General features: G+C 73.4%; 47 protein-coding genes, 2 tRNA genes and 1 other RNA gene (1 of these 50 cut by a window edge). 27 read left to right on the top strand and 23 right to left on the bottom strand.

What is annotated here, in order from left to right; all coding sequences use genetic code 11:
• Positions 1-42 carry the 5' end (the start) of a hypothetical protein gene (locus ACFFHU_RS29055; RefSeq protein WP_377343629.1) on the bottom strand. Its footprint begins 474 nt before the window's first position, so only the first 42 of its 516 coding nucleotides appear in the window; the start codon lies at positions 40-42; its stop codon lies off the left edge, out of view.
• Positions 43-104: 62 nt separating this feature from the next.
• Between ACFFHU_RS29055 and ACFFHU_RS29050 the strand changes: the two genes are divergently transcribed.
• On the top strand, positions 105-1,103 hold the full coding sequence (locus tag ACFFHU_RS29050) for a helix-turn-helix transcriptional regulator (protein ID WP_377343627.1): 999 nt from the start codon (positions 105-107) through the stop codon (positions 1,101-1,103).
• A 79-nt stretch (positions 1,104-1,182) separates the two neighbouring features.
• Here the strand turns inward: ACFFHU_RS29050 and ACFFHU_RS29045 are convergent, their stop codons facing one another.
• From ACFFHU_RS29045 to ACFFHU_RS29035, 3 genes are all read right to left on the bottom strand, one after another.
• Positions 1,183-1,770, bottom strand: coding sequence for a hypothetical protein (locus ACFFHU_RS29045; protein ID WP_377343625.1), 588 nt, complete (start codon positions 1,768-1,770; stop codon positions 1,183-1,185).
• A gap of 81 nt (positions 1,771-1,851) precedes the next feature.
• On the bottom strand, positions 1,852-3,324 hold the full coding sequence (locus ACFFHU_RS29040) for an AAA family ATPase (RefSeq protein ID WP_377343623.1): 1,473 nt from the start codon (positions 3,322-3,324) through the stop codon (positions 1,852-1,854).
• A gap of 154 nt (positions 3,325-3,478) precedes the next feature.
• Positions 3,479-3,566, bottom strand: a tRNA-Ser gene (locus tag ACFFHU_RS29035).
• 81 nt (positions 3,567-3,647) lie between these two features.
• Between ACFFHU_RS29035 and ffs the strand changes: the two genes are divergently transcribed.
• The 9 genes from ffs to ACFFHU_RS28990 all read left to right on the top strand — a co-directional run bounded on the left by ffs (position 3,648) and on the right by ACFFHU_RS28990 (position 14,224).
• Positions 3,648-3,738, top strand: an RNA gene (gene ffs, locus ACFFHU_RS29030) — signal recognition particle sRNA small type.
• A gap of 104 nt (positions 3,739-3,842) precedes the next feature.
• On the top strand, positions 3,843-6,560 hold the full coding sequence (locus ACFFHU_RS29025) for a DNA polymerase III subunit gamma and tau (RefSeq protein ID WP_377343622.1): 2,718 nt from the start codon (positions 3,843-3,845) through the stop codon (positions 6,558-6,560).
• Between the two features lie 169 nt (positions 6,561-6,729).
• Positions 6,730-7,038, top strand: coding sequence for a YbaB/EbfC family nucleoid-associated protein (locus ACFFHU_RS29020; protein WP_377343661.1), 309 nt, complete (start codon positions 6,730-6,732; stop codon positions 7,036-7,038).
• A 6-nt stretch (positions 7,039-7,044) separates the two neighbouring features.
• Positions 7,045-7,638, top strand: coding sequence for a recombination mediator RecR (gene recR, locus ACFFHU_RS29015; RefSeq protein WP_377343621.1), 594 nt, complete (start codon positions 7,045-7,047; stop codon positions 7,636-7,638).
• A 244-nt stretch (positions 7,639-7,882) separates the two neighbouring features.
• Complete coding sequence (locus ACFFHU_RS29010) at positions 7,883-9,559, top strand: ABC transporter substrate-binding protein (RefSeq protein WP_377343620.1); 1,677 nt, start codon at positions 7,883-7,885, stop codon at positions 9,557-9,559.
• 108 nt (positions 9,560-9,667) lie between these two features.
• Positions 9,668-10,675 (top strand): ABC transporter permease, encoded by a 1,008-nt coding sequence (locus ACFFHU_RS29005; RefSeq protein WP_377343619.1) that lies wholly within the window; start codon positions 9,668-9,670, stop codon positions 10,673-10,675.
• A 108-nt stretch (positions 10,676-10,783) separates the two neighbouring features.
• Positions 10,784-11,740, top strand: a complete 957-nt coding sequence (locus ACFFHU_RS29000; RefSeq protein ID WP_377343618.1) for an ABC transporter permease — start codon at positions 10,784-10,786, stop codon at positions 11,738-11,740.
• Positions 11,741-11,783: 43 nt separating this feature from the next.
• A complete protein-coding gene (locus tag ACFFHU_RS28995) occupies positions 11,784-12,770 on the top strand; it encodes an ABC transporter ATP-binding protein (RefSeq protein WP_377343617.1) in 987 nt (328 codons plus the stop codon).
• Positions 12,771-13,129: 359 nt separating this feature from the next.
• Positions 13,130-14,224 carry an ABC transporter ATP-binding protein gene (locus tag ACFFHU_RS28990; RefSeq protein WP_377343660.1) on the top strand — a complete coding sequence of 365 codons (1,095 nt, stop codon included), beginning with the start codon at positions 13,130-13,132 and terminating at the stop codon, positions 14,222-14,224.
• A 70-nt stretch (positions 14,225-14,294) separates the two neighbouring features.
• On the opposite strand, the gene ACFFHU_RS28985 is transcribed toward ACFFHU_RS28990, so the two are convergent.
• Both ACFFHU_RS28985 and ACFFHU_RS28980 read right to left on the bottom strand, forming a co-directional pair.
• A complete protein-coding gene (locus tag ACFFHU_RS28985) occupies positions 14,295-14,750 on the bottom strand; it encodes a hypothetical protein (RefSeq protein ID WP_377343616.1) in 456 nt (151 codons plus the stop codon).
• Positions 14,750-15,391 carry an HNH endonuclease family protein gene (locus ACFFHU_RS28980; RefSeq protein WP_377343659.1) on the bottom strand — a complete coding sequence of 214 codons (642 nt, stop codon included), beginning with the start codon at positions 15,389-15,391 and terminating at the stop codon, positions 14,750-14,752. Before ACFFHU_RS28980 ends, ACFFHU_RS28985 begins: the two co-directional genes overlap by 1 nt.
• Positions 15,392-15,503: 112 nt before the next feature.
• On the opposite strand from ACFFHU_RS28980, the gene ACFFHU_RS28975 reads away from it, so the two are divergent.
• Positions 15,504-17,162: an MFS transporter gene (locus ACFFHU_RS28975; protein ID WP_377343615.1), complete on the top strand. Its 1,659-nt coding sequence runs from the start codon at positions 15,504-15,506 to the stop codon at positions 17,160-17,162.
• Positions 17,163-17,346: 184 nt separating this feature from the next.
• On the opposite strand, the gene leuA is transcribed toward ACFFHU_RS28975, so the two are convergent.
• Both leuA and ACFFHU_RS28965 read right to left on the bottom strand, forming a co-directional pair.
• The gene (gene leuA, locus ACFFHU_RS28970; RefSeq protein WP_377343658.1) at positions 17,347-19,038 is read right to left on the bottom strand and encodes a 2-isopropylmalate synthase; all 1,692 of its coding nucleotides are present in this window, start codon (positions 19,036-19,038) and stop codon (positions 17,347-17,349) included.
• Positions 19,039-19,621: 583 nt separating this feature from the next.
• On the bottom strand, positions 19,622-20,461 hold the full coding sequence (locus ACFFHU_RS28965; protein ID WP_377343614.1) for a hypothetical protein: 840 nt from the start codon (positions 20,459-20,461) through the stop codon (positions 19,622-19,624).
• 309 nt (positions 20,462-20,770) lie between these two features.
• Here ACFFHU_RS28965 and ACFFHU_RS28960 point away from each other — a divergent pair, with 309 nt between their 5' ends.
• Together ACFFHU_RS28960 and ACFFHU_RS28955 are read left to right on the top strand one after the other, a co-directional pair.
• A complete protein-coding gene (locus tag ACFFHU_RS28960; RefSeq protein ID WP_377343613.1) occupies positions 20,771-22,036 on the top strand; it encodes an aspartate kinase in 1,266 nt (421 codons plus the stop codon).
• A 6-nt stretch (positions 22,037-22,042) separates the two neighbouring features.
• Positions 22,043-23,101, top strand: coding sequence for an aspartate-semialdehyde dehydrogenase (locus ACFFHU_RS28955; protein ID WP_377343611.1), 1,059 nt, complete (start codon positions 22,043-22,045; stop codon positions 23,099-23,101).
• A gap of 57 nt (positions 23,102-23,158) precedes the next feature.
• On the opposite strand, the gene ACFFHU_RS28950 is transcribed toward ACFFHU_RS28955, so the two are convergent.
• Both ACFFHU_RS28950 and ACFFHU_RS28945 read right to left on the bottom strand, forming a co-directional pair.
• Entirely contained in the window at positions 23,159-24,607 is a 1,449-nt protein-coding gene (locus ACFFHU_RS28950; protein ID WP_377343610.1) for a sensor domain-containing diguanylate cyclase, read from the bottom strand.
• A 62-nt stretch (positions 24,608-24,669) separates the two neighbouring features.
• On the bottom strand, positions 24,670-24,834 hold the full coding sequence (locus tag ACFFHU_RS28945) for a hypothetical protein (RefSeq protein WP_377343609.1): 165 nt from the start codon (positions 24,832-24,834) through the stop codon (positions 24,670-24,672).
• 172 nt (positions 24,835-25,006) lie between these two features.
• Here ACFFHU_RS28945 and ACFFHU_RS28940 point away from each other — a divergent pair, with 172 nt between their 5' ends.
• On the top strand, positions 25,007-26,614 hold the full coding sequence (locus tag ACFFHU_RS28940; RefSeq protein WP_377343608.1) for a GH25 family lysozyme: 1,608 nt from the start codon (positions 25,007-25,009) through the stop codon (positions 26,612-26,614).
• 100 nt (positions 26,615-26,714) lie between these two features.
• On the opposite strand, the gene ACFFHU_RS28935 is transcribed toward ACFFHU_RS28940, so the two are convergent.
• The 3 genes from ACFFHU_RS28935 to ACFFHU_RS28925 form a co-directional block, all read right to left on the bottom strand.
• The gene (locus ACFFHU_RS28935; RefSeq protein ID WP_377343607.1) at positions 26,715-27,353 is read right to left on the bottom strand and encodes an O-methyltransferase; all 639 of its coding nucleotides are present in this window, start codon (positions 27,351-27,353) and stop codon (positions 26,715-26,717) included.
• A 169-nt stretch (positions 27,354-27,522) separates the two neighbouring features.
• The gene (locus ACFFHU_RS28930; RefSeq protein WP_377343606.1) at positions 27,523-28,806 is read right to left on the bottom strand and encodes an MFS transporter; all 1,284 of its coding nucleotides are present in this window, start codon (positions 28,804-28,806) and stop codon (positions 27,523-27,525) included.
• Between the two features lie 82 nt (positions 28,807-28,888).
• Positions 28,889-29,773: a hypothetical protein gene (locus tag ACFFHU_RS28925; RefSeq protein WP_377343605.1), complete on the bottom strand. Its 885-nt coding sequence runs from the start codon at positions 29,771-29,773 to the stop codon at positions 28,889-28,891.
• 209 nt (positions 29,774-29,982) lie between these two features.
• Here ACFFHU_RS28925 and ACFFHU_RS28920 point away from each other — a divergent pair, with 209 nt between their 5' ends.
• Positions 29,983-30,366 (top strand): hypothetical protein, encoded by a 384-nt coding sequence (locus ACFFHU_RS28920; RefSeq protein ID WP_377343604.1) that lies wholly within the window; start codon positions 29,983-29,985, stop codon positions 30,364-30,366.
• Positions 30,367-30,465: 99 nt separating this feature from the next.
• Here the strand turns inward: ACFFHU_RS28920 and ACFFHU_RS28915 are convergent, their stop codons facing one another.
• Complete coding sequence (locus ACFFHU_RS28915; RefSeq protein ID WP_377343603.1) at positions 30,466-32,337, bottom strand: serine/threonine-protein kinase; 1,872 nt, start codon at positions 32,335-32,337, stop codon at positions 30,466-30,468.
• Between the two features lie 88 nt (positions 32,338-32,425).
• On the opposite strand from ACFFHU_RS28915, the gene ACFFHU_RS28910 reads away from it, so the two are divergent.
• The 3 genes from ACFFHU_RS28910 to folP all read left to right on the top strand — a co-directional run bounded on the left by ACFFHU_RS28910 (position 32,426) and on the right by folP (position 35,189).
• On the top strand, positions 32,426-32,959 hold the full coding sequence (locus ACFFHU_RS28910) for a hypothetical protein (RefSeq protein ID WP_377343602.1): 534 nt from the start codon (positions 32,426-32,428) through the stop codon (positions 32,957-32,959).
• Positions 32,960-33,054: 95 nt separating this feature from the next.
• Positions 33,055-34,257, top strand: a complete 1,203-nt coding sequence (locus ACFFHU_RS28905; RefSeq protein ID WP_377343601.1) for a tetratricopeptide repeat protein — start codon at positions 33,055-33,057, stop codon at positions 34,255-34,257.
• Positions 34,258-34,358: 101 nt separating this feature from the next.
• A complete protein-coding gene (gene folP / locus ACFFHU_RS28900) occupies positions 34,359-35,189 on the top strand; it encodes a dihydropteroate synthase (protein ID WP_377343657.1) in 831 nt (276 codons plus the stop codon).
• A gap of 69 nt (positions 35,190-35,258) precedes the next feature.
• Here the strand turns inward: folP and ACFFHU_RS28895 are convergent.
• Together ACFFHU_RS28895 and ACFFHU_RS28890 are read right to left on the bottom strand one after the other, a co-directional pair.
• Positions 35,259-35,332: transfer RNA gene (locus ACFFHU_RS28895), tRNA-Pro, on the bottom strand.
• 176 nt (positions 35,333-35,508) lie between these two features.
• Entirely contained in the window at positions 35,509-36,411 is a 903-nt protein-coding gene (locus ACFFHU_RS28890) for a metallophosphoesterase (protein WP_377343600.1), read from the bottom strand.
• Positions 36,412-36,436: 25 nt separating this feature from the next.
• On the opposite strand from ACFFHU_RS28890, the gene ACFFHU_RS28885 reads away from it, so the two are divergent.
• On the top strand, positions 36,437-36,892 hold the full coding sequence (locus tag ACFFHU_RS28885) for a GatB/YqeY domain-containing protein (protein WP_377343599.1): 456 nt from the start codon (positions 36,437-36,439) through the stop codon (positions 36,890-36,892).
• A 114-nt stretch (positions 36,893-37,006) separates the two neighbouring features.
• Here ACFFHU_RS28885 and ACFFHU_RS28880 read toward each other — a convergent pair whose 3' ends face one another.
• The gene (locus tag ACFFHU_RS28880; RefSeq protein ID WP_377343598.1) at positions 37,007-39,523 is read right to left on the bottom strand and encodes a penicillin-binding protein; all 2,517 of its coding nucleotides are present in this window, start codon (positions 39,521-39,523) and stop codon (positions 37,007-37,009) included.
• Between the two features lie 401 nt (positions 39,524-39,924).
• Here ACFFHU_RS28880 and ACFFHU_RS28875 point away from each other — a divergent pair, with 401 nt between their 5' ends.
• Positions 39,925-40,221 (top strand): WhiB family transcriptional regulator, encoded by a 297-nt coding sequence (locus ACFFHU_RS28875; RefSeq protein WP_377343597.1) that lies wholly within the window; start codon positions 39,925-39,927, stop codon positions 40,219-40,221.
• On the opposite strand, the gene bagB is transcribed toward ACFFHU_RS28875, so the two are convergent.
• The 3 genes from bagB to ACFFHU_RS28860 all read right to left on the bottom strand — a co-directional run bounded on the left by bagB (position 40,208) and on the right by ACFFHU_RS28860 (position 43,360).
• Positions 40,208-41,353, bottom strand: coding sequence for an ArsA family ATPase (gene bagB, locus ACFFHU_RS28870; protein ID WP_377343596.1), 1,146 nt, complete (start codon positions 41,351-41,353; stop codon positions 40,208-40,210). The genes ACFFHU_RS28875 and bagB overlap by 14 nt on opposite strands.
• Before the next feature lie 80 nt (positions 41,354-41,433).
• On the bottom strand, positions 41,434-42,417 hold the full coding sequence (gene bagA / locus ACFFHU_RS28865) for an ATPase BagA (RefSeq protein WP_377343595.1): 984 nt from the start codon (positions 42,415-42,417) through the stop codon (positions 41,434-41,436).
• A gap of 46 nt (positions 42,418-42,463) precedes the next feature.
• Complete coding sequence (locus ACFFHU_RS28860; protein WP_377343594.1) at positions 42,464-43,360, bottom strand: Rv0361 family membrane protein; 897 nt, start codon at positions 43,358-43,360, stop codon at positions 42,464-42,466.
• A 201-nt stretch (positions 43,361-43,561) separates the two neighbouring features.
• On the opposite strand from ACFFHU_RS28860, the gene ACFFHU_RS28855 reads away from it, so the two are divergent.
• The 7 genes from ACFFHU_RS28855 to ACFFHU_RS28825 all read left to right on the top strand — a co-directional run bounded on the left by ACFFHU_RS28855 (position 43,562) and on the right by ACFFHU_RS28825 (position 53,512).
• Complete coding sequence (locus ACFFHU_RS28855) at positions 43,562-44,137, top strand: hypothetical protein (protein WP_377343593.1); 576 nt, start codon at positions 43,562-43,564, stop codon at positions 44,135-44,137.
• Between the two features lie 47 nt (positions 44,138-44,184).
• Positions 44,185-44,340 (top strand): Sp36 family protein, encoded by a 156-nt coding sequence (sp36, locus tag ACFFHU_RS28850; RefSeq protein ID WP_377343592.1) that lies wholly within the window; start codon positions 44,185-44,187, stop codon positions 44,338-44,340.
• Positions 44,337-44,840 carry a RidA family protein gene (locus tag ACFFHU_RS28845; protein ID WP_377343591.1) on the top strand — a complete coding sequence of 168 codons (504 nt, stop codon included), beginning with the start codon at positions 44,337-44,339 and terminating at the stop codon, positions 44,838-44,840. The genes sp36 and ACFFHU_RS28845 overlap by 4 nt, the downstream gene beginning before the upstream one ends.
• Before the next feature lie 142 nt (positions 44,841-44,982).
• A complete protein-coding gene (locus ACFFHU_RS28840; protein WP_377343589.1) occupies positions 44,983-45,810 on the top strand; it encodes an MBL fold metallo-hydrolase in 828 nt (275 codons plus the stop codon).
• Positions 45,807-49,454 carry an adenylate/guanylate cyclase domain-containing protein gene (locus ACFFHU_RS28835; RefSeq protein ID WP_377343588.1) on the top strand — a complete coding sequence of 1,216 codons (3,648 nt, stop codon included), beginning with the start codon at positions 45,807-45,809 and terminating at the stop codon, positions 49,452-49,454. Before ACFFHU_RS28840 ends, ACFFHU_RS28835 begins: the two co-directional genes overlap by 4 nt.
• A gap of 71 nt (positions 49,455-49,525) precedes the next feature.
• A complete protein-coding gene (locus ACFFHU_RS28830; protein ID WP_377343587.1) occupies positions 49,526-51,310 on the top strand; it encodes a serine/threonine-protein kinase in 1,785 nt (594 codons plus the stop codon).
• A gap of 183 nt (positions 51,311-51,493) precedes the next feature.
• Entirely contained in the window at positions 51,494-53,512 is a 2,019-nt protein-coding gene (locus ACFFHU_RS28825) for an alpha/beta fold hydrolase (RefSeq protein WP_377343586.1), read from the top strand.
• Positions 53,513-53,748: 236 nt separating this feature from the next.
• On the opposite strand, the gene ACFFHU_RS28820 is transcribed toward ACFFHU_RS28825, so the two are convergent.
• The 3 genes from ACFFHU_RS28820 to ACFFHU_RS28810 all read right to left on the bottom strand — a co-directional run.
• Positions 53,749-54,348, bottom strand: a complete 600-nt coding sequence (locus ACFFHU_RS28820) for a hypothetical protein (RefSeq protein WP_377343585.1) — start codon at positions 54,346-54,348, stop codon at positions 53,749-53,751.
• A gap of 209 nt (positions 54,349-54,557) precedes the next feature.
• Complete coding sequence (locus ACFFHU_RS28815; protein ID WP_377343584.1) at positions 54,558-55,736, bottom strand: acyl-CoA dehydrogenase family protein; 1,179 nt, start codon at positions 55,734-55,736, stop codon at positions 54,558-54,560.
• Between the two features lie 11 nt (positions 55,737-55,747).
• Positions 55,748-57,199: biotin/lipoyl-containing protein (locus tag ACFFHU_RS28810; protein ID WP_377343583.1), on the bottom strand; the 1,452-nt coding region annotated here is incomplete at its 5' end.

Here is a 57,199-nt window from a genome sequence, read left to right as displayed (position 1 = left end):
GTCCCGGCGTCCGTCGTCGGCCGGAGGGGTCGTGTCGCGCATCCGGCGATCGTCCCGGGCAACCCTGCCAACCGTTGTCAGTGGGGCGCGGGATAGTTCTCCGCATGCGCGCCAGCCGGTTGCTCTCCGCCCTCCTGCTGCTCTCGGCGCGGGGCCGGCTCACCGCCCGGCAGCTCGCGGACGAGCTCGAGGTGTCGGTGCGTACCGTCTATCGGGACATGGCCGCGCTGCACGCCGCCGGCATCCCGCTGTACGGCGACGCCGGGCCGGCCGGCGGCTACCAGCTGCTGGCCGGCTATCGCACCCGGCTCACCGGGCTGACCGCGGGCGAGGCCGAGGCGCTGTTCCTGACCGGGCTGCCCGGCCCGGCGGCCGAGCTGGGCCTGGGCGCGGTGGCCGCGGCCGCGCAGCTCAAGCTGCAGGCGGCGCTGCCGGCCGAGCTGCGCCGGCGGGCGGCCGGGTTGTTCGAGCGGTTCCACCTCGACGCGCCGGGGTGGTATTCCGACGGTGACCGGTCCGCCTTCCTGGCGCCGGTGGCCGCGGCCGTCTGGGAGCAGCGGGTGCTGCGGATCCGGTACCGCCGCTGGCGGGCGCCGACGGACGTCGAGCGCACGATCGAGCCGTACGGGATCGTCCTGAAGGCCGGCCGGTGGTATCTGGTGGCGGCGGCCGCCCGCGCGGGCGCTGCGGGGCCCGACGGCGACGAGGCCGCCCGGACGTACCGGGTGAACCAGATTCTCGACCTCACGGTGCTCGACGAGCGCTTCGAACGACCGGACTTCGACCTGGCCGGCTACTGGGCCGGGCACGTGGCGCGGTTCCGGGCCGGCCTCTACCGGGACGAGGCGGTGATCCGGTTGTCGCCGGCGGGCCGGCGGCGGTTGACCGAGCTGATGAGCGCGGACGTGTGCGCCGCGGTGACCCGCACCGGCGGTCCACCGGACCCGGACGGCTGGATCACCGCCACCGTGCCCATCGAGTCCCGGATCCATGCCGAGACCGAGTTTCTCAAGCTCGGCGCCGAGGTCGAGGTGCTCGGCCCGGCCGATCTGCGGGACCGGCTGGCGGCCACGGCCCGCGCGCTGGCCGCCCGCTATGGCTGAGCTCGACCGCCGGTGCCGCTGAGCTCGACCGCCGGTGCCGCTGAACTCGGCGGCCCCGTCCCCGCGCTGCGCGCACCGGTCAGCAGGTGCCGAAGCCGTCTTCGAACATCCGCTGCGCGTAGTCGGCGTACCCCACCACGGTCTTGCGGACCGTCCGGCCGTCGTGCAGGAACAGGTAGGCCCGGTCGCCGCGGCGCACCAGCAGACCATCCATCCGGTACGTCCCGGGCGGCGCGGTCAGCGCGCGGGCCTGCGGGTACGCGGCCCGGGCCGCATCCAGCGGCGTCCCGGCGCGGATACCCTCGGGCGTGCTGGTCCGGTCGCCGGCCCAGAGCAGCACGAGCCGGTCGTGGGCGAACACCGGGTCCGCCGTGGGCTCGCCGGCCAGTCGCGGCCCGCACGGGGCGTTCTCCTCATCGAGTACGCCCCGCCGGGACAGCTCCCGTTCGCTGCTGCCGAGGGCGACGTCCGGCAGCCCGGCCAGGCTCACCACCCCGGTGGCCGCGGCCGTTCCCGGTCCGCCGGTGGTCGAGGTCGGGCCGGCGGTGGCCGCTCGGCCGGCTCGATCCGGCCCGCCGTTCGGACCGGATCTCCCGGTCGGCCCGCTGCCGGACAGCATGGCAGCGGAGATCATCATGGCGACGAGCGCCATTTTGCGCAATTTCATGTGAATTCCCCCCGGTGCCCAACGTGCGGAATCCCGGAAGGTTGCTGCGAACTGGTGTGGCAACTGAACGCCAGGGGCGGCTCAGGCGTTCCCGTACAGCATCGGCGGGTCGACCAGCAGCACGTCGCCGGCCGTCTCGGCCGCCCCCCGCAGCCGATCGTTGAACCCGCTTCCGCTGAAGCAGAGCAATTTCGTGTGGCTGGTGTCGTACCGGCCGGCCCGGCCGATCAGCTCGCGTACCAGGCGAAGCCGCTCGAGATGGCCGAGGCCCATCATGTCGTTCCACTTGGCCTCGCCGATGGCCAGCAGCGGCGGCCGACCGTCGTCGGCGATCCCGACCGCGGCCACATCGACCTCGTACCCCATCCGTTCCTGGGGGTCGCGCACCACGCCGTGGCCGACCCGGGCCGGAAGGCCGCCGAGCAGTTCGGGATCGGCGTGCCGCAGCGTCCAGTCGCGGCAGACCTGCTCGAAATGCGGGCCCAGGACGTTGCTGACGAACCGGCGACCGCTCGCCCGCCACACTCGCGCCGCGGACCCGGGACGCTCCAGCTGATCCCAGACCGGGCGCATCACGGCGTGATAGAAGCGGATCAGCGGCTCGGCGATCCGATAGGTGGGCCGATTGTCCCGGAAAAGGTCCGCGTCGCGGTGCAGGAGCCCGGCGTCCTCCAGGACGGTGATTGGATGGGCTATGTCGGTGGCCCGGCGTTCGAGATAGCCGGCCATCCCGCCGCGGGTGGCGTTCCCGTCGGCGACGGCCGCGAGCACCGAGAGGTAGAGCGCTGTGTCCCGCAGGTCGGGTTCCTCGGCGAGGAGGTACCGGGCCTCCCGGAAGAGCGGCGTCTCCGGGTTGAGGACGGTACGCTCGACCCAGTCGTCGAAGTCCTCCGGACCGGCCGGGGTGTCCCCGCGAGCGAACTCCCGGCGGTACGCCGGGGTGCCGCCGACCACGGCGTTGACCTGGAGGGCGAGCCGGGGATCGGCGAGGTCCCAGAACTCGGCCGCGAGCCGGTAGTCGAGGGTGGGCACCACCAGTTCCAGCCCGGCCCGGCCGCGCAGCGGGGCGTTGCCGGCAAGGATCCGCCCCATGAACGACATGGCCGACCCGCACAGCAGCAGCCGGGTGCGGGAGCCGGTGCGCTCCCCGCGGAGTGTGCGGAGGGCCTCCTGAATGATCGACGGCAGCTCGGGATTTGCCTTGGCCAGGTAGGGAAATTCGTCGATGACCACCGGGGTCGGGCGGTCGGCGCCGAGCGCGAGGAGCGCATCGACCGCCTCCGCCCAGTCGGCGAAGTGGTACGGGCTGGGCGGTCGACGATGGGCGGTCAGTGCCGCGCCGAGCCGGCGCAGCGATTCGGCGTCGGTGGCCTCGGTAGCCCCGAAGTAGAAGCCGCCGGCGGCGCGGCAGGCGGCGTCCAGCAGGAAGGTCTTGCCCTGCCGCCGCCGTCCCGAGACCACCCCGAGGGTGGCTCCCGGCTGCTCATCGGTGATGAACCGGCTCAGGGCCGACCACTCGTGGTCCCGGTCGAACATCTCGACGGGCTTCCGCACGACCGCCTCCGCATTTAGGGGAAATACGCTTTAGTAAACTGTACCCCTATATTATGCGTGCCCCGACGCGCTCACGACGTACCCGCGGCCGGGCCCGACCGTGGAAACGAACGAAGGGCCGGTCCCCGGGTGGGGCCGGCCCTCGCGATCGAGCTGGCGGAGGATACGAGATTCGAACTCGTGAGGGTGTGAACCCAACACGCTTTCCAAGCGTGCGCCCTAGGCCTCTAGGCGAATCCTCCGTCGCACAGGATACAGGTCCGCCGTGCCCGCACCACCGCGCCTCCTGCTGAGATCCACTGGGCTTGTGGGTACACTGGGCGTACCCCCCGTGCGGCGCGTACCCCGTGAACCTCCCCAGGGCCGGAAGGCAGCAAGGATAAGCGGGCTCTGGCGGGTGCACGGGGGGCCTTTCTGTGTCCGGAGCCCGGTTGGCGTGACATCGGCCGTACGGCGCGCCGGAGGGTGGTCACCCGGGCCGGTGCGGCGCAGAATGGCCCGGTCGAGAGGAGGCGGCAGTGGCGCTGGCGCTCTACCGCAAGTACCGACCGCGCACGTTCGCCGAGTTCATCGGCCAGGAGCACGTCACCGAGCCGCTGTCGGCCGCGTTGCGCAGCGGCCGGCTGCACCACGCGTACCTCTTCTCCGGGCCGCGCGGCTGCGGCAAGACCTCCAGCGCCCGCATCCTGGCCCGGTCGCTCAACTGTGAGCAGGGTCCCACCCCCGAGCCGTGCGGAGTCTGCGAGTCCTGCCGCTCGCTGGCCAACGACGGCGCCGGTTCGATCGACGTGATCGAGATCGACGCGGCCAGCCACGGCGGCGTGGACGACGCCCGGGAACTGCGCGAGCGGGCCTTCTTCGCCCCGGCCAGCAGCCGGTTCAAGATCTATATCATCGACGAGGCGCACATGGTCTCGTCGGCCGGCTTCAACGCGCTGCTCAAGCTGGTCGAGGAACCGCCGGATTACGTCAAGTTCATCTTCGCGACCACCGAGCCGGAGAAGGTCCTCGGCACCATCAGGTCGCGGACCCACCACTACCCGTTCCGGCTGTTCCCGCCGAAGGTGGTCCGCCCCTATCTGGAGCAGCTGTGCCAGGCGGAGGGCGTCACCGTCGAGCCGGCGGTCTTTCCGCTGGTGGTGCGCGCCGGTGGCGGCAGCATGCGGGACAGCCTCTCCGTGCTCGACCAGCTCATCGGCGGAGCCGGCGCGGAGGGGGTGAGCTACGCCCGGGCGGCCGCGCTCCTCGGGGTCACCGACTCGGCGCTGATCGACGAGATGTGCGACGCGTTGGCCGCCGGCGACGGCGCGGCCGCGTACGCGGCCATCGACCGGATCGTCGAGGCCGGGCACGACCCGCGACGGTTCGCCGCCGACCTGCTGGAGCGGCTGCGGGACCTGATCGTCCTGCAGCAGGTGCCGGACGCGGCCGCCAAGGGGCTGATCGACGGGCCGGCCGACCAGCTCGAGCGGATGGCCGCGCAGGCGCAGCGGCTCGGGCCCGGCACCCTGTCCCGGTGCGCCGACATCGTGCACAACGGTCTGGTGGACATGCGTGGCACCACCGCGCCCCGGCTGCTGCTGGAGCTGATCTGCGCCCGGATGCTGCTGCCCGGCGCCGACGACTCGACAGCCGGCCTGTTGCAGCGGCTGGAGCGGATGGAACGCCGGCTCACGCTGGCCGGTCCGGCGCCGGAGCCCGCCGCCGGGCCGCCCCGCCCGGCCACCGCGCCGGAGGTGCCCGCCGCGGATCGACCCGCCGCGGATCGGCCCAGCGCGGATCGGCTCGGCGAGGTGGCCGCGCCGCCGGCGCCCACCGCGGACGGGTCCCGGTCGGTCGCGCCGGCGCCGCCCGTACCACCGGCCGCCGGCGCCGACCCGACCCCGGCGGCTCCCGAGCCGGTACGCGCCGCCGCGGCTGCGCCGCCGGCGCAGCCGGGACCCCCGGCGTCGGCCCGGCCGGTGTCGCCGGCCGCCGTGATGCCCGATCCGGCCACCCCGGACCCGATCGCCGAGCCGGCGGGTTCCGGCGGGCTGGACGCGGCCGCGGTACGCCGGGTCTGGACCGAAGTGGTCGCGATGGTCAATCGCAGCAACAAGCGGATCGCCGCGCTCGTTCGGGACGCCACCGTGCGCGACCTGGACGGCGAGACCGTGGTGCTGACCTTCCGCTACCCGGTGCACGCCCAGATGGTGGCGGGCCAGGCCGAGGTGCTGGCCGACGCCCTGTACGAGCAGCTCGGCGGCCGTTGGCAGGTGCGCTGCGAGGTGGCCGGCGACCAGCGCTCGACGCCGCCCCGGACGCCCGCGCCCACCGCCGGCTCGCGGTCCGACGCCGCGCCGCGGCCCGACGCCGCGCCCACCGCCGGGCCCCGGGCCGACGCCAACGGCGGGCGGTCCGGGCAGGACGATGCGGCGGCGGTCCGGTCCGAGCCGGCGAACGGGCGGACCCCGGCCGGGGCGGCCCGGCCGCGCGCGGCCGGCGGCGGTGGCCCAGCCCCGGCGCCGCCGGCGGCCGCCGAGGAGGACGACTGGCCCACCCCAGCCCGGCCCGGCGGTACGGCCGCCGGAGAAGCAGCCCGGGGTGCCGCCGGACCAGACGGTGCGGCCGGCGGCGACGCGGCCCCGGCCGGCGCCGAGCCGGCCGCGGACGACTGGCCCGCCCCGGCTCGTCCGGGTGGCGGTGGCGAACCGGCATCGCCGGCGCCGGACGGCCCGGGGACCGTTGCGGCGGCGGGCGCGCCCGTGGAGCGTACCGGCGGGGGGATCTCGGTGGCTCGCGCGGCGGCCGCCGGCTCGCGCGGCGCGGACGTGGCCCGGCCGACGGCGCCCGGCGGTGACCTGGCCCGGCCGACGGCGGCCGGCGCGGCCGCCACGCGGCCGGTGAGCGGCGGACGCGCGGCGCCCGGCGCTGCCGACCGACCGGTCAGCGGAGGCCTCGCGGCGGCCCGTGCGGCGGCCGCCGGGCGTGGCCCCCGGCCGGCGGGCCGGGGGGCCGGACGCGCGGCCCCGACGGCCGTGGCCGAGCAGGAGTGGGCCGGCGAACCGCCGTACGATCCCGAGTACGACGGACCGCCCCGGGCTGGCGGCGGCTACGTCGGGTTCGATCCGGGGGATGAGCCGCTGGACGAGGTGGTCGACGAGCAGACCGCCCGGCAGACCAGCGAGCAGCAGGCCGTGCAGCTGTTGCAGCAGGCGTTCTCCGCCGAGCGGATCGGCGAGGTCGAGGCGCGCTGACGGATGGCGGCCGTGCCGGGCGGCGCGGTGCGCGGCCGGTGCCGGGCTGGCGCGAGGGCCGGCGGGGCCGGCCTGAGCCGTACCCGTCGGTGCGGACCGTTAGGCTGGTCGGCGGCCGAGCGACCCCCGCGAGAAGGAGCCCGACGTGCGCCCCGGTGGACAGCCCAATATGCAGCAGATGTTGAAGCAGGCCCAGAAGATGCAGCAGCAGATCGCCGCCGCGCAGGCCGAGCTCGCCGAGGCCGAGCTGACCGGTACGGCCGGGGGCGGGCTGGTCACCGTCACCATGGCGGGCTCGGGCGAGGTCAAGTCCGTCAAGATCGATCCGAAGGCGGTCGACCCGGAGGACGTGGAGACGCTGGAGGACCTGGTGGTGGCCGCGGTGCACAACGCCACCGAGGCGGTGCGCGAGCTGACCGAGCAGAAGATGGGCCCGGTGGCCGGCGGCATGGGCGGCCTCGGCCTGCCCGGTTTCTGAGCCGCCGTGTACGAGGGAGCGATCCAGGACCTGATCGACGAGCTGGGCCGGCTGCCCGGCGTGGGGCCCAAGAGCGCCCAGCGGATCGCCTTCCACATCCTCTCGGCCGACCCGGCCGACGTGACCCGGTTGGCCACCGCGCTGCGCAAGGTCAAGGAGCTGGTGCGGTTCTGCACCACCTGCTTCAACGTCTCCGAGGCCGACCAGTGCCGGATCTGCCGGGACCCGCGCCGCACCAATGAGGTGCTGTGCGTGGTGGAGGAGCCCAAGGACGTGGTGGCGATCGAGCGGACCGGTGAGTTCCGCGGTCGCTATCACGTGCTCGGCGGGGCCATCAATCCGCTGGAGGGCATCGGCCCGGACAATCTGCGCATCCGGGAGCTGCTGGTGCGGCTGGGCTCCGGCGAGGTCAGGGAACTCATCCTGGCCACCGACCCGAACACCGAGGGCGAGGCCACGGCCACCTACCTGGCCCTGATGGTCAAGCCGATGGGCATCGCGGTCACCCGGCTGGCGAGCGGGCTGCCGGTCGGCGGCGATCTGGAGTACGCCGACGAGATCACCCTGGGCCGGGCCTTCGAGGGCCGCCGCGCGGTCTGATCCACGGGGTTCCGGTACGGCGTCGCGGTGTGACAGGTGTGGTCGGCGGGCGACCGATTGTCGTTATACCTTCGTTATCCGGCCTACCGGACATATGCCGCGTCGCGTACCAAAGATCATCGCTAGATGTCGGCTTGGTAGAGATTCACCTTGCGCAGTTCCGTTCTTGGCGTGACGGCCGTTACGGTGCCGCTCACGGACCGAGCCAGAGCCGGCGACGGTCATGCGCAGGATGAGGTGAGAGATGCAGGCGAGTAGGCTCAAGGCGGCTGTCGCCGTTGCGGCCGTTGCCGCGCTGGCAGCCGGCGCGGCCGGGTGCGCGAAGAGCGATCGGGACAGCGGGGGCGGCTCGGCCAAGACCGGCGGCACGTTCGTCTTCGCCGGTGCGGGCGACCCGAAGAACTTCGACCCGATCTTCAACGACGACGGCGAGTCGTTCCGCCCCATCCGCCAGATGTACGAAACCTTGGTCACCACCAAGCCCGGCACGGCCGACCTGGTGGGTGGCCTCGCCGAGAGCTGGGAGCACGACCCCGCCGGCAAGGTGTGGACGTTCAAGCTCCGCAAGGGCGTCAAGTTCCAGGATGGTACGGCGTTCAACGCGGCCGCGGTCTGCTTCAACTTCGACCGCTGGTACAACATGAAGGGCGCCGCGGCCCAGAGCAACATGCTCTACTACATCGACGTCTTCGGCGGGTTCGCCAAGAACGAGGCCGACGGCCTGGGCAAGCCGATCTACAACAAGTGCGAGGCCAAGGACGACAGCACCGCGGTCCTCACCCTCAACCAGTACAAGGGCGCCTTCCCGGGTGCGTTCGCGCTCACCTCGCTCTCCATCGCCAGCCCGGACGCGCTGAAGAAGTACGACGCCGACACGGTCAAGCAGAGCGGCGACTCCTTCTCGTACAGCGCCTTCGCCACCGAGCACCCGACCGGCACCGGCCCGTTCACGTTCGGCGGCTGGGACAAGGCCAAGAACGAGATCACCCTGAACCGCAACGCGGACTACTGGGGCGAGAAGGCCAAGGTCGACAAGGTCGTCATCAAGATCATTGGTGACGAGAGCACCCGGAAGCAGGAGCTGCGCGCCGGCACGGTGCAGGGCATCGACTTCCCCGCCCCGGCCGACAGCAAGGCGCTGGCCAGCGAGGGCTTCCAGGTTCTGCCGCGGCCGGCCTTCAACATCCTCTACCTGGGCTTCAACCAGAAGAACCCGAAGCTGCAGGACCTGCGGGTCCGGCAGGCCATCGCGTACGCGTTGAACCGGGAACAGCTGGTGCAGACCAAGGCGCCCAGCGGCGCCAAGGTGGCCGACGAGTTCATGCCGGACACCGTGCTGGGCTACGCGCCGGACGTGCAGAAGTACGAGTACAACCCGGACAAGGCCAAGCAGCTGCTGGCCCAGGCGGGCGCCAGCAACCTGACGCTGAAGTTCTACTACCCGACGGACGTCACCCGGCCGTACATGCCGAACCCGCAGGAGATCTTCACGGTTCTCGCGAACGACCTGCAGGCCGTCGGCATCAAGGTGCAGGGCGTCCCGCGGCCGTGGAACGGCGGCTACAAGGACGACGTGCAGACGTTCGGCAAGCAGGACATCCACATCCTGGGCTGGACCGGTGACTACAACGACCCGGGCAATTTCGTGGGCACCTTCTTCGGGCGCGCCAAGAACGAGTTCGGTGACCAGCGCCTGACCGACATGTTCAGCGCCATCAGCGCGGCCGACGCAAAGGTCGACGAGAACGAGAAGAAGGCCGCGTACGAGCAGGTCAACCGCGATCTCGCCACCAAGTGGCTGCCGGCCGTGCCGCTGTGGCACGCGCCGCCCTCGATCGTGTTCGCCAAGGGCGTGTCGGGCGTTACGCCCAGCCCGCTCACCGACGAGCGGTTCGTGGGCGTCACCGTCTCGAACGGCTGACCGGCGCTCAGCGTCCTGCGGCAGCGGCCCGGACCGGGGCAGCAGTCCCGGTCCGGGCCGCACCCGTGAAACAAGCGGCCCGACTCGAAGGCTCGAAGGGCAGAGAACATGCTGCGAGTGATAATCCGCCGCCTGCTCCAGATGGCGGTGACCCTGATCGTGCTGTCGGCACTGATCTTCATCTGGCTGCGCAACCTGCCCGGTGGCCCGGTCGACGCGCTGCTCGGCGAGCGGGCCACACCCGCCACCCGGGCGCTGCTCACCAAGGCGCTCGGCTATGACCAACCGATCTGGGTGCAGTACGGCAAGTTCATGCAGCGCACCCTCTCCGGCGACTTCGGCAATTCGATCCGGACCGGAGACGCGGTCAGCGCGGTGATCGCCCGCGCCTTCCCGGCCACCATCGAGCTCTCGGTCGCCGCGCTCATCATCGCGGTCGCGCTCGGCATACCGCTCGGATACCTGGCCGCCCGGTACCGCGGCCGGCTGCTCGACAACCTCACCGTCGGCGCCACCCTGCTGGGCATCTCGATCCCCATCTTCTTCCTGGGCTATCTGCTCAAGGACGTCTTCACCCAGAACATCCACTGGTTCCCGCCGTCCGGGCGGATCAGCACGGGTGTCGACAACACCGACGTCACCGGCTTCTTCGTGCTGGACGGGCTGCTGACCCGGGAGTTCGACGCCAGCGCCGACGCCCTCTGGCACCTGGTGCTGCCGGCCATCACGCTGGCCACCATCCCGCTCGCGGTGATCGTGCGGATCACCCGGGCCAGCGTCCTCGACGTGCTGAACGAGGACTACGTGCGCACCGCCGAGGCCAAGGGCCTGCGGCAGAAGACGATCCGCGGCCGGCACGTGCTGCGGAACGCCCTGCTGCCGGTGGTCACCACCATCGGCCTGCAGACCGGCGCGCTGCTCGCCGGCGCGGTGCTCACCGAGCGCGTCTACAACTGGGGCGGGCTCGGCACGTTGATCAACCAGTCGATCACCGGCAGCCGGGACTATCCCGTGTTGCAGGCGCTGATCATGCTCGCGGCGCTGGTCTTCGTCGTGGTCAACCTGGCCGTCGACCTGTCGTACGCGATCATCGACCCCCGGGTGCGGGTCCGATGAGCGGCCGGAACCTGAGCGAGGAGCGGGCATGAGCGAGCGGAGTGAGCGAATCATCGGGCTCAGTGCGGTGGAGCCTCATGACCGGTCCGAGCGGAGCGAGGAGCGGGCATGAGCGAGCGGAGTATCGGGCTGCTGGGCGACCGGAAGCGGGCCCGGCTGGAGGAACTGGCCCAGGCGACCGCCGACAAGGGCGGGGTGAGCCTGCTCCGCGACGCGTTCCAGCGGTTGCGCCGGAACCCGGTGGCGATCATCGGCGCGGCCATCGTGCTGCTGCTGATCCTCGTCGCGATCTTCGCCCCGCTGATCGCCCAGCACGACCCCACCACCCGGTTCCCCGAGCTGACCAAGGACCTGCGGGTGGACAGCATCCCGGGCGCCCGGTCGGGCTTCCTGCTCGGCTCGGACCCGCTGGGCCGGGACTTCGCCTCCCGGCTCATCTACGGCTCGCGGCAGACCCTCTTCGTGGGGGTGCTGGCCACCCTGATCGGCCTGGCCCTCGGCGTGCTCATCGGCGCGATCTCCGGCGCGTTCGGCGGCTGGGTCGACGTGGTCCTCATGCGGCTCACCGACGTGATGCTGGCGCTGCCCAGCCTGCTGCTGGCGATCACCCTGGTGGCCATGGCGAGCAAGTCGAGCCAGTGGACGGTCATCTTCGCGGTGGCCATCGTCAACGTACCGATCTTCGCCCGGCTGTTGCGCGGCTCCATGCTGGCCCAGCGGGAGAGCGACCACGTGCTGGCGGCCCGATCGCTCGGGGTGCGGCAGCGCAACATCGTGCTCCGGCACATGCTGCCGAACGCGATGACCGCGGTGATCGTCCAGGCCACCCTGACCTTCTCGGTGGCCATCCTGGACGCCGCGGCGCTGTCCTTCCTCGGCCTCGGCGACCCGGACATCAACCGGGCCGAGTGGGGCCTGATGCTCGGCGTCGACGGCCAGCGCTACTTCGACGTACGGCCCGAACTGGCCTACTACCCGGCGCTGGCCATCATCATCGTGGCGCTCGGCTTCACCCTGCTCGGTGAGGCCATGCGGGAAGCCATCGACCCCAAGAACCGGCGGTGATCACGATGATCGTTGTCCGGGACAGGCACCAGGGAGGATCACGATGACCCTGCTCGACGTACGGGATCTGAGCGTGGTCTTCGGCCGCCGGGGCGAGCGGCCCTTCACGGCCGTGGACAAGGTGAGCTTCACCGTCGAGCCCGGCCAGACCGTGGGCCTGGTCGGTGAGTCCGGCTGCGGCAAGAGCGTGACCAGCCTGGCCATCATGGGCCTGCTGCCCAAGCGCGGCAACAAGGTGGGCGGCGAGGTGTTGTTCGAGGGCACCGACCTGCTTCGGCTGCGCCCGGACGACCTGCGGGACCGGCGCGGCAAGGAGATCGGCATGATCTTCCAGGACCCGCTGTCCTCGCTCAACCCGGTCGTGCCGATCGGCCGCCAGGTGGCCGAGGTGCTCGAGCGGCACCAGGGCCGGGACCGCCGGCAGGCGTTGCGGGAGTCCCGGGACCTGCTCGACGCCGTCGGCATCCCGGACCCGGACCGCCGGCTCTCGGAGTATCCGCACCAGATCTCCGGCGGCATGCGCCAGCGCGCCCTCATCGCCATCGCGCTGGCCTGCAAGCCGCGGCTGCTGATCGCCGACGAGCCCACCACGGCGCTGGACGTGACGATCCAGGCGCAGATCCTCACCCTGCTCAAGGAGCTGGTGGACGACACCGGCACGGCGCTCATCATGATCACCCACGACCTCGGCGTGGTGGCCGGGCTCTGCGACACGGTCAACGTGCTGTACGGCGGCAAGGTGGTCGAGACCGCCGAGCGGCACCAGCTGTTCGCCCAGCCCCGGCACCCCTACACGTACGGGCTGCTGAGCTCGGTGCCCCGGCTCGACTCGGTGCGCGGGGAGCGGCTGCACGCCATCCCCGGCTCGGTCTCCGACAACATCCCCTGGTCCGAGGGGTGCGCCTTCGCGCCCCGCTGCGAGCGCGTGGTGGACGCCTGTGTGGGCGCCACCCCGCCGCTCGAGCCCACCGCGCGCGGCGGCCGGCTGCGCTGCAACAACCCCGTCCCCCAGGAGGTGGCGGTCCGATGAGCGCCGAGCCCAACGAGCAGCGCGACACCCCGATCGAGCGGGCGGGCGTACCGGAGCGGGAGCCGGACGGCATCGACGGCGCGGGCGGGGCGGGCGTACCGGATCCGGCGCCGGAGGCCGCTGGCGGCGCCGGGCGGGCCGCCGCGGACCCGGCGGCCACCGGCGACCCTGCGGCCGCCGCGGACCCTGCGGCCGCCGCGGACCCGGCGGCCACCGGCGGCGCCGGCCGGGTGCCGGCGCAGCCGTCCGCGGAGGCCGCGCCGGACGCTACGCTCGCCGCCGCGCCGGAGCCCGGTGCCCGAGAGGCCGGCACGCCGGAGGTCAGCGCGCGGGAGGCCGGTACGCCGGAGGCTGGCGGGGTGGACGGCGAGCCGCCGTTGCTCGAGCTGCGCGACCTCAAGGTGCACTTCCCGATCAAGAGCGGGCTGCTCTTCGACCGCACCGTCGGGTACGTCTACGCGGTGGACGGCGTCTCGCTGTCCATTCGCAAGGGTGAGACGTACGGCCTGGTGGGCGAGTCGGGTTGCGGGAAGTCGACCCTCGGCCGGGGCCTGCTCCGGCTGGTGGAGCCGACCGACGGTGAGATCGTCTTCGCCGGGACCGATCTGCGGGCGCTGAGCGGGGAGACGATGCGCCGGACCCGCCGGCGGATCCAGATGATCTTCCAGGACCCGATGTCCAGCCTGGACCCGCGGCAGTCGGTGGAGTCGCTGCTGGTGGAGGGGCTGAAGGCGCACGGGCTGGCGAAGGACAAGGCGGCCGTCGACAAGCGGCTGCGGGAGACGCTGGCCGCCGTGGGCCTGCCGGCGTCGGCGCTGAGCCGGTATCCGCACGAGTTCTCCGGCGGGCAGCGGCAGCGGATCGGCATCGCCCGGGCCCTGGTGCTGGACCCCGACCTGATCGTGGCCGACGAGCCGGTGTCCGCGCTCGACGTGTCGATCCAGGCTCAGGTGCTCAACCTGCTGGAGGAGCTTCAGAATCGGCTCGGCCTCACCTACCTGATCATCGCGCACGATCTCGCCGTGGTCCGGCACATCGCAGACACCGTAGGGGTGATGTACCTGGGCGGCCTGGTCGAGGAGGCCGGCAGCGAGGAGCTGTACCGCACGCCGCTGCACCCGTACACCCGGGCGCTCATGTCGGCGGTGCCGGTGCCGGACCCGACCGTGGAGGACCGGCGGGAGCGGATCCTGCTCGCCGGTGACCTGCCGTCGCCGGCCAACCCGCCGTCGGGCTGCCGGTTCCACACCCGCTGCCCGTGGGCCCAGCCGACCCGCTGCCGCGACGAGCGGCCGGCGTTGCGCGAGGTCGCCGGAGGCCACCGGGTGGCGTGCCACTTCGCCGAGGAGATCGAGGAGGGCCGGATCCGGCCGCACGAGGTGAAGGCCGAGCTGACCAGGCCGACCGACACCGAGTCCCCGGGCGACCCCGGCGAACTCATCCCCACCCCCTGAGGGGTAAGGAAGGGCCCCTTCTTATCGCTTTTTGTATAGGAAGGGGCCCTTCCTAACGCCTGGCGGGCGGTCAGCCCTCGGGGCGGTTGGTCAGGGCCACGGCGATGGCGTGGACGGCATCCAGGCCGGCCGGGTCGGCCAGCGGGGCATGGGCGCCGGTCACCGCGTACCACTCGTCGGCGTCCTTGTACTGCACGCGTACCGTCACCGCGCCGTCGGCGTACTCGGTCTGCAGGGTGAGCGGCCCGGTGACCACGCCGGCCTCGTCGGTCATCACTCCGCCCGGACCGGGCGTGACGTCGGTGGTCCGGGACGTGCCGGCGGCCGGCGCCGCCGGAGCGGCGGCGCTCGGCCCGGCGGTGCTCGGGTGGGCGGCGGTCGGGTCGGCGGCGGTCGGCCCGGCGGAGGCCGCGGCGGTCTTCCCGGCGGTGTCGTCGGCGCCGCCGGTGGCGGCGGGGCCGGCGGCCTTGCCGGCCGCGGCGGTCGGCCCGGCGGTGCTCGGGTCGGCGGTGCTCTTGTCGGCCATCAGCAGGTCCTCAGCATGTCGGTCAACGCGGCCTTCTCGGCGGAGGTCACCGTCAATTTCCAGTAACTCTTCACCGTGATCCAATCCTGCGCGTAGCGGCACCAGTAGTCCCGGTTCGGAGGCTTCCACTGGGACGGGTCCTGGTCTCCCTTTGCCCGGTTGCTGGTCAGCGAAACCGCCGCCAGCTGCGGCCGGGTCAGGTCGTTGGCGAAGTCGCCGCGCTTGTCGTCGGTCCAGCTCACCGCGCCGGAACGCCACGCGTTGGCCAGCGGCACCATGTGATCGATGTCCATGTCCTTCGGGTCGCTGAAGCTACGACCGTCGTACGGGCTGGTCCACCGGCCACCCACCACATTGCAGCCGGACAGCTTGACCTCCTTGCCGTCCCGCTTGAGGACGCTGTCCCGCACATCGCAGTTGCGGCCGGTCGAGCGCCAGTGCGGGAATCTGTCCCGGCTGTAACCGCGCATCGATCCGCTGCTGGCCACGGTGAGCCGGCTCAGCTGCTTGGCGGCATCGCCGCCGCCACCGGCGCCGGAGGCGGGCGCGGACGGACTGTCGGGCAGGGTGACCGGGCCGCAACCGGCGCCGGCGAGGGCGAGCATCGCGACGAGCGCGAGCCGCGCGGTTCGGGTCTTCAGGGTACGAATGGACACCTCCCAAGCTTGCGGCCTTTACGCCCCGAACGCAGCATCGGCGCGTCGTTCGGGATTTTCGTGGTAATCACCACGTCGAGGGGGCAGATTGGTGACCATGAGCCGGATCGCGCCGCCGCTACGCCTGGGGACCGCCGCCGGTCGCGGCACGCTGCTTGCCGCGATCCTCGCCTCGGGCATGGTCTTCCTGGACGGGACCGTGGTCAACGTGGCGCTGCCACACCTCGGCCGGGACCTGAACGCGGCGGTCGGCGGTTTGCAGTGGACGGTCAACGGCTACCTGCTGATGCTGGCTGCGTTCGTGCTGCTCGGTGGCGCGCTCGGGGACCGGCTCGGGCGGCGGCGGATCTTCCTGGCCGGGGTGGTCTGGTTCACAGCCGCCTCGATGCTGTGCGGGTTCGCCCAAAGCATCGAGTGGCTGGTCGCGGCCCGGGTGCTGCAGGGCGTCGGCGGCGCGCTGCTCACCCCGGGATCGCTGGCGTTGCTGCAGGGCAGCTTCCATCCGGACGAGCGGGGTCGGGCCATCGGCGCCTGGTCGGGCCTGGCCGGAGTGTCCACAGCGCTCGGGCCGTTCGTCGGCGGCTGGCTGATCGACTCGCTCTCCTGGCGGTGGATCTTCTTCATCAACCTGCCGCTGGCCGTCGGGGTCGTCCTCGCGGCGCTGCGCTGGGTGCCGGAGAGCCGGGACGAGTCGCTGAGCCGTACCGCCGGAGCCCGGTCATCCGACGCGGCCGCGGCGCGCGATGCGGCTGGGGCGCGCGACGCGGCCGGGGCGCGCGATGCGGCTGGGGCGCGCGACGCCGCCGGGGCGCGCGACGCGGCCGGGGCCGGGGCGACGGCCGGCGGCGGGTCGCCCGACGCGGCCCGGAGGTCGCACTTCGACGTGCTGGGCGCGCTGCTCGGCGCCCTGGCGCTGGCCGGCGTCACGTACGCGTTGATCGACGCCCCCAAGAGCGGTTTCGCCTCCCTGCCCGTGCTCGGCGCCGCGATCGTGGGCGTGGCGGCGGGCGTGGCGTTCGTCCTCGTCGAGCACCGGCGGGGAGACCGGGCCATGCTCCCGTTGCGGCTGTTCGGTAGCCGGCTGTTCGCCGTGCTCAACATCTACACCGTGGCCGTGTACGCGGCGCTCAGCGGGCTGACGTTCTTCCTCGCGGTGTTCCTGCAGAACGTGGTGGGCTACTCCGCGTTGCTCACCGGCGTGGCGACCCTGCCGCTCACCATCCTGCTGCTGCTCGGCTCCGCCCGGGCCGGGGCGCTGGCGGCCCGGATCGGTCCGCGGCTGCCGCTCACCGTCGGGCCGCTGCTGGCCGGCACCGGCTTCCTGCTGCTGCGCGGGATCCAGCCGCACGCGTCGTACTGGACCGAGGTGCTGCCGGGGGTGTTCCTGTTCGGTCTCGGCATGACCTTCGTGGTGGCGCCGCTCACCGCGTCCGTGCTCGGCGCGGTGGCCGACCACTACGCCGGGGTGGCCAGCGGGGTCAACAACGCGGCCTCCCGGGTGGGCGGCCTGCTGGCGATCGCCGCCCTGCCGCTGCTGGTGGGTCTGACCGGCACCGCCTACGAGCAGCCGGCGCAGCTGACCTCGGCGTTCCGCTCGGCCATGGTGTGGTCGGCCGGGCTCATGTACGCGAGCGCCATCCTGGCCGCCCTGCTCGTGCACCGGCCCGCCCGGCCGGCGCCGCCGTCCCGGCCGTGCCCGTCGCTGCCCCCGCCCATGTACCCGCCGGAGGAGCATCAGCCGGCGGGCCGCGGCTGAGCGCCGACGGGGGCGCGGCGCCTCGTCTCGCCTTGTCTCGCCTCGCCTCGCGGCGCCTCGCCTCGCCTCGCGGCGCCTCGCGGCGCCTCGCCTCGCCTCGCGGCGCCTCGCCTCGCCTCGCCCGATGGTTAAGAAGGGCCCCTTCCTATACAAAAAGCGATAAGAAGGGGCCCTTCCTTTCCGCTCAGCGGCGGGCGCGGTTGATGGCGCTGGTGATGGCGCCCATGGTGGCCGTGACGATGTTCTGGTCCAGGCCCACGCCCCAGAGCTGCCTGCCCTCCACGTCGCACTCGACGTACGCGGCGGCCTGCGCGTCGCCGCCGGCCGACATCGCGTGCTCGTGGTAGTCCAGCACCCGTACCTGGAAGTCCAGCTCGGCGATCGCGTTGACGTACGCGTCGATCGGGCCCCGACCGGTGGCGGACAGCGACCGGCGCTTCCCGCCGGCGCTCACCTCGACCTCGAGCTCCACCTTGCCGTCCACGATGTCCGTGCGGTAGCCGTGCACCACCAGGGCCGGCGCCGGCTGGTGGTCGACCAGGTAGTCGTTGGCGAAGATCTCCCACATCCGGCCGGGCTCGACCTCGCCGCCGCCGGCGTCGGTCACCCGCTGCACCACGCCGGAGAACTCGATCTGCAACCGCCGGGGCAGGTCCAGGTGGTGCTCGGTCTTCATGATGTACGCGACGCCGCCCTTGCCGGACTGCGAGTTGACCCGGATGATCGCCTCGTACGTGCGACCCAGGTCCTTCGGGTCGACCGGCAGGTAGGGCACCTCCCACGGGTGCTCGTCCACCGGCGCCCCGGCCGCGGCCGCCTCGGCGGCCAGCGCGTCCAGGCCCTTGTTGATGGCGTCCTGGTGCGAGCCGGAGAAGGCGGTGAAGACCAGGTCCCCGGCGTACGGGTGCCGCTCGTGCACCGGCAGCTGGTTGCAGTACTCCACCGCCCGCCGGATCCGGTCGATGCCGGAGAAGTCGATCTCGGGGTCGATGCCCTGGGCGAACAGGTTGAGCCCGAGGGTCACCAGGTCCACGTTGCCGGTCCGCTCTCCGTTGCCGAACAGGCAGCCCTCGACCCGGTCCGCCCCGGCCAGCAGGCCCAACTCGGCGGCCGCCACCCCGGTGCCGCGGTCGTTGTGCGGGTGCAGGCTGAGCACCAGGCTCTGCCGCCGGGGCAGGTTGCGGTCCATCCACTCGATCGAGTCGGCGTACACGTTCGGGGTGGCCATCTCGACGGTGGCCGGCAGGTTCACGATCAGCGGCCGGTCCGGCGTGGGGTCGATCACCTCGGTCACCGCCGCGCAGATCTCCAGCGCGTACTCCAGTTCGGTCCCCGTGTACGACTCGGGCGAATACTCGTAGAAGACGTCCGTGTCCGGGGCGTGGATCTCGGCGTACTTCTGGCAGAACCGAGCGGCCGAGGTGGCGATGTCGGTGATCCCGGCCCGGTCCAGCCCGAAGACCACCCGCCGCTGGAGGATCGAGGTGGAGTTGTAGAAGTGCACGATCGCCCGGTCGGCGCCGCGAATGGACTCGAAGGTCCGGTCGATCAGGTGCTCGCGGCACTGGGTGAGGACCTGGATGGTGACGTCGTCCGGGATCATGTCCTGCTCGACCAGTTGCCGGATGAAGTCGAAGTCGGTCTGGCTGGCCGCCGGGAAGCCGACCTCGATCTCCTTGTAGCCCATCTGGACGAGCAGCTGGAACATCCGCCGCTTGCGCTCCGGTGACATGGGGTCGATCAGCGCCTGGTTGCCGTCCCGCAGGTCCACGGCGCACCACCGGGGCGCCGCCTCGATCCGCCGGGTCGGCCACCGCCGATCCGGCAGATCGGTGCGGAACTGCTGATGGTACGGCCGGTAGCGATGGAACGGCATGCTGCTGGGCCGCTGCCGGGCGATCGGATCGGTGCCTGCGGGATCGCTGCCTGCGGGATCGCTGCCTGCGGGATCGGTGCCTGCGGGATCGGTGCTCTCGGGTGCGGTTGCGGATGAGGCCATGACGGAGGCTCCCGGTTGTCATGTGACGTCGACGAAGCATGCTGCACCGGCGTCGCGTACCGAATGAACGTCAGCTGAGCGGCGACGGTGCCGAGCGGAGGGCCGGAAACGGCCCGGATGTCCCTGAGATGGCGGCGCGCGTCAAGCCCGCGACGGGGTGCCGACCCGGTGGGCCCCGTCGCGGCAGCGAAGGAGGAGCGACTGCCACATGACAGAAGCGACCTTACGGGCTGGATCGGTCCTCCGGTAGCCGGGTCCGTACTGTGGGATACCACCCCCTCGACGACCCCTCTCTCGCGCACCTCTCGCGCACCTCTCGCGTCGATCTTGCACTTTTGGCCCCGACAAAAGGTGCCTTCGGCGCAAAAGATGGGCCCAAAGTGCAAGATCGCGGCGGCCGGGGGCGGCCGGGGCGGCCCGGGGGTGGGCAGGGGGGCCGGGGGTGGGCAGGGGGCCGGGGTCAGGTCGGGAGGGTGGGGGCGGTGATCGGCAGGGGGTCGGCGGCCACGACCGGGGCCGGCAGGGTGACCGTGGCCGGGGCGGCGGCCGGGGCGCCCACCAGGCGCAGGGAGCCCAGCTTGAGCCGGGCCGCCGTGAGCGTTCCGTCCGGTTCGTAGCAGTAGATGCCCTCCGCCACCGGCGGAGCGAGCGCGGCCGAGGTCGAGTCGACCGAATAGCACGAGCCGGCGGCGCCGGGCAGCGGGCGGCTCGCCCCGACTGCCAGCGGTTCGGCCCGGTCGAGCAGCGCCTGCCGCCAGTCCGTGAAGACGTGCTCGACCTCCGGGTCGAGCGGCGCGGGCAGGACGCCGTCCGGGTCCGCCACCCGGACGCAGACGGGCGGGTCGGGCCGGCCGGCCGACTGAAGGGCGCACTGGAACAGGCCGTCGGCGGTCCGGGCGACCGAGATGTCGGCGTTTCCCGAGAGGGCGCCGCCGGCCACGTCGACCCGCCAGCCGCCGTCCGCGGCCTCCGTCACGGTCACCCAGCGGTCCGCCGCGCCGGCCGTGGCCAGCAGGTACTGGGCGGTGACCCGGCGGTCGCCGGCCGCGGCCACCCGCGCCGCGAGCTGGTCCCGGGCCTCGTCGGCCCCGGGGACGGCCGGCCGCTCCGCCGGCGTCGGCTCCGGCGGCGGGGCCGGCTGGTCGCAGCCGGCCAGCGTCAGCGTCAGCGCCGCGGCCGCTGCCGCGGTCGCCGTCGCGAGCAGGAGCGTCCGGAGCGTACGGAGCGTACGGAGGAGCGTCCGGCCGAAGCGGGCGCCGCCGCGGGGGGTGGCCGGCGGGTACGGGTTGAAGGTCCGCATCCGGCCATTCTGGTGGGAAGCGGACGAACCACCTATCGCCGGCGCTCGGACACGCCGGGGGCGAGGTGAATCCGGGTCGGCGGGCGGCCCGGATGGGGCGGACCGGGCGCGATGGATTGCCCCAGTTCGTCCGGGCTGCCGCCGCCCCTCGCGGCCGGTTCCGGGCCGCCCTCGTACCCCGGATGGTGGGATCGGCCGTCCCAGTCGTCGGAGCCGGCCGGTACCCTGAGGTGGTCTCGCTCGGCGCCGCCGGCTTCAAGTACCGGCGGCGTTGGCACGTTCGGACCTGATGGAGGAGGCTGGCCCGTCGTGGCACTCGTGGTGCAGAAGTACGGCGGTTCCTCCGTCGCCAACGCCGAGCGGATCAAGCGGGTGGCCGAGCGGATCGTCGACACCCGGAAGGCCGGCGACGACGTGGTCGTGGTGGTCTCGGCCATGGGCGACACCACCGACGAGCTGCTCGACCTCGCCAACCAGGTGAGCCCGCTCCCGCCGGGTCGGGAGCTCGACATGCTGCTCACCGCCGGCGAGCGGATCTCCATGGCGCTGCTCGCGATGGCCATCCACAACCTGGGGTACGAGGCCCGGTCGTACACCGGATCGCAGGCCGGCGTGCTGACCACCTCGACGCACGGGCGGGCCCGGATCATCGACGTGACCCCCGGCCGGCTGCGCGGCGCGCTCGACGAGGGCGCGATCGCCATCGTGGCCGGCTTCCAGGGCGTCTCCCAGGACACCAAGGACATCACCACGCTGGGCCGCGGCGGGTCGGACACCACCGCGGTGGCCCTGGCGGCCGCGCTCGGGGCCGACGTCTGCGAGATCTACACCGACGTGGACGGCGTTTTCACGGCCGATCCACGGATCGTTCCGGACGCCCGCCAGATCACGCGAATCACCTACGAAGAGATGCTGGAGCTGGCCGCCTGCGGCGCGAAGGTGCTCATGCTGAGGTGCGTGGAGTACGCCCGCCGGTTCGGCATGCCGATTCATGTCCGCTCGTCGTACTCGACCAACCCCGGCACGATCGTCGCCGGATCGATGGAGGACCTTCCCGTGGAACAAGCGTTGATCACCGGGGTCGCGCACGACCGCAGCGAAGCCAAGATCACGATCGTGGGCGTGCCGGACGAGCCGGGCGCAGCGGCCCGGATCTTCGAGACCGCGGCCGGCGCCGAGATCAACATCGACATGATCGTGCAGAACGTCTCCACCGAGGGGACGGGCCGGACGGACATCTCGTTCACGCTGCCGAAGACCGACGGCCCGACCGCCATGGCGGCGCTCAGCCGGATCCAGGAGCGGATCGAGTTCAAGGGCCTGCTCTACGACGACCACGTCGGCAAGTTGTCGCTGATCGGGGCGGGGATGCGGTCCCATCCCGGTGTGGCCGCGAGCTTCTTCCAGGCGCTTGCCGAGGCCGGGGTCAACATCGAGATGATCTCGACCTCGGAGATCCGTGTCTCGGTCGTCTGCCGGGACACCGACCTCGATGTCGCCGTGCGCGCGGTGCACGCGGCCTTCGACCTCGGTGGCGCCGAGGAGGCGGTCGTCTACGCGGGTACCGGGAGGTAGTCGAGGATGGCGAAGCTGCCCACCCTGGCCGTCGTCGGGGCGACCGGCGCCGTCGGCACGGTCATGTGTGAACTCCTGTCGTCCCGCCGGAACGTGTGGGGCGAGATCCGCCTGATCGCCTCCGCCAACTCCGCCGGCCGGACGATCCGGTGCCGGGGCGAGGAACTGACCGTCCGGGAGCTGACGGCCGAGGCGTTCGACGGCGTGGACGTGGCGATGTTCGACGTGCCGGACGAGGTGTCCGAGCGTTGGGCGCCGGTGGCCGTGGCCCAGGGCGCCGTGGCGGTGGACAACTCCGGGGCCTTCCGGATGGACCGCGACGTGCCGCTGGTGGTCCCCGAGATCAACCCCGAGCAGGTGCGCAACCGGCCCAAGGGCATCATCGCGAACGCCAACTGCACCACCCTCACCATGATCGTGGCGGTGGCGCCGCTGCACCGCGAGTACGGGCTGCGTGAGCTGGTCCTGGCGTCGTATCAAGCCGTTTCCGGGGCCGGCAAGGCGGGCGTGGACACGCTGCACGACCAGCTCTCCAAGATCGCCGGTGACCGCGTGCTCGGCTCCCGGCCCGGCAACGTCCGGCAGGCGGTCGGCGACGAGCTGGGCCCGTTCCCGGCCCCGCTGGCGCTGAACGTGGTCCCGTGGGCCGGTTCGCTCCGCGACGGCGGCTGGTCGTCCGAGGAGCTCAAGATGCGGAACGAGTCGCGCAAGATCCTCGGGCTGCCCGATCTGAAGGTCTCGGCCACCTGCGTCCGGGTGCCGGTGGTGACCGGGCACTCGGTGGCCGTGCACGCGGTGTTCGGGGCCGAGGTGGACGCCGAGGGCGCCCGCGAGGCGCTGCGGAACGCGCCGGGCGTGATCCTGGTGGACGATCCGGCCGCGGGGGAGTTCCCGATGCCGATCGACGCGGTGGGCACCGACCCGTCCTGGGTCGGCCGGATCCGGCGGGCCGTGGACGATCCGCGGGCGCTCGACCTCTTCGTCACCGGCGACAACCTGCGCAAGGGCGCCGCCCTGAACACCGCGCAGATCGCCGAGCTGCTGGCCGCCGAGCTCACCCGCTAGGCGTCGCTGGCCCGGTCGCGCATCAGGCTCAGGCCGGGGCGCGGTCGCGGATCAGGCTCAGGTCGGGGCCAGCCGTACGCCGTCGCGGCCCCGCCGCTTCACCTCGTAGAGGGCCGCGTCGGCCCGCTGCATGGTGTGCTCGGGCACCTCGCGGTGGCGCTGCACGGCCACGCCAACGCTGATCGTCCGGTCGAGCCGCCGGGCCGCGTCGGCCAGCCGCTCGCCGATCCCGACGGCCTCCTCGGGGCGGGCCACCTCGACCACCGCCACGAACTCGTCCCCGCCGATCCGGTACAGCTCGTCGCCCTGCCGCAGCGCCCCCTCCAGCGCCCGGGCCAGTTCGATCAACAGCTGGTCGCCGGCCTGATGCCCGTACGTGTCGTTGACGCTCTTGAAGCCGTCCACGTCGATGGCCAGCAGGGCGGTCCGGCCGGGCGTGGCCGCGGCCATCCGCTCGCCGAACGGACCGTGGTGCCGCAGCCCGGTGAGCGGATCGGAGCTGGCCCGCTCGCGGAGCCGAGCCAGCCCGCGCAGCCGGTCCAGGCAGGCCCACGCCTGCGCCGCGAGCAGCTCCATCAGGTTCACCGTCGTCGGGTCGGGCCGGGACACCCGTTCGTCGGCGGCCAGCAGCACACCGCCGGCCTCCGGCTGCCCCACCGGTACGGTGATCAACGTGCCGATGCCGATGCCGGTCAGCGGCTCCGTGTCGGCGGTGGCCGGCCGGTCCGGCTCACCCAGCGTGTAGGCGGCGCCGAACCGGTGGCTGCGCTCCACCAGCCGGTCGAGCTCATCCGGCCCGGCGGCCGTGAGGATCGTGAGGATCCGCTCGGCGAGCTCACCCCCCGCGTCGTCCGCGACCGGCCGGTGGCCGCTGGGGTGGGGCAGCAGCAGGACTGCGGCGCCCAGCCCGGACACGTCGCGGGCCGCCGCCAGGGTCGCGGTCCGGAGCTGGAACTCGTTGGTCGCGGTGGTCATCGCGGCCACGTGCCGGAGCAGCTTCTCGCTCCGGCTCTCGGCCGGCGGCCCGCCCAGTTCGGCGATCCGGCCGCCGAGCAGCGCCGCGACCCGCTCGGCCGCACCGCGCCACGGCGCCAGTTCCACCGGACCGGTCCATTCGAGGTCGAGCACGCCGATTCGCCGGCCCCCGGGCTCGTGCACCGGCACGCAGATCTCCGAGCGGATGTCCGGACGCAGCGCCACGTAGTCGGGGTCGTCGGCCACCACCGGCACCACGGCGGGCTGACCGGACGACCAGACCCGGCCGGAGATCCCGGAGCCCGGGGGAACGGTGGCGAAGGTCTGCCAGGACCCGGTCGAGGCTACAGTGCGTAGCCGATCGTGAACCGAAAGCAGCACCGAAACCCGGTCCGGCGGGTACGGCGGACAGCCCGGAGCGGTCCGGTCGGTCAGCGCCGTGACGGCTGCCCGACACGCGTCCACGGCGGTCGGCGCTGAGGCCACGCCGGACGTGGCGTCCGCAGGGGGCGGGGTGTGGTCGAGGAGCACGGGTCCTCTTCGCAGCGGGATCGGGGGGACCGGTCAGATCGGCCGGGGTGCGACAAGATTACTCACGGTGCCGGCCGGCTGCCCGTCGCGCGGCGGCCGCACCGCCGCTTCACCGGCACCTTCACATCCTTCGTGATGAAGATCACGTAGGTCCGGCCGGTGGGCTTCGGCGGCTTTTCGGCCTGACTGACCGATAGGTCGGGCGGGACCGCGCGGTGGACCGCCATCGCCTACGGTGCTCAGTGCCGCTCCCAGCATTTCCCCGCGGCCCGGTCGTGCTCCGCGGGACCGGGCGGCATCTCCGTGTCGTCCGGTCGTGCTCGTCGACCGCACGGCGCGCTTGCGTGCCCGGTCGCGACCGCGGACCGGGACCATCCTCTTCGGGAGATTCAACGAGGCATGGCCAAGAAATGGATCTCGGCGCTCGTCTGCGCCGGGCTGGTGTTCGTCGCGGGACAACCGGCACGCGCCGGCGACTCCGCCGCCGACGGCGGGGGCTACGCGCACGCCGGGGTCGCCCCGGGCCTGCGGGCCAGCGCGACGGCGGCCACGGCGGCCGCTCCGTCCGGTTACACGATCAAGGGCATCGACGTCTCCAGTCACGACCACACCCTCGGCGCGATCGACTGGCCGGCCCAGGCGGCCGGCGGGGTGAGCTTCGCGTACGTGAAGGCCACCGAGGGGACCTATTACGTCAATCCGTACTTCGATGGCGACAACCGCGACGCCAAGGCCGCCGGCATCCTGGTGGGCGCCTACCACTACGCCCGGCCGGACAAGAAGGACCCGGTCAACGAGGCCAACTACTTCATCGACCACGCGCAGTGGGTCAAGGACTCACAGACCCTGGTGCCCTTCCTCGACCTCGAATGGCCGTACGGGTCGCTGAACCTGCCGGCCTGCTGGGGGCTCAGCACGGCCGAACTGACCGGTTACATCCGGTCCTTCGCCAACCAGGTCCAGGCGCGCATTGGCCGGAAGTTGATGATCTACACGAACACCAACTGGTGGAACCCGTGCACCGGCAACAGCACGGCCTTCGGCGATCTGCCGCTGGACATCGCCGGCTACACCGCCAGCCTGCCCCCGCTGCCGAGCGGCTGGAGCTCGACCGCCGTCTGGCAGTACGCGGCCGGCAACAACAGCCAGCAGGGCAACTACGACAAGGACGTGTTCAGCGGCGACTACCCGGCGCTCACCAGGCTCGCCGGCGGCGCCCCGGCGAGCCAGCCGCCGCTCGGGCTACGCGCGTGGGCCAACGGGAAGTACGTCACGGCCGAGAGCGGGGGCCGGAACCCGCTGATCGCCCGGGCCACCGAGCTCGGGTTGTGGGAGGAATACGACCTGGTCAACGCCGGCGCCGGCTTCGTCGCCCTGCGGTCGCGGTCCAACGGGAAGTACGTCACGGCCGACGGCGGCGGCAGCAAGGCGCTGATCGCCAACCGATCGACGATCGGGTTGTGGGAGGAGTTCACCCTGGTGGACAACTCCGACGGCAGCGTCAGCCTGCGTGCCCACGTCAACGGCCGGTACGTCACGGCCGACGGCGGCGGCAGCAAGGCGCTGATCGCCAACCGGACCGCGATCGGAGCGTGGGAGAAGTTCGACCGGTACGCCGTACCGAGGATGGTCACCCTCAAGTCGGTCGGCGTCGGAAACTACGTGACCGCGGAGCGGGCCGGAACCGCGCCGCTGATCGCCCGGGCTGCCCAGGCGGGCCTCTGGGAGCAGTACGACCTGGTGGACGCCGGGCACGGCTACGTGGCCCTGCGGTCGCACGCCAACAATCGGTACGTGACGGCCGAGAGCGCCGGCACCAAGCCGCTGATCGCCAACCGGACCGCGGTCGGGCCGTGGGAGCAGTTCGCCCCGGTCGACAACCCGGACGGCACCGTGAGCCTGATGGCTCGGGTGAACGAGAAGTACGTCACGGCGCTGAGCGGGGCTCAGTTGATCGCCAGCGGCACCGCGGTCGCCGACGCCCAGGAGTTCCAGCTGGGCAGCTGACCGGGTCCCGCGTCCGTGGTGGCGCCACCGGGGAGATCCCTGGTGGCGCCACCACGGACCCGCCCGGTGGGGGCGGTCCGTTCACTCCGCGACAGACCGGTCAGGGCCGCACATAGATCGCGGTGTCCCACACCCCGCACGAAGTCCAGATGCGGCGCCACCCGCTGATGATCTCCAGGATCTCCCGCCACGCCTCGGTGGCGGGTCCGTCCGCCGGGCCGCGGGAAAACGGCGACCGGGTGGCCGAAGGCAGATACCAGTTGACGTTGTCGATGACCAGCAGCCCGCCCGGGGCGAGCTTGGGCAGCGCGAACCGTGCGCAGTGGCTGCGGTAGGCCCCGTCCACCAGAAGGAAGTTCAGGCTGGAGTCTGGCAGCAGGAGCGCGGTGCGGGCGTACTCGCTTTCGCCGCCCCGCTCCTCCGGCAGGCTGCGCGGCAGGAGCCGGTAGTCCACATTGTCCAAATTCAGCTCCTTGAGCTGGCGGACAACCTTGTCGTACCACTCCGCGTCGTGCTCGACGCTGATCAGGTGCCCCAGCCGCCTGGCCAACCAGGTCGTGCTGCGACCCGAGCCGAATTCCAGCCCCCGATCCGTCGGCAACAGCATCCCGCTCAACAGCTCGGTCGCCTTCGGCGTCAGCCACGGCCCGTCCGGGTGAGCCCGCTGGTAGATCCCCAGCGCCACGCGATCGGCCAGGTAGCGCGGCGTCCAGTGGCGGAAACCGTGCCGATTTGCCACGAACCGTGGTAACCAGGGATGCATGGTCGGCGCCCTCCTGACGGGCCTACCCGGTCAGGTTGCCCTCGCGAAATCATGAGGTTCAACGAGTGGCGCCGTGCCCGGTCGCGTTTTCACCGACGACGGCCTGGGCGGTGTTTTGAGAGGACTGGCCCTTCTGGCACGCGGCCTAGGCGGCGACCCGCTCCGGCGCGACGACCGGCGTGGCCACCGGCCGGCCATCCTGAGCTGGAGTGAGCAACGGCCGGAGCGAGAGGGCCAGGACGGAGGCCAGCAGGCAGCCGCCGACGACCAGGCAGGCCCACAGGGTGCCGTGCCCGCCTCCGATCAGCGGTCCGGCGGTGACCGGCCCGATCACGCCACTGATGCCGAAGATCATCGAGCTCATGGCGTTGTATCGGCCACGCAGCTCGTCGGTGGCCAGCGCGTTGGTGAGGGCCGGCATCACCGGGGACAGCATGGTCTCGCCGAAGCCGAAGACCGCCGAGCAGGCCATCACGCACAGCGCGGCCAGGGCGGCGTTGCGGGTGCCGATCACCCCGGCAACCCCGAGCACGAGCCATGCGGCGGCGAACACGCCGCCGACGCCGGCCAGCGCCACGGACCGGCTCCGCCCCTCGAGGCGACGGATCACCACCAGCTGCGACAGCACGATCAGGGCGGTGTTGGCCGCGAGCGCCCACGCCACCACCCGGGGCGTCACCTGGACGATCCGCACGGCGTACGCGGTGAACCCCACCTCGATCTGCGCGTAGCCGCAGGTGGTGAGGATGAGACCGAAGATCACCAGCCGGCGGAACGGCCGGTTCCGCAGCACGGTGAGGTAGCCGCCGGTCGGCCGCGGCGCCGCGCCGGCCGGCGCGGCGGCGAGCCGGCGGCCGACGCCCGGAAGGCTCAGCAGGATCGCCGCCGGCGCGAGGTAGCTGAGCCCGTCGAGCAGGTAGACCGCCTGGAAGGTGATCGGCCGGGCGATGTCCACGATCGCGCCGGAGATCAGGCCGCCCAACCCGATGCCGAGGTTGAGCAGCGCGAACTGCAGGCCGAACACGCGCTGCCGCTCGCCGTCGCCGGTCAGCGACGCGAGCACGGTCGCCTGCCCGGACCAGATCGCCGAGCCGCCCACCGCGATGAGGGTGGCCACCCCGAAGGCCGACGCCGTCGAGTCCACCAGCGCCAGCGCGGCGGTCCCCGCCGCCTCGATGACGAAGCACGGCAGCACGACGCGACGCGCCCCGAACCGGTCGATCAGCGTGCCGCCCAACGGGGAGAGGGCGAGCGTGACGGCGCCGTACCAGCCGATGACCAGGCCCGCCCGGGCGTCGGAGAGGCCGCGCACGTCGGTGAGGTAGATGAACAGGAACGGCAGAGTGAGCCCGCGACCGATGGCGGACAGCAGGGTGCCGAGCAGGATCCGTCGGGCCTCGGGGCGGCTGGGTAGGGAACGGCGCAGCATGGCCCCGAGTCTGCTGCCGGGGTACGACAACCCGCGACCGGTTTACTCCGCCCCCGGCAGCTGCACGTACCGCCGAACGGCCTCACCCGGCGCGCCGGAGCCGGCCCAGCTCCCGCGCCTGGCCGTCGAGCAGCACCAGCTCGGGGCCGGCCAGAGCCGCGCGCCGCGCCGCGGTCAACCAGCCGGGCATCGGCACGTTGCGGCAGCCGATCATCGTCTCGGGTCCGCCGATCGCCAGCAGCGCGCCGTCCGGGCCGGACCGCCACCGGCCGGCCTCGCCGTTGCAGCCGTCCGAGCCGCGCCACCCGCCGTCGGCGGCCAGTTCCAGGTACGCCCGGCCAGGCCCGCCGGACGCCGGCACCCACCGGCCCAGCAGCCGATCCCGTTCCGCGGGTACGAGGTTCGCCGGCACCGGCGCGGCCGGCGCCAGGGCCCGGCGCGCGTCCGCGGTGACGGTGGGCGGCCGGAGCTCGGCGGGGTCGACGTTCGGGTTCGGCCGCGGCCGAGCGCCCGGGGCGAGCCGGGCGACCACCCGGCCCTGCCCGTCGAGCAGCCGCGGGCCGTCGGCGTCGATCCGGAACCGGGCCGCCCCGGCCAACCAGGCCGGCGTTCCGGGCACGGGTTCCCGGCACCGGACGGCCGGGTCGGGAATCAGGAAGCTGCCGGCGGCGGCCACGAACAACCCGTCCGAGTCGGCGCCCCAGCCTCCACCGCGGATCCCGCAGCTGGTGAACAGCGACAGGTCGGTCGGGGCGAGCCGGAGGAGCTGGCCCGGCCCGACTGCGGCTCCGGAAACCGTCCACAGGCCGATGAGGGCGGTCGGATCGCCGGCCGGAGCGGCCGCGCCGGTCCGCTCGCCGCCGGGCTGCTCGTCCGTCGGCGCCGGCGGCCGGGATCCCGGCTCCGCACAGCCGGCCAGCAACAGGGCGGCGACCATCAATGCCACCGCCCAACGGGTACGACTCATCGGGCCGCTCCCCTCCGCGCAGGCCGCGCGGGATCGCGGCGCTGTGCGGAATTGGACGTCGACCGACCCGGCTCCGGTTCCGGCCTCCGACCGATGAGCGTGGAACAGCCGGTGATCGCCCGATCGGCGGTGATGAGAAACGGACGGCCGGCCGGAAATCGAACAACAGAGGTCTGGTGCTTGATCCGCGACTCCACGAAGATTCCGCCATGCGGGCTGCGGAACTCGTAACCATCTGGCGTCGCTCCATAGGGGACGGCGCAAAGTCCTGGGTTCTGTTCGGGCACGGCACCTGCGTGGTGCTGCCGAACCCCGAACCCGATGCCGACCTGGCCGCCATGGCCATCGAGATACTCCGGGCGTACGGACCGGTACACCCCGGCTCACCGGCCGGCGATTTCGGCACGATACCCCTCGAACCCGGACCGGGTTGGCTGGTCTGGTGCCATCACGGCGACATCATGACCTATGTGGACCCCGGTGAGGTGGAAAGGACGGATGACCTGTCGGTCGGCCTGTGGGGCCGGAGCAAGCGCGACTGGGACGCGCACGAGCTGGAAGTGATCCACGTGGAGGACCGCCGGGCGGCATGACGGACGATCCGGGTCGGGCCGGCGGCGGGGGCACCGCGGCCGGCCCGGCCCGGCGAGCCCTGAGGTCCCGGCCGGCGCGGCGGCGTCCGCGCCGAGCGATCAGAGCTCCTTGGCCGAGATTCGGTCCAGATCAAGCACCAGTTGGCGGTAGGCGGCCGCGCCGAGTTTCCCGCCCTTGGCGAGGTCGTCGAACCGGTGCCGCAGGTCGTGGATCTTCTTGTCGATGTCCGGTGTCCGCCCCTCGGCGATCGACTTGGCGAGGTCGTCGACCTTCTTGAGCAGATCGGTGCCGGACTTGCGATCCAGCGGCCCGGCGGCCATCTGCCGGTTGATCGTGGCACGCATGTCCGTGATCGGGTCCACCGGTGGCGCCGACGTCGCCGGCGCTGCCGTCCCGGACCCGTTCGGTGCGGGGGACTGGCGGGCGGCGCCGGTCGGCTGCGGCACCGGGCCCGCCGCGTTGCCGCCGGTGGGCTGGACGTCGCCGCCCCAGGGCGGCTGGGCGTCCGTCGGCAGCGCCGGCGGTGGTCCCCCCTGGCTGGCGGCGGCCGACCCCGGCAGGGCGCTGGCGGAGGAGGTGACGGCGGCGGGCTCATCGCCGCCATCGGGCGATTTCGGCATGAGCGCCGCGACCAGCGCCGCGCCGATGGCGATCAGGACCACGGCGGCGAGCATCACGAGGCCGCGGCGCCGGCCCGCCGGTCGGCGGCCGGAGCCGGGCGCCGAACCGGGCGGGGTCGGCCCTGGTCGGGCTCCCGGCGCCGCACCGGGTTCGGACGAGGGTGCGGCGCCGGCCGTGGGCGTGGCGCCGGGCGTGGGCGTCGCGCCGGGGGTGGCGCCGGTCCCGGACGAGGGCGCGGCGCCGGGCGCGGGTGTGTGGCCCGCGCCGGCCCGCTGATCGGGCTCGGCCGAGGTGGCCGTGCCGGCCCAGGCCGCAGGCCCCGGCGCCGCCCGGTCCGCCGATCCCGTACCGGCCACCGAGCCGGCACCGGCCGGCCAGCCGGCACCGGCCGACGCGCCCGGGCCCGACGGCGAGCCCGCGCCGGCCGCCGATGTCGCACTGGCCGTTCCGGTCGTGGCGGCCACCGCGGTCGTACCGGCCAGCGCCGCGGCCGGCGCGGCGGCCGACCGGTTGGGCGCCGGGACGAGCGTCGGTACGAGCGCCGCCAGCCGCGCCCGCACCACGGCGGCGCTGGCGGGCCGGTCGGCCGGTGACTTCGCGAGCAGCTCGTCGACCAGGTCGGCCAGCGCCGCGGGCGTCTCCGGGCGCTGCTCCCGCACCGGCACGGGCGGCTCGGTCAGCTGCCGGTGGACGATCCCGATCGCGTTCTGACCCCGGAACGGCGGCGCCCCGGTCAGCATCGCGTACAGGGTGCAGCCGAGGCCGTACAGGTCCGTCCGGCCGTCGACCGGATCCCCCGTCACCTGCTCGGGGGCCATGTACTTGGCGCTGCCCAACGCCACCGCGGTGCCGGTGAGGTCGGCCTCGTCGTCGGCCTGCTCCAGCCTGGCCAGGCCGAAGTCGCAGATCTTCACCAGGCCGCGCGGCGTGACGAGCAGGTTGGCCGGCTTGATGTCCCGGTGCACCACGCCCGCCGCGTGCGCCGCGGCCAGCCCGGCGCACACCTGGGTGGCGATCTCCACCGCCTGGTCGACCGGGAGCGGTCCGTCGGCGATCATCGCGGCCGCGCTGCGGCCCTCGACGAGCTCCATCACCAGGTACGGCGTCCGTTCGTGGACGCCGACGTCGAACACGGCCACGATGTTCGGATGGGTCAGCCGGGCGATCGTTCGGGCCTCCCGGTCGAACCGCTGCACCGCGGTCTCGTCGACCAGGCTCGGGCCGGCCAGCTCCTTGATCGCAACCGGTCGGTCCAGCCGCAGGTCGCGCCCCCGCCACACCGCACCCATGCCGCCGCTGCCCAGCAGCTCGTCCGTGCGGTAGCGTTCGTCCAGGATCCGTCCAGTCATGATGAGCGCGAAGGTACCCGCTGGCGGCCGTCGATGCGACTCGGTGCCCACCGCACGCCCGCCCAGCAGGGGATGTCATGATCCCGAGATGATCGAAACGCTGCCCCTGGCCCCGGTGGTCGTTCGGCCGCTGCGCTCGTTCGCCGACGGCGACTTCGAGCTGAAGACCATGTCCGAGGTGGCCGCGACGCTCGGCGCGCCCAGCGCCAACTCGGACGACCGGCTCGCCTGCTTCGACCTGCCGGGCGAGCTGGTCCTGCAGCTCGCGGCCGCCGACGGCGGGGCCGAGCGGGTGGGCGCCGCCGTGGTGCCGATCTGCGGCTGGGACCCGGGCGCCGGCGCGGAACTGGCCGGCCATCCCGAGCGCGGCGCGTACGACGGGCACTACGACCAGGCGCTGGAAACCATCAGCTCCACCGTGGGCCGGCCCGACCACGACGGGGTCGACGACGGGCCGTTCCCGTTCCGCTGGTCGGTGTGGCTGGGCCGGACCGGTCTCATGGCGCTGCAACAGAGCCACTACGACGACTGCCCGGACATCAACATCTGGGTACGCCCGAGCCCCGCCGGCGGTTTCGCGCCGACCAGGCCGTTCGCGGAGTGGCTGATCAGCGCGCCGTAGTCCCGGGAGACTGGCCGGTCCGTTCCATACTGGAGCCTTCGCTGCGGCGGACGAGCGGACGTGGTCGTCCGGTCGCCGTCCGACCAGGGAGGATCATGGATACCGGCGCAGTCCCCGACCAGATGGGCCGTTCTCGAAACACGGGCACGTCCCTGGACGAGTTGCTGGCCGCGGCACCGCAGGGCGACCGGCCCACCGTGCTGGTGGAGCACTTCACCGCCCGGGTCCTCAGCTCCTTGAGCTGGCTCGCGGAACTCGCGGAGGTCGTCGAGCGGCACTCCCTGCCGATCCCGGAGATCCGGCGGGTGGCGACCGACCTCGCCTGGAAGGCCAGAATGGCCGAACGGAGCTATCCGGGGCCCGCGGAGTGGGACCGAGCCCGCGCCCCCGGCGCGGCCCCGACGGCTCGGCTGATCGTGGCGTACGTGCACGGCCAGCGCCTCCGGTTCGACTACCGGTTCGAGCAGCTCCGGCAGGCGAGCAACGCCTGGTTGCGGGAGTTTCCCGACGACGCCCTGATCCTTGGCCTCGCGGCGTACGGCGCCATCGGATCCCGGGCGCCCAACGGGATGGACCTGTACCGCCGGGCGATCTTGTCGCCGGACGCCGACGACAAGAGCCGGCAGCTGTGCCTGGCCGGCATCTCCTTCGCCGACCACATCGAGGATGCCCCGGAGCTCCTGCTCAGATTGTCTGACGACATCATGGCCCGCGGCGAGGACAACGCGAACGTGCACTACCGGCGGGCAATGGCGCTGCGGATGCTGGGCCGGTACGACGAGGCGTTGACCGACATCGACCAGGCGATCGACATGTTCGGCGTGGGCGACCCGCTCGTACACGAGCAGTACTCGCAGGAGCGGCGGGCGATCGTCAACACCCGGGAGCTGCACCGGCAGGCGGAACGACTATCGCTCCAGCTGGCGGCGGAGATCTCCGGACGGGTGGAGGAGCGCATGTCCCAGGTGGCGGCAGACCTCGAAAACCGGGTCGCGGACGCTGCGGCGGAGATGACGACGCGGGTCAACGCGGCGCAGGACATGCTCTCCGGCGGCCTGCTCAAGATCGTGGAAATCCTGGGCCTGTTCGTGACGCTGATCGGATTCCTCGTGGGCTCCGGCGCGGTTGTCCTCAAGGCCCGCTCGGTCACCGAGAGAAGCATCTCGATGGCGCTGGTCGTCGTCGGCGCCCTGGTGTTCTTCGGCCTGCTGCGGCTCGTCACCGGATACCGCCGGCGCACGTCGGAACCGGCCCGTTGGCGGAGCGGATCAGGGCCGGGTCGTAACCTGGCGCCGTGAGTGAAGGTCGAAGCCGTTACCTCGTCGAGCCCGATTTCCTCGCCGGACCGCGGCGGACGCTGGGGCGCCGGACGTTCGACTTCTCCCAGCGGGTGGCCGTGATGGCCATCGTCAACCGGACCCCCGACTCGTTCCACGACCGGGGCCGGACCTTCGCCCTCGACGCCGCGGTCGAAGCGGCCCGTTCGGCCGTGGCCGCTGGCGCGGACTGGCTGGACTTCGGCGGGGTTCCGTTCGCGCCCGGCCCGGAGGTCACCGAGGCCGAGGAGCTGGATCGGGTGCTGCCGCTGATCGAGGCGGTCCGGTCCGGCACCGACGCGGTCATCTCGATCGAGACGTACCGGCCGGCCGTGGCCCGGGCCGCCCTCGCGGCCGGCGCCGACGTGCTGAACAACACGACCGGGCTGCACGACCTGGACCTCGCGGACGCGGTCGCGGAGGCCGGGGCCGCGCTGGTGATCACGCACAGCATCGCCGACCCCCGTACGCCATATCCTCGCCCGGCGTACGGCGACATCGCTGCCGAGGTCGGCGCGTTCCTGGTGGGACGGGCGGAGGCCGCGATGGGCCGCGGGGTGCCGGTCGAGCGCATCATCATCGACCCCGGCCACGACCTGAACAAGAACACCCGGCACTCGCTGGAGTTGACCCGTCGGTTGCACGAGATCACCACGCTGGGATTTCCGGTGCTGGCGGCCGTCTCGAACAAGGACTTCATCGGCGAGACCCTCGGCCGGCCGCAGCAGGAACGGCTGGCGGGGACGCTGGCCACGCTCGCCGTCTGCATCCTGCAGGGCGCCCGGATCGTCCGGGTGCACGACGTGGCCGACGCCGTGGCGGCCGTCCGGATGGTCGAGGGCATCCTCGGCTGGCGCGACCCGGTCTACGAGCGGCACAACACGGCCCGGCACGACGAGGCCGAGGGACGCTAGCCGGCGCGGCCCGGAAGTACCCGTAAACAGTTGAGCCACCCTTCCGGCTGGAAGGGTGGCTCAGATCTGTCGGGGTGGCGGGATTTGAACCCACGGCCTCTTCGTCCCGAACGAAGCGCGCTGCCAAGCTGCGCCACACCCCGTGGCGTGCCGAGCAATAGTAGCTCACGGCCTCCGGCGGTCAAACCGGGTACCCCCGGCGCGCCGGGGCACCCCGCGCGCACTGGCGGTACTACCGCGCCGCGCGGATGACTCCGGCCGCCAGCCGCCGCCGCGCAACGGCAGGCTGGCGACGGCGGGCCGGCGGGCGGGTGGGGGGTCAGCGGGGGATGAGGGTGAGCAGCGACGCCTCCGGCGGGCAGGCGAACCGGACCGGGGCCGTCGGGTGGGTGCCGAGGCCGGCGGTCACGTGCAGCCAGGCGTCCGAGCCGGGCCACCGGTGCAGCCCGCGGGCCATCGAGCGAGGAAGGTCACAGTTGGTGGTGAGCGCGCCGTAGAACGGCACGCAGACCTGGCCGCCGTGGGTGTGTCCGGCCAGCAGCAGGGCGAAACCGTCCGCCGCCATCGGGTCCAGCACCCGGGACTCGGGCGAGTGGGTTACCCCGATCGCCAGGTCGGCCCCGGTCGACGCGGGCCCGGCCACGGCCTCGTAGTCGTCCCGGTCGATGTGTGGGTCGTCCACCCCCACCAGCTCGATCAGCCGGCCGCCGGCCTTGATCGACGTACGGGCGTTGTTCAGGTCGGCCCAGCCGGCGCCGGTCAGCACGTCCCGCAGGTCCTCGTACGGCAGCTCGGCGCCGTGCACGTACCGTCGTTCGTGGCGGCCGGGCAGGACGTACCGCAACGGGTTCGCCCACACCGGCCCGGTGTAGTCGTTGGAGCCGAAGACGAACGCGCCCGGCACGTCCAACAGCGGTTGCAGCGCCCGCAGCACGCCCGGCACCGACCGGGGGTCGGCCATGTTGTCGCCGGTGACGACGACCAGATCGGGGTCGGTGGCCGCGAGCGAGGCCACCCAGGCCTGCTTGCGGCGCTGGTCGGGCATCATGTGCAGGTCCGACAGGTGCAGCACGCGCAGCGGCTCGGCGTCGGTGGCCAGCACCGGCACGTCGTACCGGCGCAGCGTGAACCTGTTCCGCTCGATCAGTGCGGCGTACCCGAGGGTGGCGGCGCCGGCCGCGGTGAGTCCGCCGGCCAGCCGCAATACCGTGCGCTTTCCCATGCGTCCCAGAGTAGTTTGGGCGTCCATGAGCGCGTTGAAGGACCGGCTGACCGCCGACATGCGTACCAGTCTCAAGGCCCGTGACGAGGTGACCACCTCGACCCTGCGGATGGCGCTGGCCGCCATCGGCACCGCCGAGGTGGCCGGCGCGCAGAAGCGTGACCTCAGCGACGAGGAGGTGCTCGCGGTGCTGACCAAGGAGGCCAAGAAGCGCCGGGAGGCGGCCACCGCGTTCGCCGACGCGGGTCGCTCCGAGCAGGCCGCGAAGGAGCGCGCCGAGGGCGAGGTGCTGGACCGCTACCTGCCCAGCCAGCTCTCCGACGCCGAGCTGGCGGACCTGGTCGCGGGGGCGCTCGCCGCGGGCGGGTTCAGCGGCCGGGGCCAGATGGGCCCGGCGATGAAGGCGGCCCAGGCCGCGGTGGCCGGCCGGGCCGAGGGCGGCCGGGTGGCGGCCGAGGTACGTCGTCAGCTCGGCGCCTGACCGACCCTGGAATGCAAGGAAGGGCCCCTTCTTATCGCTTTTTGGATAAGAAGGGGCCCTTCCTAACTCTTCCGGCGGCACCTGCGGTTCGGCGCGGCGGCGGGGGCCGGTGGATCAGTTGCGCGGCGGCGGGACGATCGGGCCGGGGCCCGGGCCGTTCCCGTTGCCATTCCCCCCGTTGCCGTTCCCGTTGCCGTTCCCGTTGCCGTTCCCGTCGCCATTGCCGTTGCCCGGCTGGCCACCGTCGCCGGCGCCCTTGCCGTTGCTGACCTGGATGATCACCTGGGTGCCCTCGGGGGCCTTCCCGTCCGGGAGGCTGCCGGCCGCGGTGCCGGCCGGGCAGCTCGAGTCGACCCGGCCGTCCCCGGTGCGGACGTCGAAGCCGGCGTCCTTGAGCTTGGCCCGGGCATCGTCCAGGGACAGGCAGCGCACCGACGGGATGGTCTTCTCGTCGCCCTGCACGGTCTTGCTGTCGCTGCCGGGGGTGGGGAACTCGATCCCCGGCTTGCCCTTCATGGCGTCCCGCAGGGCCTCCTGGACCGCCGGGTTCACCCCGCCCTTGCCCTCGTGCTTCATCTTTTCGGTGGTCTGTGGCCAGTCCGGGTCGGCGAGAATGCCGGCGAACGAGTACTGCTTGGTCATCGCCACCAGCACGGCCGTCTTGTCGTGGTCGGTGGTGCCGGTCTTGCCGGCCACCGGCTTGCCGACCACGCCCCGCGTCCGGGAGGCGGTGCCACCCACGCACTTGCTGGTGGCCGAGTGGTCACCCAGCGGGCAGCGCGCGGCGTCCAGGGCGGCCCGGGCCACCTCGGTCTTGAGCGCCTTGGTGCAGCGCGGGTTCGCCACGTCCAGCTTGTTGCCGTCCTGGTCGGTGATCTTCTCCACCGGGATCGGCTCGCAGTACGTGCCGTCGGCCGCCACCGTCGCGTACGCGTTGGCCAGGTCAAGCGGGGTGGTGGAGGAGACGCCGAGCGTGAACGCGCCCCAGGTGTGGGCGTTGGCCGCCAGGTAAGCGTCGGAGTTCGGGTCGCTGGGGCGCCCGGCGAACTTGATGCCGAGCCGCTTCGCCACCTCGACGCCCTTCTCCGCGCCCACCTGCTGCTCCAGCGGGACGAAGTAGGTGTTCACCGACTTGCCGAAGGCACCCCACATGTTGTAGCGGCCGGCCTCCTTCGGATCGGCGTTGATGGGGCAGTAGAAGTGCGTGCCCGGGCAGGCGGCCGGGCTGTTCTGCTCGACGATGTAGTTCGACTTGAAGGTGGCCGGCGCGTTGAACGAGTAGTTCAGCGAGTAGCCGTTCTCCAGCGCGGCGATCATGGTGAACATCTTGAACGACGAGCCACCCTGGTAGCCGTGGATGTCGCCGCCACCGGTGATCAGCGGGTTGGTGGTGTTCGGGTAGGTGCCGCGGATCCCGAACCGGCGCTTGACCGGATCGCTGTTGGCCTTGTTCTGCGGGTGGTCCGGGCTGTCGAGCTTGTAGTTCCGGTTGGTGGCCAGTGCCCGTACCCGGCCGGTGCCCGGCTCCACGGCGGCCACCATGAGGGCTTCCTTCTTGCCGGTCGGCACGGAGTGCTCCACACCGTCCTTGGCACCCTGCTGGGCCTGCACGTCCAGGCTGGTCACGATCCGGTAGCCGCCGGTCTTCAGCCGCCGCTCCCGGTCGTACGCGGTGGCCCCGAACGTCTCCTGGGACAGCCACCACCGGTAGAAGTAGTCGCAGAAGAAGCCCCACTGGTTCTTGTTGGCCGCCACGCAGCCGTTCGGGGTGGGCTTGCCCTTCACCACCAGCTTGGTGGCCTTGGCCTTGGCGGCCTGCTCGGGCGTGATCACGCCGATGTCCCGCATGTTGTCGATCACGTAGTTGCGCCGGTCGACGGCCTTGGGGTACTTGGCCGGGTCGGTCGGGTCGAAGCCGTCCGGGGCCTTCACCATGCCGGCGAGCATGGCGGCCTCCTCGACCTTCAGGTCCTTGGGCTGCTTGCCGAAATAGACCTGGCTGGCCGCGTAGACCCCGTACGCGCCGTTGCCGAAGGGCGCGATGTTCAGGTAGCGCTCCAGCACGCCGTCCTTGCCGATCTCCTTGTCGACCTGCATGGCGTAGCGCATTTCCTTGAGCTTGCGCGCCGTGGTGTCCTCGGTGGCCGCCAGCACCTCCTTGGGGCTGGTGGCCGAGTAGGAGATGGCCAGCCGGACGTACTGCATGGTGAGCGTGGAAGCGCCCTGCTGCTGGGCGCCCGCGTTGCTGTTGTTCACGAACGCCCGGACCACGCCCTTGGCGTCCACGCCGTTGTGCTTGTAGTAGTTGTGATCCTCGGCCGCGACGATCGCCTGGCGCATGACCAACGGGATGTCCTTGAGCGGGATGTCCCGGCGGTTCTCGTCGAACATCGTGGCAAGCACGGTCTTGGCGTCGGAGGCGTACAGGTAGCTGATCTGGGGCGCCCGCTTCACGGTCAGCTCCGTCGGCAGCTTGTCGAAGGTCTCCGCGCCGGCCTTGGCCGCCAGGCCCGACATCGCCACGGCTGGGAAGGCGGCCGCCGCCACGACCACACCGGCGAGCAGGCCACAGATCAGCAGCGAGGCGGTGTTGGTCAGCGGGTTGTGATCACGCTTGCGCAACCAAGTCACCCCGACAGGGTACGGGAAAGCACAACGAAGTCCCGCGCGCGGTACTTTCCCCATTTCCTGCCGGCGCTGGCTTCGTTGTGCTAGACGCACGGGCCCTGACGGGCGGCGCGGTGCTCCGCAGCCGAGTGTCCACCATGCCGGCGGCCTTTGCGGCGTTTTCCCGGATCCTCACCGGGTAGACGCCGGCCGACAGTCGGGACGGATGCCTGGAGTGTCCGTATTGATGGATTTGGCCGACAACGTTGCGTAATCATCCGACTACCGAGCATGATGGTGGCGAGCGAGGGGAATCGCATTCTGTGTGGCGTGTCCGGGGGGTCGGACCGCCATCGACCGGGGGGTTGGTTGCCGACTGGTTTCGGCACGAGTCGGTGACGACGATTTAGGGGGGACGTAGACAGATGGGCATGATGCCGGATTGGCCCACGATGGCGGCGTGTCAGAACGGTGATCCGGACGCGCTGTTCGTGCAGGGCGCCGAGCAGAACGTCGCGAAGCGGATCTGCCGGAGCTGCCCGGTGCGGTACGAGTGCCTCGCCGACGCGCTCGACAACCGCATCGAGTTCGGCGTGTGGGGCGGGATGACCGAGCGCGAACGCCGGGCCCTGCTCCGCCGGCACCCGCAGGTGGCGAGCTGGCGCAAGATGTTCGAGGCGGCCATGCGCGACCGGGAGAAGACCCTGGTCACGAGCGGCTGATCGCCGTACCGATCGCCCGCAGCCCGTCGACGTCGTGCACGTCGGCGGGCTGCGCCGTCACCGCCACCATGGGCACCGCCGGGAACTCGTCGGTGAACCGGGCCGCCACCCGGCCCTCCCGCTCGGCCTGCTGGAGCAGCGCCGCGTGCGTCCGGAGCGTCTCCACGGTCCCGTCGTGTCCGCCGAGCCGGGCCAACCGCTCGGCCGCGGCCAGGCTGTCGTCCGCGGTCGGGGCCGGCGTGGCCGGCCGGTGCACCCGGTTGAGGACCAGACCGGCCAGCGGCATCCGCTCCGCGCCCAGCCGGCCCGCGAAGTAGGCGGCCTCCCGGACCGCGTCCGGCTCCGGCGCCGCGACCAGCAGGAACGCCGTCTCCCGGTCCTGCAGGATCCGGTACGTCTGCTCGGCGCGCTGCCGGAAGCCGCCGAACATCGAGTCCAGCGCCGCCACGAAGCCGGACAGATCGGTGAGCAGCTGGGCGCCGAGCACCTTCTGCACCACCTTCGAGAACATCCCGAACGAGGCCGTGACCAGGTTGAACATGCTCCGGCCGCCGCTGCGGGCCGGCGCCATCAGCAGCCGTAGCATCCGGCCGTCGAGGAACCGGGAGAGCCGCGCCGGAGCGTCCAGGAAGTCGAGCGCCGACCGCGACGGCGGGGTGTCCACCACGATCAGGTCCCACTCGCCGCGGGCGTGCAGCTGGCCCAGCTTCTCCATGGCCATGTATTCCTGCGTCCCGGCGAAGGTGGAACTCATCGCCTGGTAGAAGGGGTTCGCGAAGATCTCCGCGGCCTTCGCCGGGTCGGTGTGCTGCGACACCACGTCGTCGAAGGTGCGCTTCATGTCGAGCATCATGGCGTGCAGCTCGCCGCCGGCCTCGGCCTCGATGCCCTTCACCTGGCGCGGGGTGTTGTCCAGCTCCGTCAGGCCGAGCGACTGGGCGAGCCGGCGGGCCGGGTCGATGGTGAGCACGACCGTACGCCGGCCGTGGTGCTCGGCGGCCCGCAGCGCCAGCGCGGCGGCCGTGGTCGTCTTGCCCACCCCACCCGACCCGCAGCACACCACGATCCGGATGCCGGGGTCGGCGAGGATCCCGTCGACATCCAGCGGCGGCGTGACTTCAGCGTCGGACACGATTCGAGCGTATCGGGAGCAGCGGCCGGTCCGCCCGGTGCGGGCCGCAGCTGTGGCCTTCTGGACAGCTGGTCCGCCGATCAGGCCGCCCCGGCCAGGGTCGCGGCCAGCACGTCCAGGCCGGCCCGGTCGATCCCGTCCGGCACCACCGGCAACTCCAGCAACGGCCGCCCCAGCTCGACCAGGTCGGCCCGCAGCGACGCCTCCAGGGATCGGCGGACGAGATGGTCCCGGGCCTCGGCGTACAGGCCGGCCACCACGGTCCGCTCGGCCGGCAGGCCCGCCGCCGCCAGGCCCCGGCGCAGCTCGGCCTGGCTCACCCGCCCGGCCGTGCCGGCTTCCAGCGGTGTCCGGGCCGCGTTCACGATCACCCGGCCGACCGGGATGCCCAACCCGTCCAGCTCACCGATGGCGTCGATCGTCTCCTGGACCGGCATCTCCTCGAGCAGCGTCACCACGTGCACGGCCGTGATGGGCGAGCGGAGCAGCGCGGCCACGCCCTCGCTCTGGGTCTTGATCGGCCCGACCTTCGCCAGCCGGGCGGCCTCGGCCGTCACGTTCAGGAACCGCCCGATGCGGCCGGTGGGCGGCGCGTCGAGCACCACGGCGTCGTACGCCCGGCGGTTGCCGGCCGTCCGGGTGGTGGCCTCCTTGACCTTGCCGGTGAGCAGGATGTCCCGCAGGCCCGGCGCGATGGTGGTGGCGAAGTCGATGGCGCCGAACTTGCGCAGCGCCTTGCCGGCCGCGCCCAGCCGGTAGAACATGTCGAGGTATTCGAGGAGGGCCTCCTCGGGGTCCACCGCCAGGGCCCGGACCTCGCCGCCGCCCGCCACCGAGGCGATCCGGCGTTCCTCGTACGGCAGCGGGCCCGTGCCGAACAGGCCGGCGATTCCCTGCCGGCCCTCCACCTCGACCAGCAGGGTCCGGCGGCCCCCGGCGGCGAGCGCGAGCGCCAGCGCGGCGGCGACGCTCGTCTTTCCCGTGCCGCCCTTTCCGGTCACCACGTGCAGCCGGGCCGGCCAGGACTCGGCGGCCGGCGCGGCCGGTTCGGTTCCAGCTCCCACGCCTGCGAGCGTAACCAGCGGAACCGGCTCCCGGCCCGGCGGCCGGTCAGCCCACCTCGCAGACCCACCAGCCGGTCTGGTCCACCACGGTGAGCGTGAGCTGCTCCTCAGCGAACCGCTCGTCCGCCGTGATCATGGTCAGCTTGGTGGTCACCACGGCCCGCTGGGGGTTCTGGTCGGTGACGGTCGGGGGCGTCCACCGGAACCGCGGGTTGGGGTACGTCTTGCCGTAGCCCTCGACCTCCTGCACCTTCTTGCTGATCTTGGCCTTGTCCCGGGCTGCCGGGCAGACCAGGGTGGCGGCCTCGTCCGCGTTCCGATCCAGGTAGACCGCCCGCAGGAAGCTGTCCGCCGCGGCCGCCGGATCCGGCGCGCCCTCGCCGCCGCCGCCCCGCAGCAGCAGGAACGCCGTCACCCCGCCACCGCCGCACAGCAGCAGGACGATGCCCAGGACGATCGAGGCGATGACCCAGGGCCGTCGCCGCCGCCGGCCCGGCTGGGTCGGCGGGGTGGCCGGGGCCGGCTCGGCCGGCGGGTAACCGGGCGGGTTCGGGAAGCCGGCCTGGCCGAACTCGACCGTGCCACCCTCGCCGGGCAGATCGGCGCCGCCCTCCCCGCCGGCCGCCCCGGGACCCGCCGGCGGCGACGTCGGCGGCCCGTTGCCGGTCGCGCCGGGGGGCGGGTCCGGGTACGGCTGCTCGCCGGGATGCGGCGGTGGCGCGTACGGCGGTGGAGCCCCGTACGGCGGATAGCCCGGCGGGGTGGGGAAGCCGCGCTCCCCGAACTCCACCGTGCCACGATCGTCCCGGTCGGGTGCGGTTGCCGGATCGGCCGGGGCGGCGCCCGTCGCCGGCGCCCCGCCGCCCCCCGCGGCCCGGTCGCCCGGGGTTGCCGGGCCGTGCTCGTCGGGGGCCGCTCCGCCCATGCCGCGCGGTTCAGTCATCGTTCTCCCCGTAGGGCCTTGCCCGGTCTCCGGATCCCCCGCCGGGGACCGCGCGTTGATCGAGAATCGCGAACGGTTATCCGCGTTCCGCTGAGCGTAGTCGCCCGCCCGGCCGCCGCCTCGGCGCGGCGCGGATGAAATGAGAATGGTCGTGACACGCAGTCATGGGTCGAGCGCGCCCTGTTGTCATCGATCGACCGGGTGCCTACAGTCGGCCTGTTCCACTCCGGGCGGGTCCGCGAGTCGTCCGGGGCGGAGGATCGACGGATCAGGACGCCGGAGGCGACCATGCGGGACGAGTTCGACAACTCCGGGCGGCCGCACTTCCCGGCTCGGGGACGGCGCTCGACGCACGGCGCCGCGAACGGAGCCGCGCACAAACCGGCCGAGACCGAGGGCGCCGGTCGGATCCCGAGCCGCAACGAGCGGCGATACCTGCGGGTGGGCGAGCCGATCACCGCGCCGCGCCGCGACGCCGGCCGGGCCGCCCGGCGGTCCGGCGCCACCGACGCCGAGGAGGAGCCCGGGTACGTGATCCACCTGGCCGTCCGGGTCGGCACGGTGGACTCGGCCGTGCACCTCGCGTACGCGGTCGCGGCCGTGCTGTCCGCGCTGCCGGAGGTGGACCCCGGGGAGACCACGGTCTCCGGCGTCGACGACCAGAACAACCGGCGGCGGGTCTTCTGCGACCTGCCGCTGCCGGACCGCTCCCGCTGCTCGCGACCGTTCGCCCACCCGGGCGAGTGCGGGCGGGCCGAGCCGGGCGTGCGGCGCTGACCACGGCCGCGCCGCCGGCACGCGCCCGGCTCCACTAGGGTGAGGCGATGCAGAAGTGGGAGTACTCCACCGTCCCGCTGCTGGTCCACGCGACCAAGCAGATCCTCGACAACTGGGGTGAGGACGGCTGGGAACTGGTTTCCGTGGTGCCCGGTCCGAACCCCGACCAGCTGGTGGCCTACCTGAAGCGACCCAAGGCATGAGCGAGCGCAGCGCGGGACCGGCCGGCGGCGAGCACAGCGAGCGGCCGGATCCGCGGGCCCGGCTGGCGGAGCTGGGCCTCGACCTTCCGCGGGTGGTCCCGCCGCTGGCCGCCTACGTGCCGGCCGTGCAGTCGGGCCGGCACGTGTACGTCTCCGGGCAGCTCCCGATGGTCGACGGGAAGCTGGCGGCGACCGGCAAGGTGGGCGCCGAGGTCGGCACCGAGCAGGCCAAGGAGCTGGCCCGGCGGTGCGCGCTGAACGGGCTGGCCGCGGTCGACGCCCTGGTGGGGCTCGATCGGGTGGTCAAGGTGGTCAAGGTGGTCGGCTTCGTGGCCTCCGCGCCCGGCTACACCGATCAGCCGGCCGTGATCAACGGCGCCTCGGAGCTGTTCGGCGAGGTGTTCGGCGAGGCCGGTCGGCACGCCCGGAGCGCCGTGGGCGTGTCCGAGCTGCCGCTCAACACGCCGGTCGAGGTCGAACTCATCGTGGAAGTCAACTGAGCGCGAGCACAGTCCGGATTGCGGTCTGAGCCTGCTGGTTCGCGTCTGAGCCTGCTGGTTGGCGGCTGAGTCGGGGTCCGGTGGCCGGGACGAGGCCCGGGCCCGCCCGGGCCCGTCAGCCGTGCGTCGTACCATCGCAGCCATGACCGGGCACGTGACCGCGCCGGCGGCGGCGCTGGCCGGCGAGCTGCCGAGCTGGGCGACGCTGCTGCGCGCGCCCAATCCCGGCCCGATGACGCTGGACGGCACCAACACCTGGGTGCTCCGGGCGGCGCCCGGGGAGCCGGCCGTGGTGGTGGATCCCGGCCCGCTCGACGACGGTCACCTCGCGGCCATCGCGGCGGCCGGTCCGGTCCGGCTCGTGCTGATCACCCATGGGCACCCGGATCACACCGAGGGCGCACCCCGGCTGCGGGAGCTGCTCGGGGGCGTCCCGGTGCTGGCCGGCGACCCCGCGCACACCGCCGGCGGGGCGCCGTTGAGCGCGCCCGGAGCGCGCGTCGACGTGCCGGGCCTAAAGATCGAGCTGCTGAGCACGCCGGGCCACACCGCCGACTCGGTCTGCTTCCTGGTGACCGGCGCCGGTCAGCGGGCGCTGCTGAGCGGGGACACGATCCTCGGCCGCGGCACCACCGTGGTGGCCCATCCGGACGGCGATCTCGGCGACTACCTGGGCAGCCTCGAGCTGCTCGCGGCGTACCCGGGGATTCCGGTGCTGCCGGGTCACGGCCCGGCGCTGGCCGACTGCGCCGCGGCGGCCCGGTTCTACCTGGCGCACCGGCGGGCCCGGCTCGACCAGGTCCGGCAGGCCGTGGCCGCCGGGGCCCGCACCCCCGACGAGGTAGTGGCCGCCGTCTACGCCGATGTCGACCGCTCGCTCTGGTGGGCGGCCGGCTGGTCCGTGCGGGCCCAACTCGACTACCTCGACCGGGAATCCGGACGCCCCTCCGGCGGGTTGGACTCAGCGTGACCTGCCCGGTGTGTGGAACCGTCGCCGTGCCCGGCGCGCGGTTCTGCCACAACTGCGGCGCGGCGCTACCGGCCGCGGCCACCCTGCCGGCGACCGAGCGGCGGGTGGTTACGGTCCTGTTCGGCGACCTGTCCGATTTCACCTCCTGGTCGGAGGACCTCGACCCGGAGCGGGTCGGCGCGGTCACCGACCGGGTGCTCGCGGCGCTCGCCGGCGCGGTCAAGACCTTCGGTGGCCACGTCGACAAGCTGACCGGCGACGGGATCATGGCGGTATTCGGCGCCCCGGTCGCGCACGAGGACGACGCGGAGCGCGCCATCCGGGCCGCGCTCTCGATGCAGCGTGCGGTCCGCCGGGTGCTGGACGACGAGCAGGGCGGCGGCGCGCCGCTCGGGCTCCGGGTCGGGTTGAACACCGGCCCGGTCGTCGCCGGGATGCAGGCCGCGCTGGAATACACCGTCATCGGCGACACCGTGAACACGGCCGCCCGGCTCGCCGACGCGGCGGCCATCGGGGCCGTGTACGCCGGCGCCACCACCTCGACGGCCACCCGGCACGTCGCCTCCTGGCGGAAGCTGCGCCCGCTGCGCCTGAAAGGCAAGCGCGCGCCGGTCGAGGCGTACGAGCTGCTGGGCCTGCTGGACGCGCCCGGCACCCGGTCCGGCCTCGGCGACGAGGCGCCGTTCGTGGGCCGGGAGACGGAGCTGGGCCGGATCGCCGGTCGGCTCGCCGAGGTGATCGATCGCGGCCAGCCCCGGGTGCTGCTCATGACGGCCGAGGCCGGCATCGGCAAGACGCGGTTCGCGGCCGAGGTGGAGCGGTTGGCCGCCGGGTACGACGTGGGCCCCGGCCGGTTCGCCGCGCACACCGGGGCCCGGGTGCTGTCGGTCCGCTGCGCCGCCTTCGGCGAGCGCCGCAAGCTGGCACCGCTGGCCGACCTCGTCCGGGCGGTCGTCGGCCTGCCGGGCGACCCGGCGAGCGCGGCCACCCGGCCGGTGGTCGAGGAGCGGCTGCGCCGGCTCGGCCAGCGGCTGGCCCGGTTCCGCCCGGACCCGCCGCCGGTCACCGTGGACCTGCTGCTCACACTGCTCGGCTACGCCGACCCGGCGCCCGCCCGGGCGGTCTCGGCCGAGGCCGGCGAGTGGTCGGCCCGCGGTCCGGCGCCGGACGCCGAGGCGATCCCGGGCGCGGTGGCCGAACTGCTCAACGCGATGGCCGCGGAGAGCCCGCTGGTGATCATCGTGGACGACCTGCACGACGCCACGCCGGAGACCCTGGACGCGCTCGGCGCGATGCTGTCCCGGCTCGCCGGTTCGGTGCTGGTGCTGCTGCTGGGCCGGCCCGAGCTGGTCCGCACGGCCGGCGCCTTCACCCGGGTGGCCGACGCCGAGGTCTACCCGTTGCCCCTGCTGCGCGGCGCCAACGCGGCCCGGCTGCTCACCAGCTACCTGGGCGGCGGGCGGCTGCCGCAGGCCGACGCGGACCGGCTGCTGGCCACGGCCCAGGGCAATCCCTACTACCTGGCCGAGCTCGTCACGCTGCTGATCGAGCGCGGGGCGCTCACCACCGTGCGCGGCCGGGACGCTGCCGCCGGGCCGGCGAACTGGCGGCTCGCGCCGGGCTCGCTGGGCAGCCGGCTGCTCTCCCGGGACCTGGCGGCCGTGCTGGCGGCCCGCATCGACGCGCTGCCGAACGAGGCCCGCGCCGTGCTCCGGGACGCGGCCGTGGTGGGTGACACCGTGCCGGCCGGCACCCTGGAGACGCTGCGGGAGCGCCGGACCGGCGCCAGCGGGCGGCCGGCCGCGGTGGCCGCGATCGAGTTCGAACGCGCGGTCGAGGAGCTGCTGCAACGCCGGATGCTGCACCGCAACCGGGACGGCTATCTCTTCGCCACCCCGCTGCTGCGCGAGGCCGTGTACGCGGGGATCGGCAAGGCCGACCTGGCCGAGCGGCACGCGACGCTGGCCCGGTGGGCCGCTTCGGCCGGGGCGGCCGGCCGGCCGGGCGGGATGACCGAGGCGGCCCGGGACGCCTTCGTGGCCGAACACGTGGAACGGGCGGCGGCGCTGGCCGACGCCGTGAGCCTGCGGTCCGACGCGCTGGCCCGGGACGTGCTCCCGCTCGGCGTGGCGGCACTGACCCGGGCCGCGCGCCGGGCGCTCGCCGCAGGGGAGCCGGCGTCGACCGTCGAGTACGCCGAACGCGCCTCGCGGTTGTCCGGCAGTGGCCTGCCGACCGGTGACCGGCTGGTGCACGCCCGAGCGCTGCTCCAGGTGGGCCGCGCGGCCGACGCGCTGGCCTTCGCCGAGAAGATCAGCGCCAACGCCGGCGACGACATCGCCAGCCGGGCGGGCGCCCTGCTGCTGGCCGGGCAGTGCCACCAGGTGCTCGGCGACCACGCCCGGGCCGTGGCCAACTGGCGGGAGGCGCTGGCCGTGGCCACCGACGCCGACCTGGCCCCGCAGCGTGCCTCGGCAATGCGCCGGCTCGGCATGGCCGACTTCGTCACCGGCCGGCTGAGCGAGGCCAGCAGCCGGTTCGCCGGGGCGTACCAGGTCAATCTCGCGGCCGGTGACCGGCGCGGGCAGGCCTGGTCGCTGCAGAACCTGGCCTGGGTGACCACGACCCGGGGCGACTTCGCGGGCACCGACGCGGTCCTCGGCCGAGCGGCGCGACTCTTCGCCGAGCTGGGCGACCCGGTGGGGCGGGCCTGGATGCGCGGCACCACGGCGTTCGCCCGGCTGCTCGCCGGCCGGCTCCGGGAGGCGCGCCGACTGGCCCGGGTGTTCCTGCCGTTCGGCGAGCGGGTGGGCGAGTCGTGGGCGGTCGGCACGCTGCGGGCGGTGGAGGCGTTCGCCGCGGCCGAGCTCGGCGAGCTGACCGAGGCGGACCGGGAGGCGCGCCGGGCGTACCGCGACTTCGCGGCCGCGAACGACGATTGGGGGCGCGGCTTCGCCCTGGTGGTCCGGGGCGTCGTGGCGCGCGGGCTGGGCGAGCCGGACCACGCGTACGACCTGCTCACCGACGCGCTGGAGTACGGCGACCGGACCAGCCATCCGCTGCTCACCGGGATGGCCGGCACGATGCGCGGCTTCGTGGCGCTGGACGCCGGCGACCCGGTGGCGGCCGAGCGGGACGCCCGCAGCGTGCTGGCCGCCGTCGAGCCGCACAACCCGCTGGCCCCGGCCCAGGTCGGCCCGCGGGTGCTGCTGGCGCTGGCCCGGCTCGCCGAGGGGGAGGCCGAGGTGGCGGTGCGGCTGCTCGAGCCGATCGCGGCCGCCACCGGGACCCCGTCGCTGCTCTTCTCCCGACGGCAGGTGCTGGCCCGCTACGCCGGCGCGCTGCGCGGGACGGGCCGGATCGACGAGGCCGTGGAGTGGGCCCGCCGCGCCGGCGAGGCGCCGGCCGAGGACGTGCGCAGTCACGTGATCGCGGCCGAGGCGCTGGCCGAGGCGCTCGCCGCGGCCGGCTGCCGGGACGAAGCCCTGGCGGCCGCGGACGAGGCGGTACGGCTGGCGTACGCGACGCAGCAGACGAGCGAGCGCGCGGGGGCGGACGCGCTGCGCGCCCAGCTCGGCTTCCCGCTGGATGACGCCGCAATGCTGAGCGCCGGCGACCCGCTGCCGTCCGCGTCGATCGACTGAGTTCGGATGCCGCCGCGGTCCCCGGCGACCGCAAGCGTTCCGCGGCACGGCCGCTTAGGTATTTTCGTTGCGTGACAGAGACCGCTCCCGGCCGGACACCGCTGCCGACCGTGCCGGGGTTGACCGATCTGTCGCTGTTTGCCCGCGGTGGTTACGCCACCGTATACCGGGCCACCCAGGTCTCCGTCGGCCGCGAGGTCGCGGTCAAGATGGAGAACCGGACGCTGGACAGCGAACGCGACCAGCAGCGGTTCCTCCGCGAGGCCCGGGCGGCCGGCCGGATGTCGTCCCACCCGCACGTGGTGGACCTGTTCGACGTGGGCGTCACCGAGGACCAGCACCCATATCTGATCATGGAGCTGTGCGACGGGTCGTACGCCGAGCGGATGCGGAACTCGCCGCTCGGCCCCGCGGAGGCCCGTGATCTCGGCGTCAAGATCGCGGACGCGCTCGCCCACTCGCACGCGAACGGCGTGCTGCACCGGGACGTCAAGCCGGCCAACATCCTCTATTCGCACTTCAACACGGCGGTGCTGGCCGACTTCGGCCTCGCCGTGCTGGCCGAGGTGCGGGATCCGACCGTCACCCTGGAGGTGCTCACCCCCGCGTACGCGCCGCCGGAGATGTTCCGGCAGGCCGAGCCCGCGCCGGCCGTCGACGTCTACGCGCTCTGCGCCACGCTCTACGCGGTGATGTCCGGCCGGCCGCCGCGCTGGCGCAACGAGCGGGATCCGAGCCTGGTCATGCTGATGGAGATGTTCCAGCAGCCGGTGCCGGACCTGCCCGGGGTGCCGGGCCCGCTGCTGGACGTGCTGCGCCGGGGCATGGCCAACGACCCGGCCGAGCGGCCGAGCGCCGAGCACCTGCGGGATCTGCTGGCGGACGTGCCGCTCGATTCCCGGCACGGGTCGCCGGCCGGTCCGGTGCCCCGGCAGGCGCGCGCCGGCAGTGGATCGGCGGCCGGCGGGTTCGCCGGCGCGGACGGCTCGACCGCCGGGCCGGGTGGCGTTTCCGGCGGCTCGGCTGGCGTTTCCGGCGCCTGGGCTGCCGGGCCGGGTGGGGGTTCCCACGATTCGGCCGCCGGGCCGTCCGGCGGTGGGGCGGGTGGCGGCGCCGCCGGGCCGGGTGGCGGCTCCGTCCGGGCGGGCGCCACGGCGGGTGGGGGCGACACGGTCGCGGCGGCCCCGGCGCGGCTGTTCCCGTGGCCGCGGTGGCGGGTGGCGCTCGGCATCGTGGCCGCGGTGGCGCTGCTGGTGCTGGTCGCCGCGTTGTCCTGGTATGTCGGCCGGCATCCGGGGGGTGCCGCCGCTCCCTCGGCCCCGGCGACCGGGAGCGCACCGGCCGGCCAGTACCCGCCGACCGCCGGCTCGTCCTCGTCGATCGCCGGCTCGTCCGCGTCGGCGGGCGGCCCGTCCTCGGCCGCGGGCCCGTCGCGACCGGCCGGCAGGCCATCGTCCGGCGCCGCGGCCGGCCTGCCGGGATGCCGGTCGGGGCTGCCCGCCGGGGCTCGCTGCCCGACCTCGACCGAGTGCTTCGGCCCGGTCCGGATCCGGGGTACGGCGGCCGAGGCCCAGCCGGTGGCCTGCGCCGGGCGGCACACCTGGGAGACGTACGCCCTCGGTGAGCTGCCGGCGGACGTCGACCCCCGGGACGAGGACGCGGTGCGGGCCGCGGCAGGTGGCCGGGTCTGCACCACCGCGACCTTCGCCCGGGTGACCGGGCTCGCCTCGGCCGGCGGTTGGCGGTTCGAAGTGCTGCCGCCCGACCGGACCGCCGCGGCGGCCGGCGACCGCAGCTACCGCTGCCTTGCCGGCAGGGGCGTCGACGGGCTGGTCGGGCCGAGCCTCGGCCGCTGATGGCTGATGGCTGATGGCTGATCGCGGGCCGCTGATCCTGGGCCGCTGATCGCGGGCGGCTGAATGCGGGCCCGCCGCCACGGGTCCTAACCGGCCCACCCTCGTTGTCCCCAGCAGGGGCCGATCATCGCCGGTCGGCCGACGATCTCATTTCGCCGTCTGGGTGCTGCCGGGGGTAATCGCATGCGTCTACCGCGCCGTTTCGTCGTCGCCGGGGTCGCCGGGACCGTACTGCTGGGCCTTTCCGGGGTCGCGCCGGTGGCCGCCGAGCCGCCCCGCAGCCAGCCCACCGCGCCATCGGCCGCGGCACGAGGCGCCGGACCGTCGACCGCGACGCCCGGCGACGCCGGACCGTCGACCGCGACGCTCGGCGACGCCGGACCGTCGACCGCGACGCCGCCGGCACCGCGCGGACCGGACCGGACGAGCGCCGTCGAGGCGCGCCGGGTCGATCGGGTGCCGGCGCCACGGATCGGCTGGTACGGCTGCTACGACGACGCGGAGTGCGCCACTGTGCGGCTGCCGCTGGACTACGACCGGCCGCGCGGCGCCACCACCGAGGTAGCGCTGCTGCGGGTGCGGGCCCGGGACCAGCGGCACCGGATCGGCACGCTCTTCGTCAATCCCGGTGGCCCGGGCATCTCGGCCACGGACTTCGCGCTCTACGCGCCGTCCCTGCTGAGCGCGTCGGTGCTGGACCGGTTCGACATCGTCGGCTTCGATCCGCGCGGGGTGGGGGCGAGCGAGCAGCTCAGATGCTTCCGCACGGTCCGCGAGCAGACCCGGGCGTACGCCGCGTTGACGGTGCCCTTCCCGGTCGGCGCCAAGGAGGAGCGGGCGTACATCGCGTCTGCCAAGGCGGTGGGTCGGGCCTGCTCGACGACCGGTCGGCGGCTGGCCGGGGCGATGTCGACCGCCGAGGTGGCGCGGGACATGGACGTGCTGCGGCGGGCCGTGGGGGACGCGAAGCTGAGCTACCTGGGGTTCAGCTACGGCAGCGTGCTCGGGCAGTACTACGCCAACATGTTCCCGGACCGGGTACGCGCGATCACCGTCGACGGGGTGCTGGATCCGCGTGCCTGGGTGGGTGACCGGAACACGCCCGACCTGCTGCACGACGACCGGTTGCGCAGCGCGGACGGGTCGTACCGGGCCCTGCACGAGATTCTCACCCGATGCGCGAAGGCCGGCGCCCGGCTGTGCCCGCTGGCCGGATCCGGGGACCCGGTGGCCTCGTTCGATCTGGTGGCGCGCCGGCTCCGGGCGCATCCGGTGGTGATCGACGACCCGGACGCCGGCCGGACCGTGGTGACCTACGCGATCTTCATCGCGGCCGTCCTCTACGACCTGTACACCCCGGACGGCTTCACCGACCTGGTCGAGGTGGTGCGCCAGCTGCTGGCGCTCACCGAGCCGGCGCGCGGGGCGGACGCGCGGTCGGTCGTACCGCGTGCCCGGCCGGCCGCCGACGGCGCCGCGCTGGTCCGGCTGCTCGACCCGGTGCTCACCCCCCGGCCCGGTGGACCGGCCCGGAGCCGGCCGGCCGGCGGGTCGGCGGGGCGCCCACGGGCCGGCGCGTCGGCGCGGAGCTGGCGGGCCGGCGGGCCGGCGGACCGGCGCGTGCGGGTCGGCGGGCCGGGGCGTAGCCCGCGGCCGGACGGGCCGGCGTGGACGCCGGGCTTCGACTTCCCGTACGACACGTCGCTCGAACCCGGGTCCGCCGTGACCTGCACCGACGCCGTACATCCGGCCCGGGCCGAGCAGTGGCCCGCGCTCACCGCCCGGGCCGACCGGCGGGCGCCCTACTTCGGGCGGATCTGGAGCTGGAGTACGGCGATCTGCGCCCGGGCCACCTGGACGGTTCGCGACGAGGATGCCTACACCGGGCCCTTCGACCGGTGGACCGCGGCACCGGTGCTGGTGGTCGGGGACTACTGGGACCCGGCCACCAACTACGCGGGCGCGGTGTCGGCGGCGGCGCTGCTCCCGAACAGCCGGCTGCTGTCCAGCGACAGTTGGGGCCACACCGCGTACGGCACCTCGGAGTGCGTGACCGGGGCGGTCGACGCGTACCTGCTGTCCGGGACGCTGCCCGAGACCCTGGCGGTGTGCGTCGGGGACATCCAGCCGTTCGCGACGCCGCGCGCCGATGCCCGGACCGGGCCGAACGCGGCGGCCCTGGCCCGGCGCGAACGTACCTGACCCGGCTCCGACCCGACCCGGCTCCGACCCGACCCGGCTTCGACCCGCCGGCGGCCGGCCGCCGGCTGCCGGGTGCCGGCTCGGCGGTGGCTGGGTGCCGGGTGCGGGCTCGGCGGCGGCTGGGTGCCGGGTGCGGGTGCCGGGTGCGGGCTCGGCGGTGGCTGGGTGCCGGGTGCGGGCTCGGCGGCGGCGCGGGGTCAACCGGGGCCCGGCTCGGGTCGCGCGGCCCGCGTGGGTCAGGCGGCCGGACGCCGGCGCAGCAGTTCCAGCACGGCCACCACCAGCAGCGCGAGGCCGGCACCGGGTCCGGTGACCGCGCTCGGCTGCACGCCGTTGGCGGCGTGCAGCGCCACCGCGGCCCCGGCCACCGCCACCACGACGGCGCCGAGCGGGATCAGCACCGCCCGGTCGCGCAGCACCGGGATCAGCGCCCAGAAGTGGGCGCCGATCACGAACGCCACCCATGGGGCGATGTACTCGGGCCGATCCGCGCGGCCCAGCGCGATCGCCCCGACAAAGAGCACCAGGTAGCTGAGGCCGACGATGATGCCGTAGCGGCGGGAGGCGGCGCGGTCCCGCGCGGTGGTCAACTCGCGCCGCCACCGCCAGGTGTTGACGCCGCCGAGCACCGCCACGGCGAAGCTCAGCAGGCTGGCCGCCAGCAGCGGGCCGGACCAGCCGGCCGGGGCGCCCTGCTGGCCCCAGTTGAACCACATGCCGCCGAAGAAGCCCAGGATCAGCGCGGTGAGCTGAGCGTCCGCCCGGCTGATCGGGCCGCGCGCCGCGCGCGCCGCGTCGCGCGCCGCCGGTCCGGTGCTGTCCGTGCTGATGGTCATGGCTGTCATCTCGCCCCGTCTGTCGGTCTGGCGCCAACTGGTCGGCCCGGTTGACTACTTTGCTTTGCAAACCCGAGGACAAGTTTGCGCCACAAACCAGGTGCGAGTCAACAGCACTCCGCCGGCTGCGCAGATCTTGGACCGAAACCGTTGGCGCGGAACGGTTTCGGTCCAAGATCTCTACGGTGGATGGCTCGGGGGGCTGCGGGTCAGTACGACTTGTCCTGGCCCAACACGTGCTGCGCGACGAAGTTGAGGATCATCTCCCGGCTGACCGGGGCGATCCGGCCGGCTCGTACGGCCCCGAGCAGGGTGGCCACGCCGTACTCGGTGGTCATGCCGTTCCCGCCGTGCGCCTGGACGGCCGTGTCCACGGCGAGCGCCGCGGCATCGGACGAGGCGTACTTGGCCATGTTGGCGGCCACCCCGGCCTCCAGGTCGCGGCCTGCGTCGTACAGGGTGGCCGCCTTGTAGATCATCAGCCGGGCCAGTTCGACCTGCACGGCCGCGTGCGCGAGCGGGTGCGCCACGCCCTGGTGCGAGCCGATGCTGCGGCCGCCCCACACCTTCCGGCTGGCCGCGTACGCGCTGGCCCGCTCCAGCGCGTACCGGCCGGTGCCCGCGCCCATGGCCGCCACCGTGATCCGCTCGGGGTTGAGACCGGCGAACAGGGCCGGCAGCCCGGAGTCGGGGCCGCCCACCAGGGCGTCGGCCGGCAGCCGCACGTCGTCGAGGTAGAGCAGGAACTGGTTCTCCGGCGACAGGATCTCCATGTCGAGCTTGGAACGCGTCAACCCGGGCGCGTCGGTAGGCACCACGAAAAGCGCCGGCTTGAGCCGCGGACGCCCGCCGTCGGCCGGCGCGCTCTCGTCGGCGATGCGCCCCACCACCAGGACGTACTGCGCCTCGTCCACCCCGGAGATATAGCACTTGCGGCCGGACAGCACCCATTCGTCGCCGTCCCGCCGGGCCACCGTGCCGAGCCGGTGGAAGTTGGAGCCGGCCTCCGGTTCGGTGATCGCGAAGACCACCCGGAGGGACCCGTCGGCGAAGCCGGGCAGGAACCGGACCCGTTGTTCCTCGGTGCCGTGCCGGGCGATGACCGTGGCCGCGATGGCCGGCGAGACGACCAGCAGCAGTAGCGGGCAGCCGGCCGCGGCCAGCTCCTCGCAGACGATCGCCAGCTCGGTGATGCCGCCGCCGCCCCCGCCGTACTCGGTGGGCACGCTGACGCCCAGGTAGCCGAGCTTGCCCGCCTCGTTCCACAGCTCGGTGGTGTGCTCGCCGGACTTGGCCTTGGCCACGAAGTACCCGTGCCCGTACCGCCGGCCCAAGGCCCGTACGGCGTCGCGGAGCTGGTCCTGTTCCGCGGTGAGATCGAAGTCCACGGCGCAACCTTTCAGTCGGATTCGGCGGCCGGTGCGACGCCCGCGGCCGGTGCGACGTCCGCGGCCGGTCCGGCGTCCACGGTCCCGTCGGGATCGGCGGGCCGGTCGGGGTCGACGACGGCCAGCACCGCGCCGGTGTCGACCTGGCCGCCGGCCGGCACCGGCAGCTCGACCACGGTGCCGGCCGTGGGAGCGAGCACCGGATGTTCCAGCTTCATCGCCTCGAGCGTGAGCAGCGGGTCGCCGGCGGCCACCCGTTGACCGACCGTGACGGCGAGCCGGGTCACCGTGCCGGGCAGCGGCGCCAGCAGCGATCCGGCGGCCAGCTCGGCCGCCGGCTTCGGGAAGCGGGGCAGCTCCGCCAGGCGGACCGAACCCTCCGGCCCGTCCACCTCAACCTCCGCACCCACCCGATGTACGGAGTACGCGAGCGTCACCCCGTCAACCTCGAGGACCACCCGACCCGGCCGCACCGCCAGGATCTCCACCACCGGCAGCCCGCTCGACCTGCGCTGATCAGGGTGTTTGCCACGGTTTTCGGCCGAGTCTGCGCAGCGGACCCCATGATCAGCGAGTGGTGCCGGTGGGCTCACCGACCAGGTGTCCAGGGCGCCGGTCCGGGTGAGCCGGTAGCGCACCTCGAGTTCGCCGTCCGGGCCGGCGTACCGGATCGACTGCGGCACGGCTGGGACGTTGCGCCAGCCGGACGGCAGCCCGGCCAGCACCCTGGCCGCGGCACGCCGGTCGGCGGCGTCGGCGAGCGCCGCGGCCAGCGCGGCCCGGCGTACCTCATCGGGCCCGGCGAGCGGCTCGAAGACCTCCGCATGGCGGTCGAGGAAGCCGGTGTCCAACTCGCCGGCCACCCCGTTGCGATCCTGGAATTCCGCTGCCCCTTCCGGCGCACCGGAATTCCAAGATCTTCCCGTGGGGGTGAAGGCCGGGCCGCGCAGCACGCGGACCAGCAGATCCCGGTTGGTGGTGACGCCGTGGATCTCGGCCCGGGCCAGCGCGCCGGCCAGCAGCCGGACCGCCTCGGCCCGGGTGGGCGCCCACGCCACCAGCTTGGCCAGCATCGAGTCGAAGTGCACGCCCACCGTCGAGCCGGACCGCACCCCGGAGTCCAGCCGCAGCCCGCCGCCCGCGCCGGCCGCGCCGCCCGCGCCGGCCGCGCCGCCAGAGCCGGCCGCGCCGCCCGCGCCGGCCAGGCCGAACTCGCCGGCCACGCCGGGTACGGCGAACCGGTGCAGGGTGCCCGTGGCGGGTCGCCAGTCCCGGCGCGGGTCCTCGGCGCAGAGCCGCACCTCGACTGCGTGCCCGCGTACCGCGGGGGTCGTCGAGATCGGCAGCGGCTCGCCCTCGGCCACCAGCAGTTGCAGGCGGACCAGGTCCAGCCCGGTGACGCACTCGGTGACCGGATGTTCCACCTGAAGCCGGGTGTTCATCTCCAGGAAGTAGAACTCTCC

It is taken from the genome of Plantactinospora siamensis (genome assembly GCF_042434095.1).
Lineage (GTDB): Bacteria > Actinomycetota > Actinomycetes > Mycobacteriales > Micromonosporaceae > KBS50.
Note: the sequence above shows the minus strand (reverse complement) of the source record. Positions and strands in the feature narration are given on the sequence as shown.

Excerpts from the sequence above, each read along its gene's own strand:
- ACFFHU_RS29050 (WP_377343627.1), top strand. The coding sequence starts at position 105 with ATGCGCGCCAGCCGGTTGCTCTCCGCCCTCCTGCTGCTCTCGGCGCGG.
- ACFFHU_RS29045 (WP_377343625.1), bottom strand. The coding sequence starts at position 1,770 with ATGAAATTGCGCAAAATGGCGCTCGTCGCCATGATGATCTCCGCTGCC.
- ACFFHU_RS29020 (WP_377343661.1), top strand. The coding sequence starts at position 6,730 with ATGCAGCAGATGTTGAAGCAGGCCCAGAAGATGCAGCAGCAGATCGCC.
- ACFFHU_RS29010 (WP_377343620.1), top strand. The coding sequence starts at position 7,883 with ATGCAGGCGAGTAGGCTCAAGGCGGCTGTCGCCGTTGCGGCCGTTGCC.
- ACFFHU_RS29005 (WP_377343619.1), top strand. The coding sequence starts at position 9,668 with ATGCTGCGAGTGATAATCCGCCGCCTGCTCCAGATGGCGGTGACCCTG.
- ACFFHU_RS29000 (WP_377343618.1), top strand. The coding sequence starts at position 10,784 with ATGAGCGAGCGGAGTATCGGGCTGCTGGGCGACCGGAAGCGGGCCCGG.
- ACFFHU_RS28995 (WP_377343617.1), top strand. The coding sequence starts at position 11,784 with ATGACCCTGCTCGACGTACGGGATCTGAGCGTGGTCTTCGGCCGCCGG.
- ACFFHU_RS28985 (WP_377343616.1), bottom strand. The coding sequence starts at position 14,750 with ATGGCCGACAAGAGCACCGCCGACCCGAGCACCGCCGGGCCGACCGCC.
- ACFFHU_RS28975 (WP_377343615.1), top strand. The coding sequence starts at position 15,504 with ATGAGCCGGATCGCGCCGCCGCTACGCCTGGGGACCGCCGCCGGTCGC.
- leuA (WP_377343658.1), bottom strand. The coding sequence starts at position 19,038 with ATGCCGTTCCATCGCTACCGGCCGTACCATCAGCAGTTCCGCACCGAT.
- ACFFHU_RS28965 (WP_377343614.1), bottom strand. The coding sequence starts at position 20,461 with ATGCGGACCTTCAACCCGTACCCGCCGGCCACCCCCCGCGGCGGCGCC.
- ACFFHU_RS28955 (WP_377343611.1), top strand. The coding sequence starts at position 22,043 with ATGGCGAAGCTGCCCACCCTGGCCGTCGTCGGGGCGACCGGCGCCGTC.
- ACFFHU_RS28945 (WP_377343609.1), bottom strand. The coding sequence starts at position 24,834 with ATGGCGGTCCACCGCGCGGTCCCGCCCGACCTATCGGTCAGTCAGGCC.
- ACFFHU_RS28940 (WP_377343608.1), top strand. The coding sequence starts at position 25,007 with ATGGCCAAGAAATGGATCTCGGCGCTCGTCTGCGCCGGGCTGGTGTTC.
- ACFFHU_RS28930 (WP_377343606.1), bottom strand. The coding sequence starts at position 28,806 with ATGCTGCGCCGTTCCCTACCCAGCCGCCCCGAGGCCCGACGGATCCTG.
- ACFFHU_RS28925 (WP_377343605.1), bottom strand. The coding sequence starts at position 29,773 with ATGAGTCGTACCCGTTGGGCGGTGGCATTGATGGTCGCCGCCCTGTTG.
- ACFFHU_RS28920 (WP_377343604.1), top strand. The coding sequence starts at position 29,983 with ATGCGGGCTGCGGAACTCGTAACCATCTGGCGTCGCTCCATAGGGGAC.
- ACFFHU_RS28915 (WP_377343603.1), bottom strand. The coding sequence starts at position 32,337 with ATGACTGGACGGATCCTGGACGAACGCTACCGCACGGACGAGCTGCTG.
- ACFFHU_RS28910 (WP_377343602.1), top strand. The coding sequence starts at position 32,426 with ATGATCGAAACGCTGCCCCTGGCCCCGGTGGTCGTTCGGCCGCTGCGC.
- ACFFHU_RS28905 (WP_377343601.1), top strand. The coding sequence starts at position 33,055 with ATGGATACCGGCGCAGTCCCCGACCAGATGGGCCGTTCTCGAAACACG.
- folP (WP_377343657.1), top strand. The coding sequence starts at position 34,359 with ATGGCCATCGTCAACCGGACCCCCGACTCGTTCCACGACCGGGGCCGG.
- ACFFHU_RS28890 (WP_377343600.1), bottom strand. The coding sequence starts at position 36,411 with ATGGGAAAGCGCACGGTATTGCGGCTGGCCGGCGGACTCACCGCGGCC.
- ACFFHU_RS28885 (WP_377343599.1), top strand. The coding sequence starts at position 36,437 with ATGAGCGCGTTGAAGGACCGGCTGACCGCCGACATGCGTACCAGTCTC.
- ACFFHU_RS28875 (WP_377343597.1), top strand. The coding sequence starts at position 39,925 with ATGGGCATGATGCCGGATTGGCCCACGATGGCGGCGTGTCAGAACGGT.
- ACFFHU_RS28860 (WP_377343594.1), bottom strand. The coding sequence starts at position 43,360 with ATGACTGAACCGCGCGGCATGGGCGGAGCGGCCCCCGACGAGCACGGC.
- sp36 (WP_377343592.1), top strand. The coding sequence starts at position 44,185 with ATGCAGAAGTGGGAGTACTCCACCGTCCCGCTGCTGGTCCACGCGACC.
- ACFFHU_RS28845 (WP_377343591.1), top strand. The coding sequence starts at position 44,337 with ATGAGCGAGCGCAGCGCGGGACCGGCCGGCGGCGAGCACAGCGAGCGG.
- ACFFHU_RS28840 (WP_377343589.1), top strand. The coding sequence starts at position 44,983 with ATGACCGGGCACGTGACCGCGCCGGCGGCGGCGCTGGCCGGCGAGCTG.
- ACFFHU_RS28825 (WP_377343586.1), top strand. The coding sequence starts at position 51,494 with ATGCGTCTACCGCGCCGTTTCGTCGTCGCCGGGGTCGCCGGGACCGTA.
- ACFFHU_RS28820 (WP_377343585.1), bottom strand. The coding sequence starts at position 54,348 with ATGACCATCAGCACGGACAGCACCGGACCGGCGGCGCGCGACGCGGCG.